Below are 57,671 nucleotides of genomic sequence, written 5' to 3'. Positions count from 1 at the left end.
GAACACGCGGGACGCTCAGCCCGCACCGTCGAATCTGCCACCGATCATCACAAGCCGTCGGGGAGGCACCCGGACATGAACCAGACGATCACCGGTCAGGGCGACACCAGCCGTCAACCCGTCAGCCGATACGTCCTGCCGCGCGTCATCGAGCGGACCAGCCGGGGCGAGATCGCTCTCGATCCCTACGAGAAGCTCCTGCGCGAGCGCATCATCTTCCTGGGTGTGCAGATCGACGACACGTCCGCCAACGACGTGATGGCGCAGCTGCTGTTCCTGGAGTCCGAGGACCCGGACCGCGACATCTCGATCTATATCAATTCGCCGGGCGGTTCCTTCACCGCGCTGACGGCGATCTACGACACCATGCAGTTCGTCCGGCCCGACATCCAGACGATCTGCATGGGGCAGGCGGCATCGGCCGCCTCGGTGCTGCTCGCCGCCGGCACCCCGGGCAAGCGTTTCGGGCTGGAGAACAGCCRCATCCTGCTGCACCAGCCGTCCGGGCAGGGCGAGGGCCAGTCCAGTGACCTGGAGATCCAGGCTCGGGAGATCCTGCGGATGCGTGCGCTGCTGGAGCGGATATACGCCCAGCACACCGGCCGCAGCGAGGAGGAGATCCGCCGGGACATCGAGCGGGACAAGATACTCAGCGCGGCCGAGGCCAAGGAGTACGGGCTGATCGACGAGGTCATCTCGACGCGCAAGTCCTCCCAACTGGCAGCCGCTCCGTCGGCCACCCGGTAGCGACCCCCGGCGCGGCGAAAACCATGACTGCGTTGCTTTCGCCCCCCGGACGGCCGGGGGAGCTGGGCACCGCGCGGCCGGCGGGCCAGCCCCGCCGGCCCGCCGCGGTGGGCAGCCCCGGGTGTCCGGGGCGCGGAAGGCATGCGATCGTGTTGCCCCCGGCCGTCCGTGGGGGCGTCCGAGGCTGTTTCACCACGATGTCGGGCGTGTATCGGGCGGCAGGTGATCAAATGGACGGCCGGTCGGCGCGGTGGCTGCCGTGCCCACGGCGTGCCCGGGCTCAATCCGTACGGCGCGGGCGTCCGCGGACGCGGCCGCCGGACCGTGGGCTGATCTGCGCGAGCCGCGCGATAGAGCTCTCACCGGGCGTCTGTACGGGGTACGGTCCCCACACGAGGATGTGACGGCCATCAGCCCGATGTCGCCGGCATGTGCAACAGTCGGTAACGCGGGCAGGATAGTAACAGACAGGCGACGACTGGGCGGCCAGACCGCCCCTGACCTGCAGGCGACACCATCGTCTGGACGAAGGGACTGAGTCCTCGGTGGCACGCATAGGTGACGGCGGCGACCTGCTCAAGTGCTCGTTCTGCGGCAAGTCCCAGAAACAGGTGAAGAAGCTCATCGCCGGGCCCGGTGTCTACATCTGCGACGAGTGCATCGATCTCTGCAACGAGATCATTGAGGAGGAGCTGTCGGAATCCTCCGATCTCAAGTGGGACGAGCTGCCGAAGCCCCGCGAGATCTACGAGTTTCTGGACAGCTACGTCGTCGGCCAGGAGCAGGCCAAGAAGACCCTGTCGGTTGCCGTCTACAACCATTACAAGCGGGTCCAGGCCGGTGGGGCCGGCGGCGACGCCAAGGGTGACGTGGAGCTCGCCAAGAGCAACATCCTGCTGCTGGGGCCCACCGGCTGCGGCAAGACACTGCTCGCGCAGACTCTCGCCCGGATGCTCAACGTCCCGTTCGCGATCGCGGACGCGACGGCGCTCACCGAGGCCGGTTACGTGGGCGAGGATGTCGAGAACATCCTGCTCAAACTCATCCAGGCCGCCGACTACGATGTCAAGAAGGCCGAGACCGGCATCATCTACATCGACGAGGTCGACAAGATCGCGCGTAAGTCGGAGAACCCGAGTATCACCCGGGACGTCTCCGGCGAGGGGGTTCAGCAGGCGCTGCTGAAAATACTGGAGGGGACGACCGCGAGCGTGCCGCCCCAGGGTGGTCGCAAGCACCCCCACCAGGAATTCATCCAGATAGACACCACAAATGTCCTGTTCATCGTGGGTGGAGCTTTTGCCGGGCTTGACCGTATCATCGACGCGCGCATCGGCAAGAAATCCCTGGGATTCCGGGCGGTTCTGCACGGGAAGGACGATCCGGACGCCGCGAAGGTCTTCTCCGACGTCATDCCGGAGGACCTGCTCAAGTACGGGATGATTCCCGAGTTCATCGGCCGCCTGCCCATGATCACCAGCGTCTCGAACCTCGACCGGGAAGCGTTGATCCGCATTCTCACCGAGCCGAAGAACGCGCTGGTCCGGCAGTACAAGAAACTGTTCGAGCTGGACGGGGTCGACCTCGACTTCACCGCGGACGCCCTCGACGCGATCGCGGACCAGGCGATCCTGCGCGGGACCGGCGCCCGCGGGCTACGCGCGATCATGGAAGAGGTCCTGTTGTCGGTCATGTACGACATCCCCAGCCGCAAGGACGTCGCCCGGGCCGTGGTGACGCGCGAGGTCGTCCTGGAACACGTCAACCCGACGCTGGTGCCGCGCGACCGTGACGTCGCCTCGTCCAAGCGGACCCCTCGCCAGGAGAAGTCGGCCTGACGTGGGGGCGGACGACGCCGGCCCGGGCGGCGCGGGCCCGAGCGACGAGGGTCTGCTGAGCGACGACGGCGGTCTCGCCCGGGTCGAGAAGGCCCTGGCCGGACGTTTCCCGCACCGCATGCTCCCGGACCTCGACCGCATGCGTGACCTTGTCGACCTGCTGGGCCAGCCGCAGCGGGCCTACCCGTCGATCCACCTGACCGGGACCAACGGCAAGACCTCCACCGCCCGGATGGCGGACTCGCTGCTGCGCGCGTTCGGGATCAGACCCGGCCGRTACACCTCCCCGCATCTGGAGAGCGTCACCGAACGCATCAGCCTGGACGGCCGGCCCGCCGTGYCGGAGGTCTTCACCCGGGCCTACGACGACGTCATCGCGTACGCGGAGCTCGTCGACGGCCGGCATCCGGAGCGGGTCACCTTCTTCGAGCTGCTGACCGCGATGGCCTTCTCCGCGTTCGCGGACGCGCCGGTCGACGTCGCCGTCGTCGAGGTCGGGATGGGCGGGACCTGGGACGCGACCAACGTCATCGACGCCGGAGTGGCGGTCGTGACCCCGATCTCCATCGACCATCCGGAGCTCGGGGACACCCCGGAGGCGGTGGCGGCGGAGAAGGCCGGGATCATTCATCCGGGCGCGCTCGTCGTGCTCGCCCAGCAGCCGCTGCCGGCCGCCGAGGTGCTGCTGCGCCGGTGCGCCGAGGTGGGGGCGACAGTGGCGCGGGAGGGGCTGGAGTTCGGGGTACTCGGCCGCACCATCGCCGTCGGCGGTCAGGCGATTACTATCCGTGGTCTCGGCGGTGTCTACGAGGACCTGTTCCTGCCGTTGCACGGGCAGCATCAGGCGCACAACGCCGCATGCGCGCTGGTGGCCGTCGAGAGCTTCCTCGGCGGCGGCCGGGAGCCGCTCGACATCGACGCGGTGCGCGCCGGCTTCGCCCAGGCCGACTCCCCGGGACGCCTGGAGGTGGTCCGCCGCTCGCCCACGGTGCTGCTGGACGGCGCGCACAACCTCGCGGGCGCGCGGGCGCTCGTCCAGGCGCTGGACGAGGAGTTCGGCTTCGACCGCCTTGTCGGCGTCGTGGGGATGCTCGCCGACAAGGACGCTGCCGGCATCCTCGCCGCCCTCGAACCGGTGCTGCACGACGTTGTCGTCACCCAGAGCGGATCACCACGGGCGATGCCCGTCGACGACCTCGCGGCGGTCGCGGTGGACGTCTTCGGCCCCGACCGGGTGGAGGTCGCCGTCCGCCTGGACGACGCCCTCGATGCCGGCGTCCGGCTGGCCGAGCGGGACGGTGACCTCGGCGGCGCCGGGGTCGTGGTGACCGGATCGTTGGTGACGGTGGGGGAGGCTCGGCACCTGCTGCGTCGCTGACGGGTAGGTTGACCGGCACCCGCTGGTCGACGTCTGCTGGCCGGTAGATGTCGACCGGCAGAAGTTGACCGGTAGATGTCAGCTGGTAGATGTTGCCAGTGAGCCGAACGTGGCGTGGCGGTGGATAACGTGGCGTGGCGGTGGATAAGGTCCACAGCAGCCGTCGGAGGACCGCGGCTGTCCACGCGAGCAGCTAGGAGAAGGAGTTCCGTGTCCGTCGAACGCAMCCTCGTTCTGGTCAAGCCCGATGGCGTCAGCCGTGGCCTCGTCGGCGAGGTCGTCGGCCGGCTGGAACGCAAGGGGCTGACCCTGGTCGCCCTCGAACTGCGCACCCTTCAGCGCTCGGTCGCCGAGACCCACTACGGCGAGCATGCAGCCAAGCCGTTCTTCGGCGAGCTGGTCGACTTCATCGTCTCCGGCCCGCTGGTCGCGCTGGTGGCCGAGGGCCCACGGGCGGTCGAGGCGGCGCGTGGCCTGATCGGCGCCACCGACCCGGTCAAGGCCACCCCGGGATCCCTGCGCGGCGACTACGCCCTGGAGATCGGGCAGAACCTCGTCCACGGCTCCGACTCGCCCGAGTCCGCCAAGCGCGAGATCGACCTGTTCTTCCCGGGGCTGAGCTGACGGTTGGTTCCGCTCGGCCCGCGGACCCGCTCCGGCCCTGAGAACGGAGGCCGGGTGTGGCGCATCGGCGGCGTGCTGCCCACCGGAGCGCCACACCCGACGGGTGGGTGTCCAAGTTCGTACGGGTCTGGTTCATGCAGGTTACATTCGTGAGGGTTACRCAATGTTGTTACTCCGGGCGCCTTCATCGGGTTGTCTCAGGTAGCATCTTTGCTACTCCGAGTGTTAGAACTGATCGTACGGGTCGGGGCTGACAGGCCTGGTGACCCGGCGTGGCAGGTGAACCGTCGCACGCCACGTATCCGCACACCTACGGCAGGCTCGAGGGGCCCGGTTTACGCTCTTTGGTGTCTGCAACAGCAGGTATCTGCAACAGCGTCTCTACTGGATTGCCGGACTACTGGACTATTGGATGGGGCTCGTCGAACAAGCAGTGGACACGACATCGTTACGGACACCGCCTGCCTTGCACACCCCGCACAGCCTGCGTGCGCACCCAGACCCCACACCCGGGAAGGCCGGCATCCGACGATGTCCAGTTCGCTGTCGTTCCTAGGCCGTGACATGGCCGTGGATCTTGGCACCGCCAACACCCTCGTCTACGTCCGTGGCCGCGGAATCGTCCTGAACGAACCCAGCGTGGTCGCGATAAACACCACCACGACAGGCATCCTCGCCGTCGGGACCGAGGCGAAGCGGATGATCGGCCGCACGCCCGGCAACGTCGTCGCGATCCGTCCGCTCAAGGACGGCGTCATCGCGGATTTCGACACCACCGAGCGCATGCTGCGCTACTTCATCCAGAAGGTCCATCGGCGCCGGCACTTCGCCAAGCCGCGGCTGGTCGTCTGCGTCCCCTCCGGTATCACCGGGGTCGAGCAGCGGGCGGTGAAGGACGCCGGCTACCAGGCCGGCGCGCGCAAGGTCTACATCATCGAGGAGCCGATGGCCGCGGCCATCGGAGCCGGTCTGCCCGTGCACGAACCCACCGGCAACATGGTGGTCGATATCGGCGGCGGCACCACCGAGGTGGCGGTGATCTCCCTCGGCGGGATCGTGACCAGCCAGTCCATCCGGACCGCCGGGGACGAACTGGACACGGCCATCATCTCCTACGTCAAGAAGGAGTATTCGCTCATGCTCGGTGAGCGGACGGCGGAGGAGATCAAGATGGCCATCGGTTCCGCGCACAAGATGTCGGACGAGCCGAGCGCCGAGATCCGCGGCCGGGACCTGGTCTCGGGTCTGCCCAAGACCATCGTCGTCACCGCGGAGGAGATCCGTAAGGCGATCGAGGAGCCGGTGAACGCGGTCATCGACGCGGTCAAGGTCACGCTCGACAAGTGCCCCCCGGAGCTCTCCGGCGACATCATGGACCGCGGGATCGTGCTGACCGGTGGCGGAGCGCTCCTGCGCGGACTGGACGAACGCCTGCGCCACGAGACCGGCATGCCGATCCACATAGCCGACAACCCGCTGCACTCGGTCGCCATGGGCTCCGGCAAGTGTGTGGAGGAGTTCGAGGCGTTGCAGCAGGTACTCATCTCCGAGCCCCGTCGCTGACCGTCCGCAGGCACGGGGGATCTCTTCAGGTACGGAGGCCGGTGGTGGGACGTGACACCCGGCGTTCCCGCATGATCATAATCGTGTTGCTCGTCGTGGCCTTTACTCTGATCACCATCGACTACCGTTCGAGCGAGCGTTCGTCCGGCGTGCGCGGTGCCCTGCGCGAGGCGTTCGGCGGGGTCGAGGGGGCGGTCAGCACGGTCACCCGTCCGATCGGGCGCACCCTGTCCGCGCTGGCCCATCCCAACCGGTACCAGAAACGCGCGGATGCCCTCGCCGCGGAAAACGCCGAGCTGCGCCGGCGCCTCGCCGAGGACGAGGAGGTGCGGCGGCAGGCCGCGGCGCTGTCCAGCCTGCGGCTGCTCGCCGACAGGGGAGAGTACACGATCATTCCGGCCAGGGTCGTGGCGATCGGTGACATCACGGGGACGGACTGGACGGTCACGATCAACGCCGGCAGCGCCGACGGCATCGCCCCGGACAGGCTGGTGATCAACAATGACGGGCTGGTCGGCACCGTCCTGACCGCCACCGCCCACACCGCCGTGGTCCGGCTGGTCTCCAGCCCGGCCAGCCACGTCGGCGCCCGGCTGGAGAACACCAGGCTGCTCGGCGCGGTGACCGGCCGGGGCACCTCCGGCAGCCTGACCTTCACCCTCTACGACGCCACCCTCCAGGTGAAGACGGGCGATCGTCTGGTGACGTTCGGCAGCGTCGACTATGCCGGCGGGGTGCCGATCGGCGTCGTCACCAAGGTCCTGGACTCCGGCGGGGGGCTCTCGCACTCGGCCGAGGTCACCACCTTCGCCGCCCTGGGCTCACTGGACCTCGTCGGCGTCGTCGTCGGCCGACCCGCCACCGATCCGGGCGACCGGCTGCTGCCACCACGTCCGATACCGCCGCCGACCGCCGCGCCGCCGGCTGCCACGCCGTCCCGGCCACCGGCCACCGCGTCGCCGTCGCCAGGCCTGCCCGTGCGGATCTCCCCGACAGCGACGCTCGCCCCCGCGGCGAGGACGTCCACCGGCTGAGGCGGGATCATGTGGGACACGGGTACGCGCGCGGCCGAGCCGCGGGGCAGGATCGTCGTGGTCACCGTCGCCGTGATGGCCGTCCTGATCGTGCTGCAGGTGTCCGTCATCGCCGCGCTGCGCCTGCCGCTGGGCAGCCCCGACATCGTCCTGGTCGTGCTCTGCTTCGTGGCGCTGTGCCAGGGACCCGTCACCGGCGCGGTCGTCGGCTTCAGCGTCGGCGTGCTCGCGGACCTGCTCTCCACACACGTCCTCGGCCAGACCGCGATGGTCTTCTCGCTGGTCGGGTACGGGGTGGGGCTCGTCGGCGAGGAGACCGACCGGTCGGCCTACCTGCCGCTGGCCGTCGCCGCCGCCGCGTCGGCGCTCGGGACGGCCGGTCACGCCGCGATGGCCGRCATCATCGGCCAGCCGAGCCTGACCGGTACCCAGACGCTGCTGCGCGCGCTCGGCGCGGCGCTCTACGCGCTGGTGCTGACCCCGGTCGTCTTCCCGCTGGTCACCGCCGGGCTGCGGCGCCTGCACAGGGAGCAGATGTGATCGGGGGACGAGCGCGACGGCCGGGCCCCCCGGAGGAGTCCCTGGACGACCGCATTCGGGTGCGGCTGGTCGTCCTGCGCGTCCTGGCGGTATCCCTGCTGATCACACTTGGTGCCCGGCTGTGGACCCTGCAGATACTCGACGGTGACCACTACCGCCATCTCGCCGAGACCAACCGGGTCCGTGAGGTCGTCACCCCGGCGATCCGTGGCCTGATCGTGGACGACCAGGGGCGGCCCCTCGTCCGTAACCGGACCTCCCTGGTCATATCGGTGAACCGATCGGTCACCGACCGGCAGAAGGACTCCGGACAGGCCGTGCTGGAGCGGCTGTCAGGTGTGATCGGGACGCCCGTCGCCGACGTCAGGGCGCGCATCCAGTTCTGCTCCGCCACGGTGAAGCCGCCGTGCTGGAACGGCTCGCCCTACCAGCCGGTCCCGGTGGCCAAGGACGTCTCCGCGCAGCAGGCACTGGCGATCATCGAACATCCCGACCGGTTCCCCGGGGTCTCGGCCGACCTGCAGGCCGTGCGCGAGTACCCCCAGGGCTCCCTGGCCGCGCACGAGCTGGGATATCTCAGCCCTGTCACCCAGAAGCAGCTCGACGCCGACGGCGCCAGCAAGGGATACCACCAGAACAGCCTGGTCGGTGTCGCCGGCCTGGAGAACACCTACGACACGGACCTGCGGGGCGCCGACGGCGTGCAGCGGCTCGAGGTCGACCGGTTCGGGCGCGTCGCGGGCACCGCGTCGGCCACCGCGCCGCGCAGCGGTGACAACCTCGTGCTCTCGCTCGACACCGGCGTCCAGCAGGCGGTTGAGCAGACCCTGCAGAAGACCCTGGACTCCCTCGGCGGCGAGCGGGCGCGCACCGCCTCCGGTGTCGTGCTCGACGCGAAGACCGGTCGCGTGATCGCCATGGCGAGCCTGCCCTCCTACGACCCGTCGGTCTTCGTCGGGGGCGTCTCCGAAGCCGACTACAGGGCACTGTCCGACCAGGCCAACGGGATTCCGCTGCTGTCGCGGGCGTACCAGGGCTCGAGCGCGCCAGGGTCGACGTTCAAGCCGGTGTCGACCCTGACCGCGCTGACCAACCTCAGCGCGTCGACCACCAAGAAGTACGACTGCGCGCCCAGCCTGCAGATCGGCACCCAGACCTTCCACAACTTCGAGGGGTCGTCCGCCGGGCCGGTCACCCTCCACCAGGCCCTGGTCATCTCCTGCGACGTCATCTTCGACCAGTTCGCCTACGAGGCATGGCTGGCCGACGGCGGGCTGCGCAACGGGCGCGGACCATACCGGGATCCCGACGAGTACTTCGTCAGGATGGCCCGCGCCCTGGGGTTCGGTAGCCGCACCGGCATCGACCTGCCGGGCGAGACAGCGGGGTCGGTCGTCGACCGGGCCGGCGCGAAGGCGATCTGGGAGGAGCTGAAGGACTCCTACTGCCGCCGGGCCCGCAACGGCTACCCGGAGGTCACCGACCCGGCCAAGGCCGAGCGGTTCCGCCGCTACGCAGCCGAGGCGTGCGTCGACGGCTACCTGTACAACGGAGGCGCGGCGGTCCAGTTCGCGATCGGGCAGGGCCAGTACCTGTCGGTCAGCCCGTTGCAGCTCGCGGCCGCCTACGCCGCCATCGCCAACGGCGGGACGCTGTACCAGCCCAGCCTGGCCAAGGCGGTGATGGCCCCGGACGGCCGCGTCGTACGGGCCATCGAGCCCAGGGTCGCAGGCAGGCTTCCGGTCGCGCCCGACTCGCTGGCCTACATTCGCAACGCCCTGCACGGGGTGACCAGCGAGGGCGGCGGGACCGCGACCGGGGTGTTCGCGGACTGGCCGAACGACACCATCCCGATCGCGGGCAAGACCGGTACCGCCGAGGTGGAGGGGGCCGGGGACACCTCCTGGTTCGCCTCGTTCGCGCCCGCGAACGACCCGCAGTTCGTCGTCGTCGTGACCGTCCMGGACTCCGGGACCGGCGCCGAGTACGCGGCTCCGGCCGTCAAGGCCATCTACCAGAGCATCTACGGCATCGGACGCCCCGCGGCGCTCGCCGACGGCAGGCCGCCGTCGCAACTGCCCCGCCTCGAGCGGGACGGGACGTTCGCCGCCGATGCGGCCGCCCCCGGTGCGGCCGCCGCCGGTGCGACTGCCAGCGGTACCGCGTCGGCGCCGGCCGCCATCCCGGGTACCACCATCCTGGGCGCCAGCATCCCGGATAGCACGGTCCAGGACGTGTCGGTTCAGAGGATCGCTGCCGTGGCCGCCGGCCCGGCCCCCGTGGGTGGGACCGCCGTCCATGCGGCCGTGGCGCCCGCGGCCGTGGCGCCCGCGGCCGTCACAGGCGCGGTGACCGCCTCCGTCCGCGGGCCACCCGACGTCCCCCCGAGCCCCGGGGCTCCCGCCAGCGCTGGTTCCGGCTGACGTCGAGGGCCCCCGGGTCACCCGCTCTTCTATCGGCGATCATGGATGGAGGGTTCATGACGAGCCCGACGGCCCTGCGTTCGTCCCCGGTTCCACCGCGCGGCAGGATCGGCCAGCTGCGAGACCGGGCGTCGGGCCGGCACTCCCCGCTGCGCCGGCTGGACTGGCCGCTGCAGATCTCCGTGATCATGCTGGCGGTGCTCGGGGCGCTGCTGGTATGGTCCGCCACCCGGCAGCGCGAGACCGAGAGCGGTGGCGACCCACAGATATTCCTCAAGCGCCACCTGCTCAACCTGGCCATCGGGCTGGTACTCGCGGGCGTGGCGACCCTCGTCGACTATCGCATTCTGCGGGCATATGCGCCGTTCGTGTACCTGGGATCACTGCTCGGTCTGGTCGCCGTTCTGCTGGTGGGCTCGACGATAAACGGGGCACACTCCTGGATCGTCCTGCCGGCCGGTTTCCAGCTGCAGCCCTCGGAATTCGCCAAGGTGGCACTCATCCTCGGGATGGMGATGATTCTCGGGGAGAAACACGACGACCGCGACACCGGTATCCGGCTCAACCCCGGCCACCAGGACGTCATTCTGGTGCTCGCGCTGGCGGCCGTGCCGATGGCACTCATCATGATGCAGCCGGACTTCGGCACCGTCATGGTGTTCGTGTTCGTCATTCTCGGCATGCTCGCGGTCAGCGGCGCCCCGAGCCGATGGGTGATCGGGCTCATCCTGTGCGGGGTCCTCTTCGGCGCGGCCATCCTGCAGTTCCATCTGCTCAAGCCGTACCAGGAGGCGCGCCTGACCGAGTTCGTCCGGGACAACCAGAACACCTCGTCGACCGGCTACAACGTCGACCAGGCCATGACGGCGATCGCCAACGGCGGCCTGACCGGCCGCGGCCTGTTCAGCGGGACGCAGACCCAGGGCCAGTTCGTGCCCGAGCAGCAGACCGACTTCGTCTTCACGGTCGCCGGGGAGGAGTTGGGTTTTCTCGGCGCCGGCGGGGCCCTGGTGCTGCTCGGCGTGGTGCTGTGGCGGGCGTTGTCGATCGCGTTCGACTCCGGCGACACCTTCGGGACGATGATCGCTACTGGGGTGGTGTGCTGGTTCGCGTTCCAGATGTTCGTCAACATCGGGATGACCCTGGGGGTCATGCCGGTGACGGGGCTGCCCCTGCCGTTCCTGTCCTACGGAGGGTCGTCGATGTTCGCGAACCTGCTGGCGGTCGGCCTGTTGCAGAACGTCCGGCTCCGATCCCGTTCAGACCCCTACGCCCTGTAGCGCCCCTATGCCTTGTAGWCGCCCGATAGGGCCGGTGCAGTCGCCTGGTAGGGCGGGTCCGACGGGCTCGCGGCCAGTCGGGCTCACCGGCCGTCGGTCGTGCCCGTCGGTCGTCCGTCGGTTGTCCATTGATTGTCCGTCGATCGGTCGGCGGCCGGTGACCATGTGCTGGCCGGCGTGTGTGCCGTAGGCTCGCGGACATGTCCGGACAGTCGCTGTTCCCTCGCCTGGAACCGTTGTTGCCGCGGGTCCGYAAACCCGTGCGCTACCTCGGCGGCGAAGGAAATTCCCAGGTCAAGCCCTGGGATGACGCGCTGGTTCGCTGGTGCCTGATGTATCCCGACGCCTACGAGGTCGGCCTTCCCAACCAGGGCGTCCAGATCCTCTACGAGATCCTCAACGAGCAGCCGGACGTCCTGGCCGAACGCACCTACTCGGTCTGGTCGGACCTGGAGGAGCTGCTGCGCGAGCACGGCATCCCCCAGTTCACCGTGGACGCCCACCGCGCGGTCGGTGACTTCGACCTGCTGGGGGTGAGCTTCGCCACAGAGCTCGGTTACACCAACCTGCTGACCGCCCTGGACCTCGCGGGCATCCCGCTGTACGCCACCGACCGGGACGAGCGGCATCCGATCGTCATCGCGGGTGGGCACGCGGCGTTCAACCCCGAGCCGATCACGGCCTTCGTCGACGCGGTCGTCCTCGGCGACGGTGAGCAGGCGGTCCTGGAGATCACCGACGTCGTCCGTGCCTTCAAGACCGCCGCGCGTCCCGGCGGGCGGACGGAGCTGCTCATGCGGCTGGCCCGGCGCGGGCTGGTCTACGTGCCGTCCTTCTACGACGTGGACTACCGGCCGGACGGCCGGATCCGCGCGGTCACCCCGAACCGTCCCGGGGTGCCGGCCCGGCCGGCCAAGCACACCGTGAGCAACCTGGATGCCTGGCCGTACCCGAAGGCGCCGCTGGTTCCGCTGGCGGAGACCGTCCACGAGCGGATGAGCGTGGAGATATTCCGCGGCTGCACGCGTGGCTGCCGCTTCTGTCAGGCCGGGATGATCACCCGTCCGGTCCGGGAGCGCAGTATCGACACCATCGGCGAGATGGTCGCCCAGGGCCTGGCGGCCTCCGGATTCACCGAGGTCGGGCTGCTGTCGCTGTCCAGCGCCGACCACACCGAGATCGGTGAGATCGCCAAGGGCCTGGCCGACCGGTACGAGGGCACCCACACCTCGCTCAGCCTGCCCTCGACCCGGGTGGACGCGTTCAACGTCACGCTGGCCAACGAGTTCTCCCGCAACGGCCGTCGCAGCGGGCTGACTTTCGCTCCGGAAGGCGGGTCCGAACGGCTGCGCAGGGTCATCAACAAGATGGTCAGCGAGGAGGACCTGATCCGCACGGTCAGCACCGCCTACGCCCAGGGCTGGCGGCAGGTGAAGCTGTACTTCATGTGCGGCCTGCCCACCGAGACCGACGAGGACGTGCTGGCGATCGCGGGCCTCGCCCGCGAGGTGATCAGGGCCGGGCGGCGGGCCAGCGGGCACCGCGACATCCGCTGCACGGTGTCGATCGGCGGCTTCGTGCCCAAGGCGCACACGCCGTTCCAGTGGGCGGCCCAGGCCTCCCACGAGGTCACCGACGCCCGGCTGCGGCTGCTGCGCGACGCCATTCGCGGCGACCGGGAGGTGGGGCGGGCGATCGGTTTCCGCTACCACGACGGCCGTCCGGGCATGATCGAGGGCCTGCTCGCCCGCGGTGACCGCCGGGTTGGCGCGGTGATCGAACGGGTATGGCGCGACGGTGGCCGGTTCGACGGATGGAGTGAGCACTTCTCCTTCGAGCGTTGGGAGAAGGYCTGCGTCGAGGTGCTGGAGCCGTTGGGGGTCTCCCTCGACTGGTTCACCACCCGTGAGCGCGACGAGCGCGAGGTACTGCCCTGGGACCACCTGGACTCCGGCCTCGACCGTGACTGGCTGTGGTCGGACTGGCAGGAGGCGCTGCGCGGGGCCGAACTGGACGACTGCCGCTGGACTCCCTGCTACGACTGCGGGGTCTGCCCGACCATGGGCACGCAGACCCAGATCGGCCCGACCGGCCGGATCCTCCTGCCGCTCGTGTCGACCGGGCCGAGCCGGCCCGGCGGTTCCAGCGGCCCCAGCGGTTCGGGTAGCCCCGGCAGGTCGGCCGATGCCGCGGCGTCCTGAGGGCCCGCCCCCGCCACCGGTCGTCGCGCGGGTGCGGGTGCGGTTCGCCAAGCGGGGGCGGCTGCGTTTTCTGTCCCACCGGGACGTCGCACGGACCTTCGAGCGTGCCCTGCGGCGCGCGGACGTCCCGATGGCGTACTCCGCGGGCTTCAGCCCACATCCGCGCATCTCCTGGTTGGGCGCCGCCCCCACGGGCGCCGCCAGCGAGGCCGAGTACGTCGAGCTCGCCCTGGCCGACCATCGCCAGCCCCGGGCGCTGGGGGAGGTGCTGGACGCGGCCCTGCCGGCCGGGCTGGACGTGGTGGCCTGCGCGCCGGCGACCGCGACACCGCTGGCGGAGCTGGTGGACGCGTCGCACTGGTGGATCCGGTTGCCAGGTGTCGCGCCCACCGCGCTGGCCGCCGCCGTCGAGGCGCTGCTCGCCCGTGACCTGGTCGAGGTGGAGCGGGTCACCAAGGACGGACATCGGCGCTTCGATGCCCGTCAGGCAGTGGTCTTGATGGTTTGCCGTGCGGAGAACGACACGTGTGCGATACTGGATACGGTTGTGCGGCACACGACGCCCGCCGTACGACCCGACGACATGCTGACCGCCCTCTGTGTGGTCGCCGGCCTCCGGCCGTCAGTACCACCCGAACCGCTACGGCTCGGGCAAGGTCGGCTGCTGGCGGATGGCACCGTGGCGGATCCGCTCATGYCGGACCGCGACGACGCGGAACGGCTGGTCGGCCGAATCGATGCGTGATGCAGGGTGTCRCAGGATTCGCCGGTGGTACGCCGCCGGACCGAGACAGTGGTTCCTGAGCGGTCGCGACTGTGACAGCAGCGCGCCCGGGGACCCCGAGAGGCTTCATAACCCGTGCCCGAAGACATTTTCACAGGCTCCGATGAGACACCTACCACGCGTCCAGCACCGAGACGGCGGCGCGCTGCCGGACGATCAGCCGGACCCCCGCCCGAGATCCTGACCRGAGACGGGGCCGAAACCGCCGTCGACATCAGCGCGGAGGTCCCGACCGAGTCACCTGCCACGACCGAGTCGTCCGGTACGTCGTCGTCGCCGGACGAGCCGGTAGCCGTCAGCGACGTGGCCAGCGAGCCGGCCACCGCGAGAACCGATCCGCCGGAACCGGCAGCCGTGCCGTCGACGACGGCGCCGTCAACACCACCGGCGGAGTCATCGCCGGCAGAGTTGTCGCCGTTGCCGGCAACAGAGCCGTCGGCAACAGAGCCGCCGGCAACGCGGGTGACGGCTGTCCAGCCCACCGGTTCCGACCGGTCGTGGCCGGCCGCGTCCGAATCTGATCTTTCCCGGTCTGATCTTAGCGGTTCCGTGGCCGCGCGGACCGGCGGACCGCGGACGCCGGTGACCGGCGACATCGCCCCGGCCGCGCAGCCACGGCCACGCCGTGGCCGAGCGGTCACGGCGGTGACCTTCCAGGCGCCCGAGCCCGCCGCGATCGAGCTGGTGCAGCGCCGCCGCCGCGAGTCCTCGCCGACCAGCGCCGACACCTTCTCGTTCGGCTCCGCGTTCGGTGCCGACAGGGTGAACGGGGACGCCGCGAACGGCTCCGGTGGGGCGTCCACCGCCGCGGCCGGCCCGTCCACCGGTACCGGTGGAGACCGGCGGTACGCGCAGCCCGAACCGCGGCCGGCCGTCGGTACCGGTTCGGGCGTCGACGACGATCCCGAGCACGAACCTGAGCTGGAGCTCGCCGGATACACCGATGCCGACGCGCCGACGGCGACGGATCCGGCGGCCGACGACAGCGGCGACAGCGCTTCGACGCGCCGGCGCCGCCGCGGCCGGCGCGGCCGCGGCCGGGCTCGCGCCGACGAGGAGACCGACAACATCGACGAGCTGGACACCGCAGCCTTCAGCGGGGCGCGCGGCCGTTCTGACGAAAGCGGCCTGGACAGCACGGCCGATTCCGGCCGCTCCGGGGCTGACGACCCACGATCGGCGGCGGACCGGGAACCGGCGGAGTCCGACGAGTCCGAGCAGTCCCGGTCCGGGCAGACCGGTCCGGCCGGCGCAGCCCTCGAGGAGGAGGAAGGGCTGCCGGGCAGCTCGCGCCGTCGGCGCCGTCGGCGCCGACGGGACGGTGCCGCGCTCGTCGACGACGGCGCGCCTGACGACCCGCCGGTGACGGTCGTACACGTGCGCGAGGGACGGACCCGCGACGACGAGGTCCGTGGCGCGAACGAGGTCCGCGGGGTCAGCGGCTCGACCCGGCTGGAGGCCAAGCGGCAGCGCCGGCGGGAGGGCCGGGACAGCGGTCGGCGCCGTCCGCCGATCGTCACCGAGGCCGAGTTCCTCGCCCGCCGGGAAGCGGTCGAACGGCGCATGATCGTCCGTAACGCCGGCGACCGCACTCAGATCGCGGTACTTGAGGACGGGGTGCTTGTCGAGCACTTCGTCACCCGGGCCAGTTCCTGGTCGTACGCGGGCAACGTCTACCTCGGCCGGGTCCAGAACGTGCTCGCCAGCATGGAGGCAGCGTTCGTCGACATCGGCAAGGGGCGCAACGCCGTCCTGTACGCCGGTGAGGTCAACTACGACGCCAGCGGGCTCGACGGACGGCCCCGCAAGATCGAACAGGTGCTGAAGTCCGGCCAGTCGATCGTCGTCCAGGTCAGCAAGGACCCGATCGGTCACAAGGGGGCGCGGCTGACCAGCCAGGTCAGTCTCCCCGGCCGCTACCTGGTCTACGTGCCGGACGGACAGAACGCCGGGATCAGCCGTAAGCTTCCGGACACCGAGCGTGCCCGCCTGAAGGCGATCCTGAAGAAGATCACTCCAGAGAAYGGGGGGGTGATCGTCCGGACCGCGGCCGAGGGCGCCAGCGAGCAGGAGCTTGCCCGGGACGTCGCTCGCCTGTCGGCCCAGTGGGAGGACATCTGCCGCAAGGCGACGAAGGCCACCGCCCCGGCGCTGCTCTACGGTGAGCCCGACCTTGTGATCAGGGTGATTCGGGACATCTTCAACGAGGACTTCGCCGAGTTGGTCGTGCAGGGAGCGGGAGAAGCCACGATGATCGAGGACTACGTCGACATGGTGGCGCCGGACCTGCGTGACCGGGTCCGCCGGCAGGCCGGCCCGGTCGACGTCTTCGACGAGTACCGGGTCGACGAACAGCTTGCCAAGGCACTGGAGCGCAAGGTCTGGCTGCCCTCGGGCGGCTCCCTGGTGATCGACCGTACCGAGGCCATGACGGTCATCGACGTCAACACCGGCAAGTTCACCGGCAAGGGCGGCAACCTCGAGGAGACGGTCACCAAGAACAACCTCGAGGCCGCCGAGGAGATCGTCCGTCAGCTCCGGCTGAGGGACATCGGCGGGATCATCRTCATCGACTTCATCGACATGGTGCTGGAGAGCAACCGCGAACTCGTCCTGCGGCGCCTGACGGAGTGCCTCGGCCGGGACCGCACCCGTCACCAGGTCGCGGAGGTGACCAGCCTCGGGCTGGTGCAGATGACCCGCAAACGGGTCGGTCAGGGACTGCTGGAGGCATACAGCGAGCCGTGTACGCACTGCGGCGGGCGTGGGGTGATCCTGCACCTGGACGGCGCGTCCGCGCCCGCGCGGAGCGTACCGGCCGACCCGCCGGTGCCGGCGCCGCCGTCGACCGGCAGCACGACATCGGATGCCGTGGCGGCAGGCGCGGCAACAGGCACCGCGGCGGCAGATCCGGTGGTGGCAGATCCAGTGGCGGCAGACGCGGTGGCAACGGCCGGCGCGGCATCGGGCGCCGCCACTCCGGATGCCCAGGCGCCCGGGGCCGCCCCGGCCGACGCCCCGGCCGACGCCGTGCCGGCCGCTCCCGACACCGCGGCTCCTGGCGGCGCAGCTCCCGGCACCAGGGCCGCTCGTGGCAGGGCCGCTCGTGACAGGGCCGTGCGTGACGATGCCGTGCGTGACGATGCCGTGCGTGACGATGCCGCTCGTGACGATGCCGTGCGTGACACGGCCGGCCACGACGGCGTGGCCAATGGCTCGGGCCCGTCATCGAACGGATCCCGTTCATCGGGAGCGCGCGCCGGCCGCCGGCGTGCCTCACGGGCTGTCGCGCCACCCCAGGAGAGCACGTCGGGTGATCTGGAGACGGTCGGGGGCGCGGCACGCGAGAGCTGACCGGCCGCCCATCGCGGGATCCTGGCTGCTTGCTGGCCAGGATCCCGCGATGGGCGGCCCGCCGTCGGCGGGGAGCCCGCTGCCGGCTGCTTCCAGCGCCGGTCTCGGCGTCGGTTCTGGTGCCGGTTTCAGTGCCGGGCGGCGGACACGTCCGCCACCGTCCGGTACGACCGCACCGGCTCCCGCCGGACGAAGTCACCCCGTTGGCGTTCGCGTAGCAGCGCGTCCAAGGCTGCCCGGGACCGCTGGAGCGCGCCGTCGACGGCGTCGCTGGCACGGTGGTTGTCCCCCATCTGCAGGGCGTAGGCGGCGACCACCAGTGCCTGGACGACGTCGTCCTGGGCGCAGAGGGCGTCCCCGTCGGGGTCACCGTCGGTCTTTTCGGCCTTCCCAGCCTTCCCAGTCCCGGTCCTTGCGGCGAAGCCGCCGGTCGTGGCCAGCCCGCGGGCCTGTACCGCAAACCAGCACGCGGCGCCCGCCGTACCCAGCGCCCACAGGGCGCGGAACGCGGCGGGAAGACCGACCAGGTCGTTGACGGCCATCCCGGCCACGGTCGTGATGACGACAGTGGACGCCGCGATCGTCGCCGACCGTCGCGGCGGGTCCGTGGCGTGGGCCGCGGTCAGCAGCGGCCAGCCGGCGGTCAGGACGGCAGTGACCGTCACGGCACCAGCGCCCCAGATCACGACCTGCCACCCCACCCACCCCACCGTGACCCACCCCACCGTGCACCCCCGTCTGGCTGGAGCTGTCGTGTCGGCTGCCGGTCGGCCCGGGCAGCCCTCTCCAGCGTCGATGGTTGCGTGCCGGTGAGCGGGACGCCATGGCTCATCCGTGCCATGGCCGGATGCGCCTGCTGGGTGGGTGTGGGCGCCTTGCGCCACGGGCCTGTCGTGCGGGCCGGTATGTGCCGCTGCGGGGGCTGGCCGGCATGGTGGTAACGTCGTGGCGGTTCACGTCGGCCGTCGGCGTCGGTGTGGTTGGTCAGATGGTTGATCAATGGCTGGCCGGCGGTGTTCTGGCCAGCGGCGTGTCCTGGCCAGCGGCGGTGTGGTTGGCCAGCGGTGTTAAGGTAGTGCAATCAGGGCCGGGCGCGGGGTGTTCTGCCGCGCCAGTCAGAGCCCCTGAGGGTGGCGGTGTCCGATCAGCGGTCGGGCCGCCCCGTCCTCGGGTGCTCCAATGCCCGTCCGACTTCAGCAAGGAGAACCGGTGTACGCGGTCGTGGCCAGCGGCGGCAAGCAGCACAAGGTCGCCGTCGGCGATGTCGTCGACGTCGAGCTCGTTCCGGGCGAGCCGGGTGCGGCCGTCAGTCTGCCCGCGCTTCTGCTTGTCGACGGCGACGTGGTGACCCACGACAGGGACGCGCTCGCGTCCRTCGAGGTGACCGCCGAGGTCGTCGAGATCGTCAAGGGTCCCAAGATCAGGATCCACAAATTCAAGAACAAGACCGGCTACCACAAGCGGCAGGGTCACCGCCAGAAGCTGACCCGGCTGCGGGTGACCGGTATCGAGCCCGGGAAGGCCTGAAGCGACATGGCGCACAAGAAGGGCGCGAGCTCGTCGCGCAACGGCCGCGACTCGAACGCCCAGCGTCTCGGTGTGAAGCGTTTCGGCGGCCAGTATGTCAACGCCGGCGAGATCATCGTCCGGCAGCGTGGCACACACTTCCACCCCGGTGGGCAGGTCGGCCGCGGTGGCGACGACACGCTGTTCGCGCTGGCCGCCGGGCATGTCCAGTTCGGTACCCGGCGGGGACGTCGGGTCGTCAACGTCATACCCGCCGAGGAGCTTCTGTCCGCCTGATCCAGGCGGGTGTTGCCGGTCGGCCGCGGTTGAGGAAGGCAGCGGTGCGGTGCCCACCTTCGTTGACCGCGTCATCCTTCACGTCACCGCGGGTGATGGCGGGCATGGCTGCGCGTCGGTCCACCGGGAGAAGTTCAAGCCGCTCGGCGGGCCGGACGGCGGCAACGGCGGCCGGGGCGGTGATGTCATCGTCCGGGTCGACCCGGACGTGACCACCCTGCTGGACTTCCACTTCCACCCGCACCAGCGGGCCTCTGGTGGACGGCCCGGCCAGGGCTCCAACCGGCACGGCGCCGACGGCGCCGACCTTGTCCTGCCCGTACCGGACGGCACCGTCGTCCTGCGGCCGGACGGCGAGCAGATCGCCGATCTTGTCGGCGCTGGTAGTTCGGTGGTCGTCGCCCGCGGCGGGCGCGGTGGGCGTGGCAACGCAGCGCTTGCCTCCACCCGGCGCAAAGCCCCCGGGTTCGYGGAACTCGGGGAGCCGGGGGAGCAGCTGGACGCCGTCCTCGAGCTCAAGACCGTCGCGGACGTGGCGCTGGTCGGTTTCCCCAGCGCTGGCAAGTCCTCGCTGGTGTCGGTGCTCAGCGCCGCCCGGCCGAAGATCGCTGACTACCCGTTCACGACGCTGGTACCCAATCTCGGCGTGGTACAGGCCGGCGACAACGCCCCGTACACGGTGGCCGACGTCCCGGGCCTCATACCCGGCGCGAGCACCGGGCGTGGGCTCGGCCTGGAGTTCCTGCGCCATATCGAACGCTGCTCGCTCATCGTCCACGTGCTGGACTGCGCCACCCTCGAACCCGGTCGCGACCCCCTGACCGATCTCGACGTGATCGAGGCCGAGCTCGTGGCCTACTCGACGGACCTGTCCGACCGGCCACGGGCCGTCGTCCTCAACAAGATCGATGTCCCGGATGCCCGTGAGCTGGCGGAGCTGGTCACCTCCGAGCTCACCGCCCGTGGGCTGGACGTCTTCGCCGTGAGCAGCGCGACCCGGGAAGGCGTGCGGGCGCTCTCGCTCGCGCTGGCCGAACGGGTCGCCGAGCATCGGGCCGCGCGGCCGCCGCAGGCGTTCCAGCGGGTGATCATCCGGCCCCGCGCGGTCGACGAACCCGACTTCGCCGTGCGTGCGCAGGACGACGGGTTCGTCGTGACCGGTGCCAAGCCGCTGCGCTGGGTCCGGCAGACCGACTTCAGCAACGACGAGGCGATCGGTTTCCTCGCCGACCGCCTCGCCCGGCTGGGGGTGGAGGCCGAACTTGCCCGGCTGGGCGCGGAGTCCGGCGTGGCAGTCACCATCGGTGATGTCACTTTCGACTGGGAACCGCAGCTGAGCCGCCACGGCGGCCGGATCGTCGATGATCATGAAGGTGGGGCGGCCGGGGCGGAGTCGACCCTCGGCCCGCGGGGCAGCGACGACCGACTGGTCACCTCCACCCGGCTGACCCGTGCGCAGCGGCTCGCCCGCCGGGCCCGCGACCGCGAGGCCTTCGCAGCCCGGAACGCCGACCCGCACGGCCCGGACACCCCTGATGGCATCGACAGCCATGACAGCTCCGGCCTCCTCGGCGGCCCCGACGGACCCGGAGGCCTGGCGGACGAGGTCAGAGCGTGACCGTCCGTGATTTCGTGCTGCGGGCCGACCGGGTCGTGGTGAAGGTCGGCTCGTCGTCGCTGACCACCGCGGCCGGCGGTATCGACGGCGACCGCGTCGACGTCCTGGTCCGGGCGCTCCTGCCGCGGGCCGGCCGGCTGGTACTGGTTTCCTCGGGAGCCATCGCCGCCGGGCTCGCGCCGCTGGGCCTGACCCGCCGCCCCCGGGACCTGGCAACCTTGCAGGCCGCGGCCAGCGTCGGGCAGAGCATGCTGGTGCACCGGTACGCGACCGCGTTCGGACGCGCCGGCCACCAGGTCGGCCAGGTGCTGCTCACCGCCACCGACGTGGTGCGCCGCACCCACTACCACAACGCCCGGACCACCCTCGACCGGTTGCTGGAACTCGGCGTGGTCCCCATCGTCAACGAGAACGACGCGGTGGCCACCCAGGAGATCCGGGTCGGGGACAACGACCGCCTCGCCGCGATCGTCGCGCATCTGGTGTCCGCGGACCTGCTGGTCCTGCTCTCGGACGTGGACGGCGTCTACGACGCCAACCCCCGGCGCGGCTCGGCCACCATGATCCGCGAGGTCCGGAGCGACGCCGACCTCGAGGGGGTCGGCACCCGGGGCACCGGCAGCGCCGGCGTGGGCGTCGGCGGCATGGCAACCAAGATCGACGCTGCTCGGATGGCGGCCTCGGGCGGGGTCACGACGCTGATCACCTCGGCGGCGAACGCCGCCGCCGCCATCGCCGGGGCGGAGGTGGGGACGGTGTTCCACCCGAGCGGCCCGCGGCGGGCGTCCCGGCTGCTGTGGCTGGAGCACGCGACCACCCCGCAGGGCAGGCTGTTCCTCGACGACGGGGCGGTGAACGCGATCGTGGACCGGCGGGTGTCGCTGCTGCCGGCCGGGGTCACCAAGGTCGACGGCGACTTCGCCGCCGGTGACCCGGTGGACCTGGTCGACCCGTCCGGCCAGCCGGTCGCCCGCGGGCTGGTTGCCTACGACGCCGCGGAGCTGCCCGGGATGCTGGGCCGCTCGACGTTCGACCTGGCCGCGGAACTCGGCTCCTCCTACGAACGGGAGATCGTCCACCGCGACGACATCGTGCTCCTCCAACGGAAGCCGTAGGCAGAAACCGTCGTCACTATGACGTTTTCCACCTACGGCTGCCGCCGCCGTAGGTGGAAAAGGTCGTGACAACAGCGGTTTTCACCTACGGCTTCCGTACCAACAGTCAGTCAGCTCAGACGGTGGTGCGTACGTGGCTGCCGTTGGCCTGTTTGATGACGGTGATCTGGGTAGGGATGCGTTGGCGCAGGTCCGCGACATGGCTGACGATGCCGACCAGCCGGCCACCGGAGCGCAGGCTGTCCAGGACGTTCATGACCTCCTCCAGGCTGTCCGGGTCGAGGCTGCCGAACCCCTCGTCGATGAACAGCGCGTCCATCGCCTGGCCGCCGGACTCGGCGGTGACCACGTCGGCGAGGCCCAGCGCCAGGGACAGGGCGGCCTGGAAGGTCTCCCCGCCGGACAGGGTGGCGGTGTCGCGCCGCCGACCTGTCCAGGCGTCCTCGACCAGCAGGCCGAGGCCGGCCCGCCGGCGTCGGTCCCGCCGCTCACCGCTGTCGTGGACGAGGGTGAACCGGCCGCCGCTCATCGCCGACAGGCGTCCGCTCGCCGCGGTCGCGACCTCCTCGAGACGGGCGGCGAGGACGAAGCTCGACAGCGGCATGCCGTGGCGGTTGCCGCCACGGCCCGTGGCCAGTTCGGCGAGGCCGCGCAGTTCCTCCGCGGCCTCGCGCAGCGGCGGTACCGCGGCGAACGCGGCGGCGAACGCGGGCACCAGGTCGGACAGCCGCCGGGCCCGGTCGTCGGCGCGCGCCGCTTCGGTGAGCGCCGCTTCGTGCCGCTGCCGGGCCGCGAGCGCGTCCGCCTCCCGCTCGGCCACCGGCGCCGGCCTGTCCGGGTCAACGGCCAGTTGGGGGCTGGCCAGATGGGACCGCACACCGACAAGGTCGTCGCGGTGGGCTGTCAGGCGCGCCTCGGTGTCGACGATCCAGCCTTCCTCCCGGCAGGCTGCCTGGGCCGCGGCCACGTCCGGGAAGCCGGCGGCGTGGGCGTCGTGGCTCGCGCCGGCCGCGGCGCGGCGGTACTCCTCCTCGGCCAGGGCCGTGGTTGAGGCGGCCGCGTGGCAGTCGGAGTAGGCGTCGGCGAACTGGGCGACCTCGCGCTGGCGGGCGGCCAGCCGCCCGACGTCCCGTAGCTCCGGTGGCAGGCCGGCCCGCTGCCGCTCGGCCCGGGCCCGGCACTCCTGCGCCCGGGTGCGGGCGAGCTGTTCACCGGCGGCGTGGCCGGCCAGGTCGGCCGCGGCCCGGGTCTCCTCCTGACGCACCCGCTCAAGCGCTCGCTCGGCGGCCGGGAGGTCGTCGGCCTGCGCGGCGAGCGTCTCGGCCCGGTCCGCCAGGCCGACCGCGGCCTGCTCGAACGCGTCGACGGGGAGCACGGTGGGCAGTTCGGGGCCCGCGGGCAGCCCTTCCAGCCGCGTGACACCRTCCGCGGCACCGTGGCCGGCGACCTTGTGATCGGCATGATGATCAGCCTGGTGATCGGTGTGCTCGACCTGGCCGCCGCTCCCGCGATCGGCGGGACCGTACTGGGTGGGACCGTACTGGGTGGGACCGTACTGGAGGGCACCGTGCTGGGCGGCGCTGTGGCCGGTGGCTCTGGGGTCAGCGGTCCTGCGGTCGGCGTGCCCGGCGGCCGCGCGGCCGGTGTTCTCGCGACCGGTGGTTTCGTGATCGACGGCGTTGCCGCGATCATTTCTGTGAGCGGAATTCCCGTCGTTCCCGCCGGGGACGGGGTCGGGCACGCCCAGGACGGTCACCGTCGCGAACGCCCTGACCGGGCGGGGAGGCCCGCTACCGACATCCTCGGAGGGCAACGGGCCGCGCGGTGTGACGGACTCGACGCGCGTACCGCCGGCCGGACCCACCGCCGTGACGTCCACCACCGGCGTGTCCGCTGGTGCGGTGTTCGGCGTCGCGGTGTTCGGCACGGCGCCTGCCAGCGGGGTGTCCGCTGTTGTCGCGCCGGCCATTGTCGTGTTCGCGGACATCGTGTTGTTCGCCGGGTTCGCCGGGTTCGCTGGCGCCGGAGCTGTTGGCGGGGTGTTCGCCGTGGTCGATACGCCCACCGTGCCCGCTGTGCCGATCGCGCCAGTCCTGTCGCCGGCCGGGCCAAGGTCGGCCGCGGGTGCGGTCTGCCCCGGGGCGGCCGGGCCGGCGGGCCCGGGGACGGCGGTGGCGGGATCCACCTGGTTGGCCAGCGCGCGCGTCAGCGTGCGGATCCGTTCGTCGAGCCGGTCGGCGTCGCGGCGGGCGTCGGTGGCCTGCGTCGCGAGCCGGTTGGCGATGGCTTCGGCCGCGAGCTCGTCGTCCTTGCTGACGTGGTCCGCGCGGGCCTCGGCCGGGTCGGGATGCGTGAGGGATCCGCAGACCGGGCAGGGCGAACCGTCGACCAGGGCGGCGCTGAGCTCCGCGGTGATCGCGTCGAAGCGCTGCTGACGGATGTCACCGGCCTGCTCGCGGGCCAGCCGTGCGGACTGCTCCGCGTCGTGCGCATGGGTGAGGGCCTGCCCCCGTCGGCGTACGGCGGCGGCCAGCTCGGCGGCCGTCCGTGCCTGCTCGCGTGCGCCTGGCAGGGCGGTTGCGGCGGCCCTGGCGCGGCTGTGCCTGGCCTCGAGGGTACGGCGCTGTTCGGGCAGTTCGGCGCGCAGGTATTCGGTGAGGGTGGCGACGGCGGCCGCGTGCGTGTCGGCGTCGATGTCGGCCGCCGTGGCGGCGGCGTCGTCCGCGTCGGCGGCGGTCAGGATGTTCGCGAACTGCTCGAGGCGTCCCATGTCGGTGTGGGCGACCCGGGCCAGCCGGGCCAGCTCGTCGACGTCGACGTCGTGCCGGGCGCCGAGCAGTTCCAGGCGGTGGCGGCCGGTGTCCTCGGCCAGCCGTGCCCGGGTCAGGTCGTCCGCCCGCTCCCGTACCTGGTCCAGGGCACGGCGGACGGTGGCGGCACGGCGGGCGGCGGCCAGCTCGGCGGCCATGACCTCGATTGCTGGGAGCTGCGCTTCGAGTGTCGCCAGCCTGGCGTCGAGCTCACGCCGCTGCTGTTGGCGTTCGGCGAGTCCGCGGGTGAGGTCGAGCGACTCCTCGGCCTGCCGGCGGGTCTCGGCGGCTGCTCCGGCATGCTGCGTGGCCGTGCGGGCGGCGGCGTCCGCGGCCGCGGCAAGGCCGGCGACCCAGTCGGCGTCGGTCTCGAGATCGTCCGGTTCGGTGACCGCGGCGGCCTCGGTGGCCCGGGTCGCCACCCGGACGAGGTCGCCGCGGGCGGCGGCCAGCCGCTCGCCCGCGATCTTGGCCTGGTCGGCGAGCCACTGTTCGGCGTGCTCGAACCGGCTGACGGCGAACAGCCGCTTGAGCAGCCGTTCCCGCGCGTCGTGGTCGGCCTGCAGGAAGTCGGCGAAACGCCCCTGCGGTAGCATGATCACCTGGAAGAACTGCTCGGCGGTCATCCCGAGCAGCCGGCCGATCTCGAGCCCGACATCCTCGTTGCGCTGGGCGACGGCCTCCCAGCCGGTGTCGGTCCGGCGCCTGAGCAGGGCGGTCGGGTTCACTCGGGAGCTGCCCCCGCCGCCGCGCCTGGGCCTGTCCCAGGATGCCGTCCGGGCGATCTGGTAACGCTGCCCGGACACGCTGAACTCCAGTTGCACACGCGGCTGAGCGTCCGCGCCGGCATGGTGGGAGCGCAGGTCCTTCGCGCGGGCCCGCAGCCCCGGAACGACTCCGTAGAGGGCGAAGCCGAGCGCGTCGAGCAGTGTGGTCTTCCCGCCGCCGGTCTCGCCGCACAGCAGGACCAGGCCACCGGCTCCGAGCCGGTCGAAATCCAGCTCGACCTTGTCCGGGAAGGCTCCGAAGGCTGCGAGTTCCAGCCGGTGCGGGCGCATCAGGCCGCGTCCTCGGCCCGGCGGGCGTCGTCCAACGCAGCCTGTAACAGGGCACGTTCGCGCTCGCTCGGCTCGGACCGCACATGTGTGACGAACGCCTCGGCCACCGCGAGATCGGAACGCCCGTGGACGCGCCGGCCGTAGGTGAGCTCGTCGCCGGTGGCGTCGAGGGCGGGCTCGTGGCTGAGGGTGAGYGCGAAGGGGAAGCGGCGCTGCAGGGTTGCCATCGCGTCCAGCGGGCGGACCGGGTCGGTGAGCACCACCGAGACGAAGTCGGCGGTGTGCCGTTCGTGGTCGATGGCCGTCATCAGCTCCGCCAGCCGGCCGCGCAGCCGGGCGAGGCCGCGGTACACGGGGACCGGGATCTCCTCCAGCCCGCACAGGCCGTCCGCGTCGATTTCCACCAGCAGTGACGACTTGACGTCGCCCGCCTCGGAGAACGAGTAGGGCAGGGGCGAGCCGCTGTAGCGCAGGCCCTCGTCCAGCGCCTGTGGCCGGTGCAGGTGCCCGAGCGCGGTGTAGGTGACTCCGTCGAAGAGCTTCGCCGGGACGGCCGCGAGCCCGCCGACGCTGATGTCGCGTTCGCTTTCGCTGGCCTGGCCGCCGCTGACCCAGGCGTGGGCGCAGACGATGCTGCGGCCACCGCGCCGGGCCCGGTCGGCGTGCACGGCACGCATGGCCCGGCCCAGCGTCGCGGCGTGCGACAGCGCTCTACCAGCACCGATCGGGGCCTTTTCATTGCTGTTCGTGTTCACGGTATCGCTGATCGTCGTCGATTTGTTGCTATTCGTATCTTCTCTGCTGCTATCTGTCGTCGTAGCCGTGTCGCCAGGGTGGGCCGCGTCGTCGGGGTCCGGGGTGGGAACCGCCGGCAGGGCGTCGGCCACCGCCGCCGGTTCCAGGTAGGGGAGCGCGTAGACGTGGATGGGTCCGTGCGCGTCCTCGACGGTGACGGGGGTGGCGATGGCGGACACGTCCGTCCTGATGCGCACCCGGGGGTCGAGCAGCCCGGCCTTGTCGCCGAGGCGGGCGCCGGCGTCGTGGTTGCCGCTGATCACCACCACGTGCGCGCCGGCGTCCCGCACCCGGGACAGCGCCTCGTCGAACAGCCGCATCGCCGCGACCGGCGGGATAGCCCGGTCGTGGACGTCCCCGCTGACCACGACGAGGTCGACGCGTTCGGCCCGGACGACCTCGACAAGATGGTCGACGAAGGCGGCCTGCGCCGCCAACAGGTCGAATCGGTGCAGAGTACGCCCGAAGTGCCAGTCGGATGTATGCAGCACGAGCATGTCTGCACGGTAGGACGCRCCGCCGATGCTTCCGCACGCGGGTACGGTTTGTGTGCGTGCCCGTGCCGCCACGGAACCCGTGCCGCCACGGAAATCGTGACCGGGCCGCCGGCGGACCGTGGGGAATCCTCGTGGCTGCCCTGACACGCCGGTAACCTCGTAGTGCCACGGAAATGTGGGCCGTCCGGACGCCCCGGGCCGGCTTCCGGGCTCCCGGGCCGGCGTCGCCGAACCGGTGGGAGCCCCGGATCCGGTGGGGACCCCGGGCGCGGGAACATCGTCGTGCCGCCCCGGCCCTGCGCGGCCTGAGGAACGCGGGCCCCGGCGGCACGATCATGATCGTGCCGCCGTCGGTCCGCCGCCCTGCACACGCGGTCCTCCGGTGGTCCGGGAACATGATCGTGTCGTTTCCGGCCCGCTGGGCGTGGCGTGTCGGACGAGCGTCAGGTCGGGAGGAACTGGTCATGAACAGCCTTGCGGAGGATGTCCGCGAGACCGCGGTCCGGGCGCGTGACGCCGCGGCCGTGCTCGCACCGCTGTCCCGCGCGGACAAGGACCGCGCGCTGCACGCGATGGCGGACGCGCTGCTCGCCGGCGCCGGGCCGATCCTGGCGGCCAACGGCGCGGACGTGGCCGCCGCGCGGGCCGCGGGCACCGGCGAGGCCATGATCGACCGACTCACCCTCACACCTGACCGGCTCGCCGCGATCGCGGACGGCCTGCGCCAGGTCGCGCTGCTCGAGGATCCGGTGGGCACGGTGGTGCGTGGCCGGGTGCTCCCCAACGGGATCGAGCTGCGCCAGGTCCGGGTGCCGCTCGGCGTGGTCGGGATCATCTACGAGGCCCGCCCGAACGTGACGGTCGACGCCGCGGGCCTGTGCCTCAAGAGCGGCAACGCCGTGCTGCTGCGCGGCAGCGCCTCGGCCCTGCGCACCAACGCGGCGCTGGTCGCGGCGCTGCGGGAGGCCGCGGCCGGGGCCGGGCTGCCCGCGGACGCGATCGCGCTCGTGCCCGGCGCCGACCACGAGTCGGTCAAGCAGCTCATGCGCCTGCGCGGTCTCGTCGACGTGCTGATCCCGCGCGGCGGCGCCGGGCTGATCCGGACCGTGGTGGAGGAGTCCACCGTGCCGGTGATCGAGACCGGGGTCGGTAACTGCCACGTCTACGTCGACGTCGACGCGGACCTCGACCAGGCGCTGGCGATCGTCCTCAACGCGAAGACCCAGCGGGTGTCGGTGTGCAACACGGCGGAGACGCTGCTGGTGCACGCCGGTGTCGCGGACGTCTTCCTGCCGCGGGTGCTCGCGGCGCTGCGGCAGGCGGGGGTGACGATCCATGGCGACGACGCGGTCCGTTCCCAGGACCCGTCGGCGCTGTCCGCGACGGAGGAGGACTGGGCCGCCGAGTACCTGTCGCTGGACCTGGCGGTGCGGGTGGTGGACTCCCTCGACGACGCCGTCGCGCACATCCGCCGGTGGGGCAGCGGGCACACGGAGGCGATCGTGACCCGTTCGCTGGCTGCCTCCCGCCGGTTCATCGCGACCTGCGACAGCGCGGCGGTCATGGTCAACGCTTCGACCCGCTTCACCGACGGTGAAAGGTTCGGTTTCGGCGCCGAGATCGGAATCTCCACCCAGAAGCTGCACGCCCGTGGGCCGATGGGCCTGACCGAGCTGACATCCACCACCTGGGTGGGCGTCGGCGACGGCCATCTGGTGGTTTAGAGCGGGGCGCCAGCGGCGCGATCATGCTTTTGCGGAGCCGGTGGTCCGTGTCCTTGGACGCCGGGCGGCCGGGGCTGCCCGCGGGTGGGCATCTGGTCGGTGACCTGGCCGAACAGGGGGACGCCGACGGCCGGGCCGTGCTGCCAGGTACGCTTCTGACTCGGTAGGGGGATAGCTCTGGACATTCCGTTACTTGTCTCCTGGTCCGAACCAGGATCAGACGAGAGACGGTCTGCTCGTTCGAGCGTTTCGGGGGGCGTCGGATGTCGAAATTCCATGGTGTGACTGTGCGAACGACGGAGGGAACGCCGTGTCGGATGAGGACGTGCCGACGGGTGCCAGGTCGCGCACGGCGGACATGATTGTTTATGCGTGCGGTGTGGCGGGGCTGATTGCCGTGCTGGGGACGTTCCTGCCGTGGGCGGGTGCGACCCTCGCCGACCGGGGTGCCGATCTGCTGCACAGCAACAGATCGGGACTGGAGCTGTCCTGGCACGGCAAGGTGGTGCTCGGACTGGGCATTCTCGGCGTCGTCATCAGCGTGCTGCTGTCCGAGATCCCCCGTGCCCGCCCGTTCGGGCTGGCGCTGCCCGTCGTGGGTGGCGCTATCGCCGTCCTCAGCGCTGTCAAGATCAATGCAGGGGACGCGATAGMCGCCAAGCTTCTGCGGCTGCGGATCGGCACGTTCCAGACGGACAATCCCGTGGTCACCGCCGAGGTGGGCCTGGGCCTGTGGCTCAGTCTCGTAGCCGGTGTCGCGCTTGTCCTCGGTGGGCTTTTTCTCGGCCGGTCCGCGTGGCGGGCGACCGGCGCTTCCAGGCGGCCCTCCGGCGGCATATCCGGTGACGTGTCCGGTGGTATAGCCCGGTGACGCCCGGCGCCTGTTACGCCCGTCGTGCGTTGGTCCGGCGCGCCCGCCGGCCCGACTCCGGGAGCGGTGTTCCGCGGCCTCCATAGCACCTTGACGGCATGACGTCCTTGGTAGATCGCAACCAGCACGGATCGATCCGGGCATGGCGCCAGCGGCACGCGGTTGACGCCCGGCCCCGCCCGGGTCTGCGGACCGCTGGCCGTGAACGTGCCGACGACGGATGAATACCTGGCACCCATCCCTGTCCCGACGTGGACCGGTTCACCGATCTGCATGCGACGTGTGATCTGCATGCGACGTATGTCGTGGCGCTGACCGCAACCCGCGGGTGGCACGAGTCCTTGGAAGAGAATTGGCCTACGACTACACCTCCTTCTCGAAGCTCGCGGGTCCGCTTACCCTTCCGCCTGCTGACACAGAGTATCGCGTTGCCTACCGTAAGGTGATGGTAGGGCGGGAGCTCTGGATGGTGCTGCCGCTGTTGATAGCCACCGTCGGGTTGTCGTCGCTGTTCTTCGTCTGGCTGGTGCAGCCGGGCCACTTCCCCAAGAGCAGGTACCTGCCGACGCCGGTGCGCATCGGCAACCTGGTCATGTTCTGGACGATCGTCGTCTCCGAGGGCATCCGGTTACTTAATTCGATCACTCTTTGCTGGGCCGCCTACATCATGCGCAACCCGGTGCCGGTCCGGCCGCCGGCAGGCCTGCGGATCGCGTTCACGACCACCATCGTCCCGTCGAAGGAGCCGCTGGACGTCGTACGCGACACCCTGATCGCGGCCCGGCAGATCCGTTACGGCACACCCATCGACATCTGGCTGCTCGACGAGGGGAACGACCCGACGGTCCGCCAGATGTGCAAGGACCTCGGGGTCAACCATTTCAGCCGCAAAGGGATCGAAAGGTGGAACCAGCCGAAAGGGAGGTTCCGGGCCAAGACGAAGCACGGCAACCACAACTCCTGGCTGGACGCCCACGGCGCCTCCTATGACGTCGTGCTGTCGGTCGACCCCGACCACATTCCGCTGCCGAACTTCGCCTCGCGCATGCTCGGTTACTTTCGCGACCCCGATGTCGCCTTTGTCGTGGGGCCACAGGTCTACGGGAACTTCCACAGCTTCCTGACCCGGGGCGCGGAAGCGCAGAACTACATGTTCCACTCGGTCATCCAGCGGGCCGCGAACCGGTTCGACTGCGGGATGTTCGTCGGCACGAACCACGCCTACCGGGTGTCGGCATGGCGACAGATCGGTGGGTTCCAGGATTCGATCACCGAGGATTTGGCCACCTCTTTTGCTGTACACGGAGAGCATCAGCCTACCTCCGGACGGCACTGGAAGTYGGTGTACACGCCGGACGTCGTAGCGGTTGGCGAGGGGCCGGCTACCTGGACCGACTTCTTCAGTCAGCAGTTGCGGTGGGCTCGTGGCTCCAACGAGGTCATGGTCACCGAGTCGGTACGCCGGCTGCGGAAGCTGCCGTGGGGACACCGCCTGCACTACTCCACCCTGATGTTGCACTATCCGACCGTCGCCCTCACCTGGCTGATGGGAATGATGCTCACGGTCAGCTACATGGCCCTGGGGTCAACCGGGGTGACCGTGCAGATATCGTCCTGGATGGCGCTCTACATCGACGTGGCCGTGACCAGGCTGCTGCTCTACATCTGGCTGCGACGGTTCAACATCAGCCCGCATGAGGAGAAGGGCACTGCCGGCATCTCCGGAATCTTCGTCTCCATGCTGTGCACGCCGTTCTACTCGACCGCCTTCGTCGGCGCGCTGTTACGGCGTCCGCTTGGTTTCGTGGTCACGCCCAAGGGGCAGAGCGCAAGCCCCGACCGGCTCCTGACCTTCCGTAAGCACATCTTCTGGGCGACGATATCCGGGCTCTCCGTCGCCGCCGCGGTCGGCTTCGGCCATGTGTATCCGGCGAACATGGTCTGGGCGGCGTTATCGTTGATCATCTGTCTGCTCCCCATCTTCATGTGGTGGGGGTCCCTGATCGCCGGCCGGCTGCGTTCCGCCGGCGAGCCCGGCCTGCTACCGGCAGTGGCGTCCGAGCAGTCGGGCGTACCCCACCAGGCGACGGCATCCGAAGCCCCGGTGAGCGCCTCCGCGGCAACCAGAACAGCGGTGCCCGAGACCACGGTGGTCATCGCCACGGCGGCATCGTCGTCCGCCACGGCGGAAAAAGCACCGTCCACGACGCCAGAAAAGTCAGCGCCGGAAAAAGCGGCGCCGGGAAGACCGAAAAAAGCGACTCCAGGGAGATCCGCGCCCGCGATCGCGCCAGCCGCCGCCTCCTCGGGGTATGTCGAGGAGGCCACGAAGGTGCTCACGCGGCCGGCCGCGCTGTCGGCGCCCGCGTCCGGCGGGTGGCACGAGGAGGTCACCCAGACGACAGCCGTGCCGGCGCTGTCGGCGCCCACGTCTGGTGGGCGGCGCGAGGAGGTCACCCAGACGACGGTTGTGCCGGCGCTGTCGGCCTCCGCGCCCGGCGGATACCGCGAAGAGGCCACCCAGACGATCATCCTGCCTGCGGTGCTGCCCTCGCTCAGGCCGAGCGGCTACTCCGAGGAGACCACGCAGAAACTGATCCGGCCCACGCACGGATCCGGATCGGGGAAGCCGGGGAAACCGGGGAAACCGGCCCGCCGCGCCCAGGACGGTGCCGCGCGCGGGGGGCGGCCCGCGGCCGCGCTGGTGGTCTCGGCCGAGCAGTCGGCGGCGGGAGGCTCCGCCCGTGGGCGCCCGGGACCGGGYACCTACACAGAGGAGGCCACGATGAAACTCATGCCACGCCGTCGCCGTGTTTCCGGTGACGGACTGCTCGAGGAACTGACATGATGGTTTCCTCCCAGAAACGCCGGGTGCGCCGACGGCGGCTGGTTCAGCTCAGTGTGCTGCTTGCTCTGATCATTGCCGGGAATGGCCCGTTCGCCGCGTCGTGGGCCAGTGAGCAGTACGCCGAATGGCAGTCCAACCAGCCGGACTACATGCGTACCCGCGGGCACTGGGACATCGTCGCCGACAACGGCACCCGGTCCATTCACGCGGCTCTGCTGCGTACCGGCAAGGTCCTGCTCATGGCCGGTTCCGGCAACGACCAGGCCAATTTCGACGCGGGGAATTTCACCACCGCGCTGTGGGATCCGGTCGCGAACACCTTCACCGACGTCTACACGCCATGGGACGTCTTCTGCGCGGGGCACGCCTTCCTCCCCAACGGCAACCTGCTGATCGCCGGGGGGACGAAGAAGTACGAGATCCTGGCGGCGGACTCGCCCGACKGCAAGAAGCACGAGTACCAGGGGTTGAAGGACTCCTACATCTTCAACCCGGACACCGAGCGGTACGAGAAGACCGCTGACCTGGTCCACGCGCGCTGGTATCCGACCCTGGTGACCCTCGCCGACGGCACGGTGGTGTCRGTCTCCGGTCTCGACGAGAACGGCGACATCGACCAGGGCAACACCGAACTGTTCAGCCCGGCCACCAGGACGTGGCAGGACAGCCACTACCTGAAGAAGATCTTCCCCACCTACCCGTCCCTGCTGCTCGCCGCGGACGGCCGGCTGTTCTTCTCCGGCGCCAACGCCGGTTACGGCCCGGCGGAGGTCGCCGACCGCCAGCCCGGCCTGTGGAACCTGGCGGACAACTCCTTCCAGCCGGTCAACGGTCTGCCCGAACCGGAGATCAACGAGACGGCCGGGACGATCCTGCTCGCGCCGGCACAGGACCAGAAGGTGATGTTCATTGCCGGCGGCGGCGTCGGTGACACCCAGGCCGCGAGTGCCCGGACCGCCATCGTCGACCTGTCCGCGCCCGAGCCCGCCTATGTCAGCGGCCCGAACCTGACGCTGGCCAAACGGTATCCCGGAGCTGTCGTCCTGCCCGACGACACGGTGCTGGTCTCCGGGGGTTCCAGCGGCTATCGGGCCAAGGACTCCCTGACCGCTGAGATCTACCATCCGGACACCAACAGCTTCACCCCGGCGGCCGATCCACACGTCGGCCGTGACTACCACTCCGAGTACCTGCTGCTGCCGGACGGGCGGGTGGCGGTCTTCGGCTCCAACCCGTTGAGCGACGACAACTTCTTCGAGACCCGGGTCGAGGTGTACTCCCCGCCCTACCTCTACAAGGGCGAGCGCCCGGTGGTCTCCGAGGCGCCGACCGAGATCACCCGGGGCGCCGCCATCACCGTGAAGTCGTCCCAGCCAGCGTCGAAGGTGCGTCTGATCCGACCGGGTGCCTACACCCATGTCACCGACACCGAGCAACGCTCCGTGGCACTGCCGATCACCCAACAGACAGGAGGCAGCGTCACACTGGAGGTCCCCGAGAACCCCAACCTGCTTCCGTCAGACTGGTACATGCTTTTTGTGACCAACGACGAGGGTGTTCCCTCCGTTGCCACCTGGGTTCATGTTGGATGAGGAGGGCTTGTATTGATCTCCAGGTTGGTCCGCTGTGTCACGAGGGAGCGGGGGCCGGGAGCTGACCGGTCGCGGCGCGCTGCCCGGGTCAGGGTCACCGCGGTCGCCGGCGCCATCTCGGTGCTGTCCGCGTGCGGTGGCTCGGACGGGCCGGACTCGCCCCCGGCCACGACCTCCGCGCTGACCGCGGTCGGCCCGCAGTGCCCCGCCGGGGACCCCGCCGGCCACGGCGCGGTGGAGGGGCCAGGCCCGCGAGGCCCGGTGCCCCGGGCACCGTTCCTCGTCGACCCCAACAGCCAGCCGGCTCAGGTGGCGCGCCAGAACCCGGCGGCTGGGACGGCCGCCGCGACGATCGCGACCAGACCGTTGGCCTACCCGGTCGGGGACTGGCTGGGCGAYAGCGTCCAGGCCCAGGTGGCGGCACGCGCGGCCGAGGCGGAACGCACCGGCAGCACCGCTGTCTTCATGGTCTACGCGATCCCGCACCGTGACGTCAGCGCGGGCTTCTCCGCCGGAGGTCTGCCCGACGCGGGCTCCTACCGGGCCTTCACCAGGAAGGTCGCGGCGGGCATCGGCCACCGCAACGCCGTCATCGTCCTGGAGCCCGACTCGTTGGCGCAGCTGGACCACCTGGGGCACRCCGAGCAGGAGGAGCGCTACCAGCTGCTCAACGACGCCGTCGACGTCTACGGTGGGCTTTCCGGCACCAGCGTGTACCTGGACGGGGCCAACTGCGGGTGGACGGACGCACCGGTCATCGCCGACCGCCTGGAGCGGGCGGGCGTACAGCGGGCCCGCGGGTTTGCCGTCAACGTGTCGAACTACTACCACACCCAGGACGAGGTGGCCCGCGCCGACGTGATCTCGGGGCTGACCGGCGGCAGCCATTTCGTGGTCGACACCTCACGCAACGGCCGCGGCCCGGCCAGTGGCGACCTGAAGGACGCCTGGTGCAACCCGCCGGGGCGGGGGCTGGGCATCACGCCGACGACCGACACCGGCAACCCGCGCGCGGACGCCTTTCTCTGGATCAAGGTGCCAGGAGCCAGCGACGGGGAGTGCGGCCGGAACAACCCTTCAGCCGGTACCTGGTGGCCGGCCCAGGCCGACGAACTCGTCCGTAACGCCACGTCCTGAGCGGGACCTTTGCTGCCCTGGGGGCAGCGGTCCGCCGTACCCCGGCTGTTCCCGGACCCGTCCGCGGCGGTACTCCCGGCGCCGGCGCGGCCGGTCCGGGATGAGCCAGCTCATGGACGGAATCGGTGTGACCGTGCGCCGCGTGCCGTTTCGTGAGGCGCCGGGGAATCGGCCTGCCGCTGGCCGGGCGCATTGGTTCCGGCGTGCCGGCCGCCCGTTCTGGCGTGATTCAGTGGATTGTGTTCCCGGCCGGGAGCGCTCCCGGCGCCCGGCCGTCGCGAAACAGAACAACGCCTTCATGCCGGGCCTTCATGCCGGGCCTTCATACCGGGCCCGCATACCGGGCCCGCATACCGGTTCGCCCCGCTCGGGCGGGTGGTGACCGGGCCGCGCCTCGGGCATACGCTCGCCGCCGGCGGGATTCTCCCGTCCGCCACGTCTGCGGAATCACAACGAAAAGACAACGTCGATTGTTTTTCCGGCAACCGGAGGTAGTCGTCGACGGTCGTTGTCGTCATCCTGCCGGCATCCTGCCGGCATGGTTCCGGCGTAAGCGTGACGGCGGGCGCCGGCCTGTGTCGGCTTTCCGCGTCGTCGGCGCGGCCGCTGCTAAACTGCCGGTACGGACAGGGGGGTGAGCAAGAAAGCCAGCGCATCCAACCGCCCGTTCGGAGGTCGTGTGTCGACAGAGGTGCATGGAAGGCCCGGACGCCGGGCCGCCCGCCATGCGCATCGTCCGAAATCCCGCCGGCCGCGATGGATGTGGTTGGTGCCGGTCGTCGTCGCCGCCGTATTCGCGGGTTTCGGTTGTGTACGGGTGGTGTTCCCCGAGGCCTCTCCGGCCTCGTCCTCGGTGGACGTGGTGATTCCGCGTCCGGTYGGTACGGTGGCCGCCGGGCCGCTGACCGCTGTTGCCTCGCTTCTCGGCTCGTTGGCCCCGGCGCCGGCACAGACCCCTGCCGCGCCAGTCGCGCAACCCACGCATCCCGCCGGGCACACCGAGGCCCCCGCCGCGCGGCCGCTGCCGGCACAGTCGCCAGCGGCACCGGCAACGGCCAGCGGCAATCCGTTCGCCGGGAGCAGGTTCTACGTCGATCCCGACAGCGAGGCCGTGGCCGCGGTCGCCCGGCTGCGTAACAGCGCGCCCGCGGACGCCGCCGCGCTGAGCCGGATAGCGAACACCTCGCACGCCGACTGGTTCGGCGGTGACACCGCGAACCCGGACGCCGTGCGGACCAGGGTCGCCGGGCGCGTGAACGAGATCCGGGCGGCCGGCGCGCTGCCGGTACTGGTCGCCTACGCGATCCCCAACCGTGACTGCGGCAGCTACTCCGCTGGCGGAGCCGGTAGCCCGGATTCCTACCGGGCGTGGATCGCCGCTTTCGCCGCCGGTATCGRCCGGGGCCCGGCCGCGGTCATCCTCGAGCCCGACGCGATCGCCCAGACCGACTGCCTGTCCGCGGCCGACCGCCAGACCCGGTACTCGCTGCTGAGCAACGCGGTGGACGTGCTGGCCCGCGCTGGCGTGGCCGTCTATCTCGATGCCGGGAACGCCACCTGGCACAGCGCCGCCGACACCGCCGCGAGGCTGCGCGCCGCCGGCGTCGACCGGGCCCGCGGCTTCGCCCTGAACGTCTCGAACTTCGACGAGACGGCGGACGAGCGTGCCTATGCCGCCGCGGTGTCCGCGGCGCTGGGTGGCACCGCCCACGCCGTCATCGACACCAGCCGCAACGGGCTCGGCCCGGCCCCCGGCAACGTCTGGTGCAATCCGCCGGGCCGGGCGCTGGGCGCCGCGCCGACCAGTAACGTAGGTGATCCGATCGTCGACGCGTATTTGTGGATCAAGGTTCCCGGGGAGTCGGACGGGACGTGCAACGGCGGGCCCGGTGCCGGCCAGTGGTGGCTCGACTACGCGCTGGGCCTGGCCGCCCGCGCCGCCGGCTGACCAGCCACCCGCCGGCGCCGTGGCCCACTGTGCCGCCGGCGCCATACCGGCCGGCATCACCGCGGCCGGCGCTGTGGCTGGGAGGGTGGCTGACAGCACCTGGCTGGCACCGTGCCACCGGCCGGCGTGGTGAGCCGTGCTGTCGTGGGGGCGACGCTCGCGTCGCAGGTGGGTGCATTGTTGACGGGTGAACTCCCACCGGTTCCGATCCCGGACACTGCGGCCCCGGACGCTCGCGGCCGCGTTCCTCGCCGGCATCCTGCTCGCCGTGCTGGTCACCAGCTGCGGTTCCTCGGGAACGGCCGGCCAGCGGGGCAACGGGCTGGTGCACCTTGACGATCTCCCGGGTGCCGCGGGTGTGCGCGGGGTGGCCTTACAGCAGCCACTGAGCAAGCCGGACATCCGGCTGACCGGCACGGACGGGCGTCCCTACGACTTCCGGGCGGCCACCGCCGGCCGGCTCACCCTGCTGTTCTTCGGGTACACCCACTGCCCGGACATCTGCCCGACCACCATGGCGGACATCGCCGCCGCGCTGAGCACGTTGCCGCCAGCGGACCGCGCCCAGGTGTCCGTGGTGTTCGTCACGTCCGACCCGCAACGGGACACCCCGGCGGCCCTGGGCAGCTGGCTGGCCCAGTTCGACCCGTCGTTCGTCGGGCTGACCGGCCCGTTCGAGACGATCGCCGGTTACGCCGAGCAGCTTGGCGTCACGCTTGAGCGGCCACAGCGGCAGCCCGACGGGTCAGTGACCGTTTCGCACGGCACGCAGGTGACGGCCTTCAGTCCGAACGGGACCGCCCGTGTCGCGTACCTCGCCGGCACCAAGGTCGCCGACTATGCCCACGACATCCCGCTGCTGATCGCCGGCCGTACCTGACCTCCCGACACCGGCCGGCGGCCGTCCACGCGCTGGTCAGGCCATGGCCCTGGCCGACACGTGGCCCTGGTCAGGCCGCGCTGGCGGCCAGGCCGGGGTGGAGGTCAGGTCGCGGTGTAGTAGGCGGCGAGGCTGGCGAAGTCCTCCTTGCCGTGCCCCGCGTCGGAGGCCTCCGTGGCCAGCGCCAGGGTGGTCGTGGCCATCGGCAGCGGTCGGCGGRCCGAGCCGGTGGCGATCCGCAGATCCTTGATCAGACCGTCGAGGGTGAACGTGGCGGGCTGGAAGTCGTTGTCGGCGAGCATCGACTGCTTGTAGTTCAGGATGAACCCCAGCGCGCCGCCGGCGAGTTCGGAGCGCAGCAGGTCACGGTCGACACCCAGGTCCGATCCGAGCCGCAGCGCCTCGCCGAGCGCTCCGGTGGCCAGCGCCAGGCCCAGGTTCACGACGGCCTTCAACGCCGTGGCGGCGCCGACACCGCCGACGTGCCGGGTGGTGCCGAACCGGGACAGCAGTTCCTCGGCGGCGGCCGCGTCCTGTCCGCTCGCGCCGACCAGCACGCGCAGGGTGGCGTCCCGGGCCGGTTCGATCGTCCCGACCACGGGTGCCTCCACGTAGCGCAGCCCGGCCGTGGCGGCCACCCGCCCGAGATCCCGCCCGGTCGCGGGCGCGATCGTCGTCGTGTTGATCACGAGGGTGCGCGCGGGCGCGCCGGCGACCACGTCGCTGAACACCTGGCGGGCGGAGGCGTCGTCGAAGAGCATCAGCACGACCGCGTCGGCGCCGGCCACCGCGTCCCGTACGGAGGCGGCCTCGCGCGCGCCCGCGGCCACCAGCTCCCGGGCCCGGCCCGGTGTCCGGTTCCAGATCGTCAGTTGGTGGCCGGCCTCGATGACGTGGCGGGCCATCTCCCGTCCCATCCGTCCCATGCCGAGAAAAGCGACGTTCATGGTTCTGCCTCCCCCTACGTGTTGCCCCGTGGGCCTGTGGGCCGAAGCCGGTGCGACGACGTTTCTTCCGCGTCGAGGTTCCCGCTGGAGCCCCCCGGATCCACCGGTGCCGGGAAGCCGCTGTCACCGGATCGCCGGGTTTGCCGGCTTTCAGGTCCTCTCCGCTCATGAGAGTGTGGACCTGAACGCACGCGGTGGCACGCAGGGGCCGTGCGGTCGCGTCGGGCAGCCCATCGCTGGCACTATGGACGAGGGGCTGAATCACACAAGAGGTGTATATGCCGCTACAGCAGCACGCTTTCGCCGATGTGGCGGATGTTCACGACCGGCTGCGAGCGGCCGGCTACCTGGCGGATCATGCCATAGCGACGACGGTTTTCCTCGCGGACCGGCTCCGCAAGCCGCTGCTTGTCGAAGGGCCGGCCGGCGTGGGCAAGACCGAGCTCGCCAAGGCCCTCGCGTCCGCGACCGGCGCCGAACTGATCCGTCTGCAGTGCTACGAAGGGCTGGACGAGGCCCGGGCGCTGTACGAGTGGAACTACAAAAAGCAGCTTCTGCGTATCCAGGCCGGTCGCGACGAGGCATGGGACGAAACCCATGACGACATCTTCAGCGACGAGTTCCTGCTGTCCCGGCCGTTGCTGACCGCGATCCGGCGCACCGATCCGACCGTGCTGCTCATCGACGAGACCGACAAGGCCGACGTCGAGGTCGAGGGCCTGCTGCTGGAGGTGCTCTCCGACTTTCAGGTGACCATCCCCGAGCTGGGTACGATCGTCGCCCGCCAGCGTCCGTTCGTGGTGCTGACCAGCAACGCGACCCGGGAGCTGTCCGAGGCGCTCAAGCGTCGCTGCCTGTACCTGCACCTGGGCTACCCGTCCCCGGCGCGGGAGAAGGAGATCGTCCTCGCCTGCGTGCCGGAGCTGCCMGAGCAACTGGCCGAGGCGATCGTCGGCACCATCCGGGCGCTGCGCGCGATGGAGCTGAAGAAGGTCCCGTCGATCGCCGAGACGATCGACTGGGCGCGGACGGTCCTGGCGCTGGGGATCGACACCTTCGACGAGGAGGCTGTGGCGTCCACCCTGGGTGTCGTTCTCAAACACGTAAGTGATCAGGCGCGAGCCATCGGCCAGCTCAAACTCAGCTCGAACTGATCATGTCTGATCTGGGTTGGCATAACATAGAGTGTTATTTCGTAGCACGGCGTGACTCGATGGGATGTCCGGGATGAGTCTGCTGGACCGTACGGTGGTGTTCACCGCCGCGCTGCGACAGGCGGGGATGGCGGTGAGCAGTGCCGAGACCGTGGATGCCGTCCGCGCGCTCACGGCCGTCGGGCCGCTCGACAGGGAGGCGCTGCGCGCCGGGTTCGCGGCGACGATGTGCAAACGTCCGACCAACCGGGTGACCTTCGACACGCTGTTCGATCTCTACTTCCCGCCGGTGATCGGTGACGGGCTGTCCGTAGATGATTTCCTGGCTGGCGAGGACGGCACACCGGGAACGGCAACGGATCCGGGCCAACCGGGCAGTGCTGCCGACAACGATCATGCTCTTGAGCTGTTGCGCCAGGCCCTGCGCGGGGAACTGCTGGACGTCCTGCTGCGCGGGGACGACGAGGAGCTGCGTCGCCTCGCCCGCGAGGCCGTGACCAGGTTCGGGTCGGCGCCGGGCGCGCCCGGTCGGCACTCCTGGTTCGCCTACCGGGCCCTGCGGGCGCTGTCCCCGGACACCCTCGTCGCCGACCTGCTGAGCGCGATGCTCGGCGACCAGGATGCCGGCGGCCTCGCCGAACGGGTCGCCCGGCAGACAATCATGGAGCGTATCCGCACTTTCGAGGAGATGGTCGCCAGCGAGGTGCGCCGCCGGCTCGCCGAGGAACGCGGGGCCGACGCGGTCGCACGGACCGCGGTCAAGCCCCTGGCCGAGCAGGTCGACTTTTTGCGCGCCTCCCAGCGGGACCTGGCGGAGCTGCGCCGCCTGGTCCACCCGCTCGCCCGCAGGCTCGCGACCAGGCTGACCGCGCGTCGCCGCCTCGGACGCTCCGGCCGGCTCGACTTCCGCCGCACGGTGCGCTCCTCGCTGGCCACCGGCGGGGTGCCGATGGAGACCCATCACCGGCCGCACAAGCCGCACAAGCCCGAGCTCGTCGTGCTGTGCGACGTCTCCGGGTCAGTGGCGTCCTTCGCGTACTTCACGCTGTTGCTGACGCATGCGCTGCGGGAGCAGTTCGCCCGGGTCCGGGCGTTCGCGTTCATCGACACCACCGACGAGATCACCCGTTTCCTGCGGGGCGCCGACCTCGGCGACATGATGGCGCGGATAGCCAACGGAGCCGATCTGGTGTGGTTCGACGGGCACAGCGACTACGGGCACGCCTTCGAGGTGTTCGCCGACCGGTATCCGGACGCGGTCGGCCCGAAGACCTCCCTGCTCGTGCTCGGGGACGCCCGCAACAACTACCGCGCGACCGCCGCGCCGGTGTTCGGGAAGCTGTGCGCGCAGGCCCGGCACGCCTACTGGCTCAACCCCGAACCGCGTACCTACTGGGGTTCGGGGGACTCGGCCACCCGCGCCTACGCCGACCTGGTCGACGAGATGGTCGAGTGCCGCAACGTCGAGCAGCTCCAGTCCTTCATCGAACGCCTCCTGCCCTCCTGAGCCGATCGTCTCCACCCTGGCGGACGTTTCACGACGTGACCGGAAAACCGGGGTGAACCGAAACGGCCGAGCGGGCGTCCAACCTTCCAGGAGTTGGCAGCGCGAGAGCTGACACCCGACGGAAGGGTGGCCACCGGGATGGTCAGAACAGGTTCGAACGTCCGGGATCCCGACAGCGCCCCGGCGGCGCCCGCGACGGCGGCGCCACCGCCAGGAGGGACATCGACGGCGGTGGCGGAGCCACCGGTCTCGGCGTCGGCGGCTGCTGCGGACCGGCGTGATGGTGCCGCGACGGCCACGGGAGGCACGGCAGCCAGAGAAACCACGGCGGCTGGCGGAGACGCTGGCGGAGGCGCGGCGGTCACGGGAGCGCTGGCAGGCGTGAGGGCCGCGGTCACACGCGGCACCTTCAGGTGGCGTCTGATCGGCGTGGCGGTTGTTGTCGGGGTTGTTGCCGTTGCCGGCGGTGTTGTCGCGATCGGCAGCTGGTCGGATACGTCCGGGTCGTCGTCGAGTGTCCCGCTGCCGGCCATTGACATGCCGGCGTCACAGCCGGGGTCGTCCGCCGTGGGCGGCGACGGGCAGGCTCCGAGCGATTCACGGATGGTGGCTCCGGGAGAGCCGGCGGCGCCGTCCGCTCCCCTGGCCGGCGACGCACGCGCGGCCGAGTCCGGCGCCGGGTCCGGCGTCGCAGCCGGCTCCGTGCCGACGGCGCGGGCGGCCGATCCGGCCCGGCCGGCCGGAGCCGAGCCACGGATCGTCCGGACCGGCTCGATGTCACTACAGGTGCGGCCAGGCGGCGTCGACGCGGCGGTCGCCGCCGTCTCGACGGCGGCACAGGGGCTGGGCGGCTATCTCGCCTCGCTGGACAGCAGCGGCACCTCGGCCACCTCTGATGACGACCAGCAGCGCGCGACCGTCTCCCTGCGGGTGCCGACCAGGTCGTTCGACGACCTGCGCGGCCAGGTGGGGAAGACCGGCGAGGTCCGGGCGTCAACCGTCTCCTCACAGGATGTCACCGGCGAGTATGTGGATCTTGAGGCTCGGCTGAAGGCGCTGAGCAGCTCGCGCGACACCTACCTGGCCCTGCTGGGCAAGGCCGACTCGATCGGGGAGATCCTCTCCGTCCAGCAGCGGATCGACGACGTGCAGGCGCGGATCGAACAGCTCGAAGGGCAGCGCCAGGTGCTGGCCGACGCCAGCGACCTGGCAACCCTCACGGTACGGATCAGCGAGCAGGGAACGCCCACGACCAGGCCGGACCCGGATGACGACGAGGGCCTGGTCGGGGCGCTGCGACTGTCCTGGGACCGTTTCACCGGCGGGGTAGCCGTGCTCGTCGGTCTGATCGGGCCGATCGTCCTGATCGCGCTGCTGGCCGGGGCCGGTTTCGGCGGCTACCGCCTCCTGCGGCGGATCCGCAACCGCACCCGGACGCCCACCGCCCCGGGCGCACCGACGCCGTAGGCCACGACACCGTAAGCCAACTGTCGCAGGACAACCGACGTCACACCGAGGACGTCACACCAGGAGACAGAAAGAAGCCGGAACCTGTGGCTCCGCAGCGTCGCCAGGCGGCGCCAACAAACAGGGGCCGGGAATACAGGGGCAATCGGCGGCGTGGCGCCGCCGCGTGGCACGGCGCGACAACACGGGGGAGGCCAGGGGGCGGGTCCCGGGGCGGGAGAGACGCCCCGGAGCCCCCGGCGTGGCGACACGGGGGGCGCCACGCCGGGGGCTCCGGCGACGCCGCGATGCCGCGAGGGAGAACCTCAGCGACGCAGCGCGGCGTCCACGACCGCCTGGGCCTCGGCGAGGACCGTCTGAAGATGCTTGGGGCCGCGGAAACTCTCCGCGTAGATCTTGTAGACGTCCTCGGTGCCGGACGGCCGGGCTGCGAACCAGGCGTTCTCGGTGACGACCTTCACCCCGCCGATCGCGGCCCCGTTGCCCGGGGCGTGCGAGAGCGCGGCGCGCACCGGCTCGCCGGCGAGCGTGCCGGCGTCGAGGTCCGCCGGGGTGAGGGAGGTCAGGATCTTCTTCTGCGCGGGGGAGGCCGCCGCGTCGACCCGGCGGTAGGCGGGCGCGCCGAACCGGCCGGTCAGCTCCTCGTACAGCCGCCCCGGGTCCCGCCCGGTGACGGCGGTGATCTCCGCGGCGAGCAGGCAGGGGATCAGGCCGTCCTTGTCGGTGGTCCAGACCCGGCCGTCGCGGCGCAGGAACGACGCCCCGGCGCTCTCCTCCCCACCGAAGCCGAGCGAGCCGTCGACCAGCCCGTCCACGAACCACTTGAAGCCGACCGGGACCTCGACGAGGCCGCGCCCGAGCCCGGCCGCCACCCGGTCGATCATGCTGGAGCTGACCAGGGTCTTGCCGACCGCTGCCGCGCCCGGCCAGTCGGCGCGGTGCGCAAACAGGTAGGAGATGGCCGCCGACAGGTAGTGGTTGGGGTTGAGCAGGCCGGCCGCCGGGGTCACGACGCCGTGCCGGTCGGCGTCGGCGTCGTTGGCCAGCGCCACGTCGAAGGAGTCCTTCAGGCGCAGTAGGGAGGCCATCGCGTACGGTGACGACGGATCCATCCGGATCTTGCCGTCCCAGTCGACGGTCATGAAGCCGAACCGCGGGTCGATGGTGGCGTTGACCACGTTCAGGTCGAGTTTGTAACGCTCGGCGATGGCCTGCCAGTAGACCAGGCTCGCCCCGCCCAGCGGGTCGACGCCGATGCGCACCCCCGCGCCGCGGATGGCGTCGAGGTCGATCACGGACGGCAGGTCGTCGACGTAGGCCGACACGTAGTCGTGCACGGTGGCCGCGGCCCGGGCCCGCTCGAGGGAGACCTGTTGGACGCCGCGCAGCCCGTCGGCGAGCAGGGCGTTCGCGCGGTCCTGGATCCAGGAGGTGATGGTCGTGTCGGCCGGCCCGCCGTTCGGCGGGTTGTACTTGAACCCGCCGTCCGCCGGGGGATTGTGCGACGGCGTGACGACGATCCCGTCCGCGATCCCGCCCGGGCGGGCGGTGGTCTGGCCGACGGCGCCGCGGCCGGTGTTGTGCGTGAGGATCGCGTGGGAGATCACCGGGGTGGGGGTGGCCTCGTCGCCGGGGGCGACGCGCACGTCCACCCCGTGCGCTGCCAGCACCGTCAGCGCGCTGTCGCGGGCCGGCGCGGACAGGGCGTGCGTGTCGATGCCGAGGAACAGCGGCCCGTCCACCCCGTGCGCGGCTCGGTGCTCGCAGATCGCCTGCGTGACCGCGACGATGTGGTCGGCGTTGAAGGAGCGTCGCAGTGACGATCCGCGATGCCCGGACGTCCCGAACGCGACCCGCTGGGAGGCCTCGGCGGGGTCGGGATGCTCGTCGTGGTAGGCGGCCAGCAGCGCGTCCACGTCGATGAGGGTGTCGGGTGGCGCGGGCCGGCCCGCGAGCGGACTGGGCGGCATCAGGCGGGCCCCCTCGGGCAGCAGAAGTGGCAGGCACGGGCGCCGGTCACGGCCAGCCCGGAATGGTTGCGACACTTCCAGCCTAGCGGGCCGACGGCGGCATGGTTACGGCCGCTTCCCCGGCGGTTGCCGAACTTCCCGCGGTCCCGCTTTTCCCGCCGATCCCCGGTTTTCCCACGCGCTTCCCACGCGTGTCGTCCCCGTGCGTGCTTTCCTCGCTTTCCTCGCTTGTCAGGCCCGGTGTGTGACAGCGGACGTGCCGGGCGCCGCCAGATGTGATACATCCGGTGAGATGTCGAAACCGCGCCGTGCTCCGGTTACTGTCCGTTCGTGAGGCTCGGCGTGATGGGCGGGACCTTCGACCCGGTGCACAACGGCCACCTGGTGGCCGCCAGCGAGGTCGCCGCCCTGTTCGATCTGGACGAGGTGGTCTTCGTCCCCAGCGGGCAGCCGTGGCAGAAGGCCGACCGGGAGGTGTCACCGGCCGAGGCCAGATACCTCATGACCTTTCTCGCGACGGCGGGTAATCCTCGCTTCACGGTGAGTCGGATCGACGTCGACCGCAGCGGCCCGACCTACACCATCGACACGCTGCGGGACCTGCGCCGCCAGCGCAGCGACGCCACGCTGTTCTTCATCACCGGCGCGGACGCGCTGGCGCAGATCCTCAGCTGGCGGGACGTCCAGGAACTGTTCGGGCTGGCCCACTTCGTGGGCGTCACCCGGCCCGGCTACCAGCTCGAGCTCGACGCGAGCCTGCCGGTGGACGCCGTCAGCCTGCTGGAGGTGCCAGCGCTGGCGATCTCGTCGTCCGACATCCGGGCCCGGGTCAGCCGCGGGGCGCCGATCTGGTATCTCACCCCGGACGGGGTGGTGCGTTTCATCGCCAAGAGCGGCCTGTACCAACCCCGTGGCCAGGCCGCCCCGACCGGCCTGGTTGTTCCGACCGGCCCGGCCGGCTCGCCGGGTCTGGTGCGTCCGGCGGGTCCGGCGGGCCCGCGAGCCGGTGCCGCCGGTACCGGAAGTGGCGGTGACACCGGCGGCAGCGGTGCCGGCGGCGCGGCGCCCGCGGGAACCGGGCCGATCAGGCCGGCGGGCCCGCTGAGCCGACGCAGGGCAGATCCAGGCTCGTGAAAGTGTTGCGTGTGTCAGGCTGGACAGGCAGTACACAAGCTGGTCCGGCACACGCCCACAGTCGGTCGACGAAGGACGTGCCAGCCGTACCAGCGCGGGTGACGGTCGTGACCGATGATCCACCAGGGTCTGACGATCCACCGGAGCCCGACGACCCACCGAACCCGGAGAGGTGTATTCGTGACCGCATCCCCGCGAGCCGTCGAGCTCGCCCTCGAAGCGGCGCAGGCCGCGGCGGACAAGCTCGCCCGTGACATCGTCGTGCTCGACGTCAGCGAACGGCTGGCCATCACGGACTGCTTCGTCGTCGCGTCCGCGGACAACGAACGGCAGGTCAAGGCCGTCGTTGACGGGATCGAGGAGCGTCTGCGCGGCTTTGGCGCCAAGCCGGTCCGCCGGGAGGGCGAACGCGAGGGACGCTGGGTGCTGCTCGACTTCGCTGACATCGTGGTACACGTGCAGCACGGCGAGGAGCGGACGTACTACGACCTGGAGCGGCTGTGGAAGGACTGCCCACGGATCACCTTCACCGACCGTGACATCGCCCGTCGGGTGGAAGTGGAAGCGGTGGCCCCCGGCGCGGGCCGCCGGTGAGGATCCTGCTGTGGCGCCACKGCCGCACCGCATGGAACGAACTGGGCAGGTTCCAGGGGCATGCTGACCCGCCGCTGGACGCCACCGGTCGGGCTCAGGCCCGGCTGGTGGCACCGGCGATCCGCGCGCTCGCGCCGGACGTCGTGGTCTCCTCGGATCTGCTGCGCTGCCGGACGACCGCAGCCGAACTGGGCCTGACCGTCCAGGTGGACCCCCGACTGCGCGAGATCTCGCTGGGAGAGTGGTCGGGCCTGACCGCGCGGCAGGCCGCGGAGCGCTTCCCCGCGGAGGCGGCGGCCTGGCACCGCGGCGAGGACGTCCGCCGCGGCGGCGGTGAAACCTACGAGGAGGTCGGCGCCCGGGCGATCGGCGTCGTGGAGGATCTCRTCGCCAGTGGGCTGCCCGGCGACGACGGGCTGGCCGTGCTGGTGCTCCACGGCGGCACCGCCCGGGCCCTCATCGGCCGGGTGCTCGACGTACCGCCGTCGACGTGGTGGCACTTCGGCCCGTTGGGGAACTGCCGCTGGTCGCTGCTGCGCCGCTCCAACGGGCGGTTCCGGCTGCTCGAGCACAACAGCGGCCCGCTCGCCGCCACCCGCGCCGTTCCTCGGACGGACGCCCCGCGGGCGGCGTCGGCAGGGCCACTCGCGCAGGCCGCCCCGCCCGCGCTCGACGCCTCGGCCGCCCCCGACACCGAACCGGTACACTCGCCGAGTACCTCCTGAACGGGCACTCGGCAGAGCCTGTAAGGTGTGCGAAGCAGGCAAGCGGTACGGGGGAACGACAGGGAGACAGGCAGCAGGGCAGGGCGGCAGTAACACATCTGGGGCTGTGGCGCAGTCTGGTAGCGCATCACACTGGCAGTGTGAGGGTCAGGGGTTCGAATCCCCTCAGCTCCACCACTTGCTGTAGCGAACCGTCTGACCTGGGAAAACGATGCAAAAGTACGGGTTCGCGCGCTTTATAGATGGTTGACCGGCGGCTTGATCCGGACACATAGGTGCAGATCAGGCTGGGGGTGAGGGGGTCGAGTCCCCTCACCCCATCTTCGATCTTCGTTGCACAGGGTCACGGTGATTCCGTCCTCGATAACCTGTCCGGCCGGGGTGGGATCGGCTCGTCACCAGCAACCGGTCCGGTGGACAGCGTCGCACAGAGGCCGCCAGCGTCCATGCATGCTTTTTCACCATCTCCGCGAGACAGGACTTGCCAACACCAACTCCTCGCGAGGGCGGTAGGACATGCGGCCGACGCTCCGGTTCGACTGGCTGGTGCTGCCCTGAACCATCGGTCGGTCAGGAGGGTGCCGGCGACGAGGCACAGGGCAGCGGGTATGTCGCCCCAGGGCAGGGTGCTTCCAGGTGGAGGCCAAGAGCCAGCGAGCCGCTCGACGTCGGTGATGAGAACGGTGGTGCCCCACACCTTGGCGAGTTCACGCGCCCGCAGAGCGGCATCGCGCAGCATGGCGAGGATGGTGGCCGGCTTTCCCTGACGGATGAGGATGTCCCGAGTCTCGATCGCCAGCTTGATCGCTTGTGTGACGGTGCCATTGCAGCCTTCGGCCGCCTCGCTCGCCGCGGCGTTGTACCAGTCGACGATGAGTTGGTTCGACACTTCATCATCCGCGGTAGTCAGTCGATAACCTGGGTTGTCTGCCGGCAGAGTGCGCGTCGGGGTTGGCGCTGGTGCAGTAACTGGCACGTCGCCTCCACCGCATCTCGCGATCGTGACAGCCGCCAACGCCAGGTCTGCCCACCTTGTCCGCATCTGTCCCCTCCGTGTATCGGAGGCGCRGGATAATGAGTTGCCGAGCAGGCCGGGGAAGGTTGCTGTGATCAGTCGAAACCAAGATCTTCGCTGACCCGCGGAGCCTGGCGTGACGCCTTCTCTTGTGCGTCTGATTTCTCAACAGTGGTCTGATGTAGTGATGTCAGTGGGCATCCTATCGGCCAAGGTCTTGGGGATATGGTCCCGGTATGTGCGCTGCGACGGTTGCGGCCATGCGCAAGGGGGGAAACGTCACCCTCAGTGCCCTGGCTGACGAAATCGGTTCTGTATYGGTCATTCTTGAGTGGGCTGCCGAGAAGGGGCATCCGCTTGACGCGGATGTGAGCGTTCTCCTGCTCGGGGACGACGGCAAGGTCCGGTCAAACGACGATTTCGTCTTCTACAACCAGCCGTCCGGGGCGGGTGGGGCGGTCCGGCTCCGTGGAAAGACCTCCAGCGTGGAGGAGAGGTACACGGCCTTCACCGACGTCGTTGAGGTCGACATGGACGATGTCCCGGACAGCGTTGAACGGGTACTGCTCGCCGCCAGTCTGGACGGCGGGGCCGGGGACGGCTTCGGGCGGCTGGAGTACCTGCGGCTGCGGCTGCTGCGTGGGTCCGACGCGACGGAGCTGCTTCGTTTCGACGTCACGGACGCTTCAACCGAGACAGCGTTCGTACTCGGAGAGGTCTACCGCCGTACCGGGCAATGGAAGTTCCGCGCGATCGGTCAGGGATACGACACCGGCCTGGCAGCACTCGTCACCGAATACGGCATCGAGGTCGATGCTGACGAGGAAGAAAGTCCGACACCCGGCCGCGCCGAGCCAGCGGCGCCCGCTGGCGCCGATTCCACGGTCAGTGGTGGCTCCAGCGCCGTGCAAGATGCTCCCAACGATGTGAGTCCGGCAAGTGTGTCCCGCCCGCCGGCCCCGGCCAGGGAGCGGCGAACCCAGACGGTGACCACGAAGAAACGCAGGCCTGCGAGGCGGCTGTCGGCTTCGAAGGCGAGGCGGTTGGATGCCGGGGAGGCGGAGGAGCCTTGGCAGTCGGCGAGGCTGTTCCCGGTGGCAGGTATCGGTGGAGCCGGGGAGCAGGAGCGGCGTGCGACCTCGGCTCTGCTCGCCGTCGTGGGATCCGTGCGCGAATTCGGCCGCGCTTTGACGACCCGGTTCGGGGCGCCCGCCGGCCAGGTCGAGACGTTCATCGAGGTTCCATTCAGCCGGGGTGACAAGCCTTACCGGCCGGACGGGTTGATCCGGGTGACGCGGGGGCAGCGTACGTGGACGGCGCTGGTCGAGGTGAAGACCGGGACGGGGGAGCTCCGCCCGGAGCAGGTCGAGGCATATCTGGACATCGCTCGGGAACAGCGATTCGATACTGTCATCACCGTATCCAATCTGATCACAGCGGCGGACGAACGGCACCCCATCGCGATCGACGGGCGAAAAACGAAGAAAGTCGGCGTCCATCACCTTTCATGGGCAGAGATCAGATTCCGCTGCCAGCTTCTGCTCGAAAACAGMTCGGTGGCGGACGCCACTCAAGAATACATTCTCACCGAGTTCCTCAGGTACCTCGACCACCCACGTTCGGGTGCCGACAAATTCGACGACATGGGGCCTCACTGGGTGGCTGTGAGGGACAGCGTCTCGGCGGGTACGCTGCGACCGGCGGACAAAGGACTGCCTTCCGTCGCCGAACGTTTCGACCAGCTTACCCATTATTTGTGCCTGCACCTGGGTGGGCTGCTGGGTATCGAGGTCCTCCCTCACCTGAACCGGCGGGTGGACGCGGTGCAGCGACGGCATGCATTGGCCGAGGAACTGTGCCGGAACGGCACCCTGTCCGCGATGCTGCGGATCCCCGGAACGGTTGGCCCGGTGACTGTGACAGCGGACCTGCGTGTGGGCCGGGTTGGATGCTCGGTCAGCATCGACGCTCCTCGCCAAGGACGGCCGCTCACCCGAGTGAAGTGGATTATGAGGCAGCTCGCGGATGCAAACGGGAATCTGCGGGTTGAATCTTTCGACCAAGGCTCGCGGGAGGCTGCCCGAGCCGATCTTCTTGCCTTGGTGCGCCAGAAGCCGGAGATTTTGATCGCTGGCTCGGCTTGTGAGATTCGGGCCTTTCGTATTTCCCTGAGTGCTCCTCTCGGTGCGAAACGCGGCGCAGGGAAGGGTACATTTGTCACATCGCTGGTGGACACGCTGGAGAAATTCTACGAAGAGGTGGTACAGAACCTGCGCGAATGGCATGACTCCACCGATGCCGCCCCAGCGTCGGGCAATGGTGCTAGCGCCTCAACCGAGAAAAAATAGCTTACATCGCGCGGGTGGATGCGCTACATTCCTCCCTCCCAGGAGACGGTCAGTGGCCGGAGTTCCGGCCACTGACCGTCCTCGTTCGCCTTGTCCGTCAGGGCATGTATCCTTCAGAGAGGAATCAGGATCGTGAATGTTGCGCCGCCCGCGTGGGGACGCTTCAGATCCTCTGTGGGGTGCGTTGGCGTAGGTAGTGGGCTAGATCGGGGTTCAAGTTCTACCCTTCAACTCCACCGCAATCTGTAATCATGCCGTTATTCTGGCAGGACGGGGAAACTTTATGGTTTCCGACATTTGATCAGGTGGAAGATGTCCATGTCCTGGCGCTGATCAATTGGTTCGAGTCCTCAAGCACACCGATAGATCTCGACTCCAGAACGTAGTGAGAGTGAGATCGGTTCGCCTCGCCGGGGGATGCATCCCGGCCGTCCTGCACCACACCATCAGCGTGTCGTTCGAGCCGGAGGACGCGGCCAGGGTGYCACCGTCTCGCGCGAGCGGCTGGACAATGGAGCCGACCCCAGGCCACTTCGTGTTCGTGGTCTCCCTCATGGGTCCTCTACTCGACGGCGGCGACCATGTCTGAGGCTCCCTGTACCCGCTTCTTCGGCAACCTCGACGGGCTGGCGGCCACCTCGCGGCTGGTGGACCGTCCGGCCGGCAGCAGATACCCACGGGTGCCGCAGGCCGTGTATCCCGTCGACTACAGCTACCCGGAGAGCACCGTGGCCGCGGACGGCGACGGTGTGGACGTATTCCGCGGCAGCGCCGCCGGCGCCGGGGTAGTGGGGGTCTTCGTGACGGCGGATCCGGGTAAGCGTGACGTGGAGGTCAAGATACTGATCGACTGTATCGCCGACGAGATCGAGCGGGTGCGGATCCTGCTCGACGACATCCTGGAGATCGGAGGCCGGCTCGTGCCGCGGAGCGCGGAGACCGCCACCGATTGACGATCGAGGGCTCAGCCCACCCGGGAGTCGAGGCGCTCAACCTGTGGCTCTCCGGCCTTGCCGGGACGGTCGTCCGTGTGGCCGATGGTGTGCGGTGTGTCGTGGTCTGCCGGGTGGCCGCGTCGGTCTTGACACATGAGATCACCGTCGCGCGAATATAGCGTCAACGCTATGATCTGGGGTATCGTCGAGCTGGAACCGGAGGTCCGGGACTGGCTGGAGCGGCTGCCGACCGCGCAGTTCGCGACGGCCGCCTTCTACGTGGACCTGCTCGCCGAGCAGGGTCCGTTGCTGGGTGAGCCGTACACGCGGCAGCTCGATGGCAAGCTGCGGGAGCTGCGGTTCCATCTGGAGGGCCGGGCGATCCGGGTGACCTACTGGATCGCGCCGGGCCGGCGGGTGGTTCTGCTGACCGTGTTCGCGAAGACACGGATGCGGGAGGCTGCCGAGGTGTTCCGGGCGAGGCGCGCGCTGGCACGCTGCCTGACCGAGTCGCGCACGGTGGGCGAGGATGAAGGGGGCGACGGCGATGGCTGAGCGGGCGGACTGGGCGGGGCTGCGGGAACGGCGGATGGGCGAGCCGGGTGCGCGGGAGGCCTACCAGGCGGCCAGGCTGGCGTTCGAGCTGGGCCGGGCGGTGCGGGAACTGCGCCAGCGGCGCGCCTGGAGCCAGGCCGAGCTGGCCCGCGCGGCGGGCATGACGCAGTCGGCGGTGGCGCGGTTCGAGGCCGGTGGCACCATACCGACACTGCCTGTGCTGGAACGGCTCGCCGAGGCGCTCGACGCCGACCTCGACGTCCGCGTCGTCCCTCGTCCCGCGGCGTAGGAGACGTTCTGGCACGCCTGTCCGGACATGAGCCGGTGAACACAGTCCCGTGTGGCTTACCGACCGCCGCCGTGAGCCCGTTGACACCCGCCATGGCGGCGTCACGAGGTTTGCCATGAGTGTGGCCCCGCCAGGACCGTCGAGGTAGCGGAACTGGCCACCCCGGCCCTGTGGCCGACCGGCAGCTTCAGGCACGGCTTCCGCTTCCTGTGTTCGGTAAGTCCTCGATCGCCGATTGCGCGGAGGTGTCGGTGCACTTACAGTGCACTGGCGGTCGCTGAGGAGGTAGTCGTCGTGACCAAGGCCCGTCATAACGAAGGGCTGGACCCCGAGAGCCAGTTCATGGAGATCTACCGAAACCTGGCTGTCTACGAGTTCCCCTGGGACCTCAACCAGTCGCTGAGCTTCGCGTTGTTCYGGACCTACGCGGTGCCGAGCATCGGCGGCCTGCTGGATCGGACCRGCGAGTTCGGCCGCGACACCCAGAAGCGCTACGACGACACCGCGATCCTGCTGGAGGTGCCRCTGCTGGAGGGCTTCGACACTCCGCGGGGCAGGGCGGCGGTGCGGCGCATCAATCAGATGCACCGGATGTACGACATCTCCAACGCCGACATGCGCTACGTCCTGTCGACGTTCGTGGTGGTGCCGAAGAGGTGGATCGACGAGTACGGCTGGCGCCGGCTCACCGACGGGGAGGTGCTGGCCTCGGTCCGGTACTACCAGACCCTTGGTCACCACCTGGGTATCACGGACGTTCCCGCGACATACGACGAGTTCGCCCGCCTGATGGACGACTACGAGCGCGAGCACTTCGCGTTCGACCCGGGCGGGCGTCGGGTGGCGGACGCGACCCTGCGTCTGCTGACGACGTTCTACCCCCGGCCCGTGCGGCCGCTGGTCGAGGTCTTCAGCCGGGCCCTGATGGACCCGCCGCTGCTGGCGGCATTCGGCTACAGGGAGCCCGGCCGCGTCGCGCGACGTCTCTCCGAGGGCGCGCTGCGCGTGCGGGCCGGGATCGTCGCGCTTTTCCCGGCCCGCCGCTCACCCCGGTACGTCCACGACATGTCCCGTATCCGCAGCTACCCCGACGGCTTCCAGATCGAGCGGATGGGGACCTTCGTCCCCGGCTGCCCCGTGCACCACGGCGATTCCGGTGCGGCGACCCACCACGCCGCCACCTGAGCCGGCTCCAATGTCGGGCCGGCCCGCCGAGCTCCACCAGCGGGCCGGCCCGCCAGTTCGCCATGGCTGTCGAGTGTCGCCGCCCGGTGGCCGTGGCCGACCCGGCTGTCCGGGTCGTTTTCCGCATCCCGCGCTCTCGGCCCTGCCCGGCCGGTGTACGGGCCATCCTCGCCGCCACACCCGAAAGGCGACCCATGTCGTCATCACCCACGTCAACCAGCACCCAACCCGGCAGCCGGATCAGCCAGCCCCACATCTCCCGCCGGCCGCACTGGAACAACCACCTCGAGCGGCACGCCGACGCCATCCCCGAGAAGGCCGCACTGCGGTTCGACGGGACGACGACCACCTGGGCGCAGTTACGCGAGCGCGTCCACGCACTCGCCGACGCGTTCGCACGCCGCGGCATCGGCTTTGGCGACCGGGTCGCCATCGTCATGGGCAACCGCCCCGAGTTCCTTGAGACCGTGCTGGTCACCAACCGGCTCGGCCCATCGCGGTGCCGCTCAACTTCCGCACCCGGGGGCTGGTTTCGCGACGGTGGTGGACGGTCACGGACGTTCGAGCCATGGCACGCGCTCACACGTCCGTCACATGAATGGTGTGGTGTATTGCGGCAGCGCTGAAACGTCCCTGTCGCCGCCCCGGAAAGACACCGATGCCTTCTTCCTCGCACAGCCGGACCCACGGTCGGGAGCCCGTCGCCCCCAAGGTCCCGGAGATCACGGCGCTGTTCTGGGTCGTCAAAATTCTGACAACGGGCATGGGCGAGGCGACATCGGACTATCTCGCGCACCTCAGCCTGGTGCTTGCGGGCGCGGTCGGCATCCTCGGCCTCGCACTCGCGCTCTGGTTGCAGTTCCGGGCCCGGAGTTACTCCGCTCCCGTCTACTGGTTTGCGGTGATGATGGTCGCGGTGTTCGGCACCATGGCCGCCGACGGACCACCCATCGGCCACATCGGTTCGACGGTCTTTTACATCGTGGTCCTCGCGACCGTCTTTTACGCATGGCATCGGCGTGAAGGAACGCTGTCGATCCACAGTATCGTGACCTGCCGCCGGGAGACCTACTACTGGCTGACCGTGCTCGCGACGTTCGCGCTGGGCACCGCGATGGGCGATCTCACCGCGGACTCGTTGCACTTCGGCTACCTGCCCTCGGCCATCCTGTTCACAGCGGTCATCCTGGTGCCAGCGGTCGCCTGGTGGCGGTTCGGCCTGGGCGAGGTCGTCGCCTTCTGGTCCGCCTATGTCGTGACCCGGCCACTGGGCGCCTCGTTCGCCGACTGGCTCGGCAAGCCGGCCGGAAGGTCCGGCGTCGGTCTCGGTGACGGCTTGGTCGCCCTCGCCGCCCTCGCCGCCCTCATCGTGATCGTCGTACTGGTCGGCTATCTGATGGTGACGCGCGGCGGCATCCAACGCGGCGCTGTCGAGACTGTCGAGAGCGCTGTCGTCGGCGGTGGAGGCACCAGCAACGATGATGTGAACGCTCCGGGCCTTCCCCAGCAGGCTCGGTCGTGGTTCAGCCAGGTGAAGGTCGATTAGGGCGTGCCTGACGGATGTTCGATCGCGCGGGCGACGCCCACACCGACCAGTATCCATCAGACACACCCCAGCGGCCGAGCCGTCGGAGGTGCGGACAAATCCTGTTCACCTTGATTCGCCCGTTGTGCCGCGGCGTCGGGGCCCAGAACTTGTCCTGATTGCTTCACCGGATCGTTTGCTGATCGACGTCATGGTGACGGTTTTTATCATAAGCTTTTCTGCCGATATCCTGAGCGCGGCCCGGCCCCACACTCGAACCTCCCCCAGCGTCCGGATCGGATCCGCATGCCTGAGAGCGCCGATGGGCGATCATCGCGTCGCCAGTTCTTGTCCGCCGCTGGCACGGTGGTCACGGCCGCCGGGCTGGCGGCCTGCGCCACCGGTGGGTCGAACCCACCCGCGTCGGCGTCGGCGGGGCTGTCTGCCGCCGCGGCCCGCCCCGGCAGTTCAGAGGCGGCAACCACCGCGGCCTCTCCCGGACCTGGGCTGATGCCGGGAGGGGCCGCGGCAGCGGTCGCCCACGGACCGCGGGACCGTCCGCAGGTGGCGCTCACCTTCCACCTCGGCCCGCACGAGGCGGACCAGGATCTCTCCCTGGCGCATCGGCTGCTCACCGAGGCGGCCGAACTCTTGGTTTCGATTACCGTGTTCGCGGTCGGACAGTGGCTGGACGAACATCGTGATCTTGTCCCCGTCATCCTGGCCGCTGGCAACGAACTGGCGAACCACACGTACTCCCACCCGGTACTGACGGCGTTGCCAGCCGACCTGGTGGCGGCGGAAATCATCGGATGCCGCGACGTCCTGGCCCGGCTGGCTCCGGCCCAGGGCCGCTATTTCCGGCCCTCAGGCACCTCCACCGCCACCCCATTGATCCTCGCCGAGGCCGGTGCCGCGGGTTACCGGACGGTCGTGGACTTCGACGTCGACCCGCTTGACTACACATCCCCTGGAGCCGACGCCGTCGTCGCGCGGGTGCGCGCCGGCGTCCGGCCCGGCTCGATTGTGAGCATGCACTTCGGCTACCCGGGAACCGTCACCGCGTTTGCCCGCATCGTCACGAACCTGCGTACGGCAGGCCTGGTCCCGGTGTCAGTACGCGATCTTCTTGTCTGATCCCGTGCACCAGCCGCGCCGCCTGCCAGGGAAAAGAGCCCACGCGGAATGGCTGACGCTCCCGCGAACCCCCAGCGGCGACGGGAGACCTGTTGATCATCGCTGGTGGGCGCCGCTCGAGCATCCAGCGCCGGACAGGGCCATTAGGGCCTGTGTCGAAAGTGGATCCTGGGCGTGAGATGATCTTGATTCGTGGCGCGTGGAGATCTGACGGACGAGCAATGGGCCGTGCTGGAGCTGCTGTTGCCGACGGGCAAGAAGCCCGGCCGGCCACCGATATGGACCCGGCGGCAGCTGATCGACGGCATACGGTTCCGGGTTCGTACCGGCATCCCGTGGCGGGACATGCCCGCCGAGTACGGGCCGTGGGGCCGGGCGTACGACCTGTTCCGCCGCTGGCAGCGCAACGGCACCTGGCAGCGCATCTTCACCGAACTTCAGGYCCGGGYCGATGCCAAGGACCTGATCACCTGGGACCTCAACGTCGACTCCACCGTCTGCCGGGCCCACCAGCACGCCGCCGGAGCGAGGAAAAGGGGGACCTGCAGAAGGAGCCGCCCGGCGGTGTCGCAGTCGAGCCCGACGACCACGGCCTCGGACGCTCGCGCGGCGGCCTGACCACCAAGCTGCACCTCGCCGTCGAGCAGGGGCAAAAGCCCATGTCCATCGTGATCACCGCCGGGCAGCGCGGGGACTCCCCGCAGTTCGAGGTTGTCCTGGGC

The 57,671-nt window shown here is 70.3% G+C and carries 42 protein-coding genes, 1 tRNA gene and 3 pseudogenes; 40 read left to right on the top strand and 6 right to left on the bottom strand.

The annotated features are described in order from the left end of the window. Positions 1 to 75 precede the first annotated feature (75 nt). From BL254_RS10315 to BL254_RS10260, 12 genes are all read left to right on the top strand, one after another. Positions 76 to 747 carry an ATP-dependent Clp protease proteolytic subunit gene (locus BL254_RS10315; protein ID WP_076843191.1) on the top strand — a complete coding sequence of 224 codons (672 nt, stop codon included), beginning with the start codon at positions 76 to 78 and terminating at the stop codon, positions 745 to 747. A gap of 545 nt (positions 748 to 1,292) precedes the next feature. Beyond that, positions 1,293 to 2,585: an ATP-dependent Clp protease ATP-binding subunit ClpX gene (gene clpX, locus BL254_RS10310; protein WP_076843190.1), complete on the top strand. Its 1,293-nt coding sequence runs from the start codon at positions 1,293 to 1,295 to the stop codon at positions 2,583 to 2,585. A 1-nt stretch (position 2,586) separates the two neighbouring features. Next, the gene (locus BL254_RS10305) at positions 2,587 to 3,963 is read left to right on the top strand and encodes a folylpolyglutamate synthase/dihydrofolate synthase family protein (RefSeq protein ID WP_076843189.1); all 1,377 of its coding nucleotides are present in this window, start codon (positions 2,587 to 2,589) and stop codon (positions 3,961 to 3,963) included. 210 nt (positions 3,964 to 4,173) lie between these two features. Then, on the top strand, positions 4,174 to 4,587 hold the full coding sequence (gene ndk, locus BL254_RS10300; protein ID WP_076843188.1) for a nucleoside-diphosphate kinase: 414 nt from the start codon (positions 4,174 to 4,176) through the stop codon (positions 4,585 to 4,587). 531 nt (positions 4,588 to 5,118) lie between these two features. Then, the gene (locus tag BL254_RS10295; RefSeq protein ID WP_013872948.1) at positions 5,119 to 6,150 is read left to right on the top strand and encodes a rod shape-determining protein; all 1,032 of its coding nucleotides are present in this window, start codon (positions 5,119 to 5,121) and stop codon (positions 6,148 to 6,150) included. 44 nt (positions 6,151 to 6,194) lie between these two features. Next, complete coding sequence (gene mreC, locus BL254_RS10290) at positions 6,195 to 7,184, top strand: rod shape-determining protein MreC (RefSeq protein WP_047222882.1); 990 nt, start codon at positions 6,195 to 6,197, stop codon at positions 7,182 to 7,184. Positions 7,185 to 7,193: 9 nt separating this feature from the next. Continuing rightward, complete coding sequence (gene mreD, locus BL254_RS10285; RefSeq protein ID WP_076843187.1) at positions 7,194 to 7,724, top strand: rod shape-determining protein MreD; 531 nt, start codon at positions 7,194 to 7,196, stop codon at positions 7,722 to 7,724. Between the two features lie 41 nt (positions 7,725 to 7,765). After that, positions 7,766 to 10,147, top strand: a complete 2,382-nt coding sequence (gene mrdA, locus BL254_RS10280; protein WP_076843236.1) for a penicillin-binding protein 2 — start codon at positions 7,766 to 7,768, stop codon at positions 10,145 to 10,147. A 56-nt stretch (positions 10,148 to 10,203) separates the two neighbouring features. Further along, positions 10,204 to 11,427 carry a rod shape-determining protein RodA gene (gene rodA / locus BL254_RS10275; RefSeq protein ID WP_076843186.1) on the top strand — a complete coding sequence of 408 codons (1,224 nt, stop codon included), beginning with the start codon at positions 10,204 to 10,206 and terminating at the stop codon, positions 11,425 to 11,427. Positions 11,428 to 11,627: 200 nt separating this feature from the next. Beyond that, positions 11,628 to 13,628: a TIGR03960 family B12-binding radical SAM protein gene (locus tag BL254_RS10270; protein ID WP_076843235.1), complete on the top strand. Its 2,001-nt coding sequence runs from the start codon at positions 11,628 to 11,630 to the stop codon at positions 13,626 to 13,628. Continuing rightward, positions 13,612 to 14,373 carry a TIGR03936 family radical SAM-associated protein gene (locus BL254_RS10265; protein WP_076843185.1) on the top strand — a complete coding sequence of 254 codons (762 nt, stop codon included), beginning with the start codon at positions 13,612 to 13,614 and terminating at the stop codon, positions 14,371 to 14,373. The genes BL254_RS10270 and BL254_RS10265 overlap by 17 nt, the downstream gene beginning before the upstream one ends. Before the next feature lie 621 nt (positions 14,374 to 14,994). Continuing rightward, entirely contained in the window at positions 14,995 to 17,766 is a 2,772-nt protein-coding gene (locus BL254_RS10260) for an Rne/Rng family ribonuclease (RefSeq protein ID WP_076843184.1), read from the top strand. A gap of 128 nt (positions 17,767 to 17,894) precedes the next feature. Here BL254_RS10260 and BL254_RS10255 read toward each other — a convergent pair whose 3' ends face one another. Next, a complete protein-coding gene (locus tag BL254_RS10255) occupies positions 17,895 to 18,467 on the bottom strand; it encodes a hypothetical protein (protein WP_047222878.1) in 573 nt (190 codons plus the stop codon). Between the two features lie 508 nt (positions 18,468 to 18,975). On the opposite strand from BL254_RS10255, the gene rplU reads away from it, so the two are divergent. Genes rplU through proB form a run of 4 tightly spaced genes read left to right on the top strand, consistent with a single transcriptional unit; the run spans position 18,976 to position 22,302 of the window. Beyond that, complete coding sequence (gene rplU, locus BL254_RS10250; protein WP_076843182.1) at positions 18,976 to 19,293, top strand: 50S ribosomal protein L21; 318 nt, start codon at positions 18,976 to 18,978, stop codon at positions 19,291 to 19,293. 6 nt (positions 19,294 to 19,299) lie between these two features. After that, positions 19,300 to 19,569, top strand: coding sequence for a 50S ribosomal protein L27 (rpmA, locus tag BL254_RS10245; RefSeq protein ID WP_047222877.1), 270 nt, complete (start codon positions 19,300 to 19,302; stop codon positions 19,567 to 19,569). Between the two features lie 49 nt (positions 19,570 to 19,618). Beyond that, positions 19,619 to 21,187: a GTPase ObgE gene (gene obgE / locus BL254_RS10240; protein ID WP_076843181.1), complete on the top strand. Its 1,569-nt coding sequence runs from the start codon at positions 19,619 to 19,621 to the stop codon at positions 21,185 to 21,187. Further along, entirely contained in the window at positions 21,184 to 22,302 is a 1,119-nt protein-coding gene (gene proB, locus BL254_RS10235) for a glutamate 5-kinase (protein ID WP_047222876.1), read from the top strand. Before obgE ends, proB begins: the two co-directional genes overlap by 4 nt. A gap of 115 nt (positions 22,303 to 22,417) precedes the next feature. Here the strand turns inward: proB and BL254_RS10230 are convergent, their stop codons facing one another. After that, positions 22,418 to 26,170 (bottom strand): AAA family ATPase, encoded by a 3,753-nt coding sequence (locus BL254_RS10230; protein ID WP_076843180.1) that lies wholly within the window; start codon positions 26,168 to 26,170, stop codon positions 22,418 to 22,420. Further along, entirely contained in the window at positions 26,170 to 27,462 is a 1,293-nt protein-coding gene (locus tag BL254_RS10225) for an exonuclease SbcCD subunit D C-terminal domain-containing protein (protein ID WP_076843179.1), read from the bottom strand. The genes BL254_RS10230 and BL254_RS10225 overlap by 1 nt, the downstream gene beginning before the upstream one ends. 464 nt (positions 27,463 to 27,926) lie before the next feature. Here BL254_RS10225 and BL254_RS10220 point away from each other — a divergent pair, with 464 nt between their 5' ends. The 7 genes from BL254_RS10220 (at position 27,927) to BL254_RS10190 (ending at position 38,462) form a co-directional block, all read left to right on the top strand. After that, positions 27,927 to 29,186 (top strand): glutamate-5-semialdehyde dehydrogenase, encoded by a 1,260-nt coding sequence (locus tag BL254_RS10220; RefSeq protein ID WP_047223001.1) that lies wholly within the window; start codon positions 27,927 to 27,929, stop codon positions 29,184 to 29,186. A gap of 310 nt (positions 29,187 to 29,496) precedes the next feature. Continuing rightward, positions 29,497 to 30,057 (top strand): hypothetical protein, encoded by a 561-nt coding sequence (locus BL254_RS10215; protein WP_139342258.1) that lies wholly within the window; start codon positions 29,497 to 29,499, stop codon positions 30,055 to 30,057. A 466-nt stretch (positions 30,058 to 30,523) separates the two neighbouring features. After that, positions 30,524 to 32,905 carry a glycosyltransferase family 2 protein gene (locus BL254_RS10210; protein ID WP_254857994.1) on the top strand — a complete coding sequence of 794 codons (2,382 nt, stop codon included), beginning with the start codon at positions 30,524 to 30,526 and terminating at the stop codon, positions 32,903 to 32,905. Beyond that, a complete protein-coding gene (locus BL254_RS10205) occupies positions 32,902 to 34,497 on the top strand; it encodes a kelch motif-containing protein (RefSeq protein WP_175648339.1) in 1,596 nt (531 codons plus the stop codon). The genes BL254_RS10210 and BL254_RS10205 overlap by 4 nt, the downstream gene beginning before the upstream one ends. A gap of 12 nt (positions 34,498 to 34,509) precedes the next feature. After that, positions 34,510 to 35,634, top strand: coding sequence for a glycoside hydrolase family 6 protein (locus tag BL254_RS10200; RefSeq protein WP_076843176.1), 1,125 nt, complete (start codon positions 34,510 to 34,512; stop codon positions 35,632 to 35,634). A 760-nt stretch (positions 35,635 to 36,394) separates the two neighbouring features. After that, positions 36,395 to 37,582: a glycoside hydrolase family 6 protein gene (locus BL254_RS10195; protein WP_254857991.1), complete on the top strand. Its 1,188-nt coding sequence runs from the start codon at positions 36,395 to 36,397 to the stop codon at positions 37,580 to 37,582. 187 nt (positions 37,583 to 37,769) lie between these two features. Next, a complete protein-coding gene (locus BL254_RS10190; protein WP_047224942.1) occupies positions 37,770 to 38,462 on the top strand; it encodes an SCO family protein in 693 nt (230 codons plus the stop codon). 104 nt (positions 38,463 to 38,566) lie between these two features. Here the strand turns inward: BL254_RS10190 and BL254_RS10185 are convergent, their stop codons facing one another. Beyond that, on the bottom strand, positions 38,567 to 39,409 hold the full coding sequence (locus tag BL254_RS10185; RefSeq protein WP_076843174.1) for an NAD(P)-dependent oxidoreductase: 843 nt from the start codon (positions 39,407 to 39,409) through the stop codon (positions 38,567 to 38,569). Positions 39,410 to 39,687: 278 nt separating this feature from the next. Between BL254_RS10185 and BL254_RS10180 the strand changes: the two genes are divergently transcribed. The 3 genes from BL254_RS10180 to BL254_RS10170 all read left to right on the top strand — a co-directional run bounded on the left by BL254_RS10180 (position 39,688) and on the right by BL254_RS10170 (position 43,537). After that, positions 39,688 to 40,563 (top strand): MoxR family ATPase, encoded by an 876-nt coding sequence (locus BL254_RS10180; RefSeq protein ID WP_047224943.1) that lies wholly within the window; start codon positions 39,688 to 39,690, stop codon positions 40,561 to 40,563. A gap of 73 nt (positions 40,564 to 40,636) precedes the next feature. Continuing rightward, positions 40,637 to 42,070, top strand: a complete 1,434-nt coding sequence (locus tag BL254_RS10175) for a VWA domain-containing protein (RefSeq protein ID WP_047224944.1) — start codon at positions 40,637 to 40,639, stop codon at positions 42,068 to 42,070. Positions 42,071 to 42,673: 603 nt separating this feature from the next. Continuing rightward, positions 42,674 to 43,537: a DUF4349 domain-containing protein gene (locus BL254_RS10170; protein ID WP_217699259.1), complete on the top strand. Its 864-nt coding sequence runs from the start codon at positions 42,674 to 42,676 to the stop codon at positions 43,535 to 43,537. Positions 43,538 to 43,842: 305 nt separating this feature from the next. On the opposite strand, the gene pgm is transcribed toward BL254_RS10170, so the two are convergent. Next, positions 43,843 to 45,507, bottom strand: coding sequence for a phosphoglucomutase (alpha-D-glucose-1,6-bisphosphate-dependent) (gene pgm / locus BL254_RS10165; protein WP_076843172.1), 1,665 nt, complete (start codon positions 45,505 to 45,507; stop codon positions 43,843 to 43,845). Positions 45,508 to 45,852: 345 nt separating this feature from the next. Between pgm and nadD the strand changes: the two are divergent. The 4 genes and pseudogenes from nadD to BL254_RS10145 form a co-directional block, all read left to right on the top strand. Continuing rightward, positions 45,853 to 46,419 (top strand): annotated as a pseudogene (nadD, locus tag BL254_RS10160) (nicotinate-nucleotide adenylyltransferase); the annotation flags it as partial. Between the two features lie 402 nt (positions 46,420 to 46,821). Next, a complete protein-coding gene (rsfS, locus tag BL254_RS10155; RefSeq protein WP_047224958.1) occupies positions 46,822 to 47,235 on the top strand; it encodes a ribosome silencing factor in 414 nt (137 codons plus the stop codon). Beyond that, complete coding sequence (locus BL254_RS10150) at positions 47,232 to 47,960, top strand: histidine phosphatase family protein (protein WP_076843170.1); 729 nt, start codon at positions 47,232 to 47,234, stop codon at positions 47,958 to 47,960. Before rsfS ends, BL254_RS10150 begins: the two co-directional genes overlap by 4 nt. A gap of 100 nt (positions 47,961 to 48,060) precedes the next feature. Then, positions 48,061 to 48,137 (top strand) — tRNA-Ala (locus BL254_RS10145). 166 nt (positions 48,138 to 48,303) lie between these two features. On the opposite strand, the gene BL254_RS25925 is transcribed toward BL254_RS10145, so the two are convergent. Beyond that, positions 48,304 to 48,849 carry a hypothetical protein gene (locus BL254_RS25925; RefSeq protein WP_139342256.1) on the bottom strand — a complete coding sequence of 182 codons (546 nt, stop codon included), beginning with the start codon at positions 48,847 to 48,849 and terminating at the stop codon, positions 48,304 to 48,306. Between the two features lie 386 nt (positions 48,850 to 49,235). Here BL254_RS25925 and BL254_RS10140 point away from each other — a divergent pair, with 386 nt between their 5' ends. The 10 genes and pseudogenes from BL254_RS10140 to BL254_RS10095 form a co-directional block, all read left to right on the top strand. After that, a complete protein-coding gene (locus tag BL254_RS10140; protein ID WP_076843169.1) occupies positions 49,236 to 51,323 on the top strand; it encodes a TerD family protein in 2,088 nt (695 codons plus the stop codon). A 391-nt stretch (positions 51,324 to 51,714) separates the two neighbouring features. Beyond that, positions 51,715 to 51,912, top strand: a complete 198-nt coding sequence (locus BL254_RS10135; RefSeq protein WP_076843168.1) for a hypothetical protein — start codon at positions 51,715 to 51,717, stop codon at positions 51,910 to 51,912. Next, the gene (locus BL254_RS10130; protein WP_047224949.1) at positions 51,905 to 52,276 is read left to right on the top strand and encodes an inorganic pyrophosphatase; all 372 of its coding nucleotides are present in this window, start codon (positions 51,905 to 51,907) and stop codon (positions 52,274 to 52,276) included. Before BL254_RS10135 ends, BL254_RS10130 begins: the two co-directional genes overlap by 8 nt. 171 nt (positions 52,277 to 52,447) lie before the next feature. Further along, positions 52,448 to 52,813, top strand: a complete 366-nt coding sequence (locus BL254_RS10125; protein ID WP_047224950.1) for a type II toxin-antitoxin system RelE/ParE family toxin — start codon at positions 52,448 to 52,450, stop codon at positions 52,811 to 52,813. Continuing rightward, on the top strand, positions 52,806 to 53,102 hold the full coding sequence (locus BL254_RS10120) for a helix-turn-helix transcriptional regulator (RefSeq protein WP_047224951.1): 297 nt from the start codon (positions 52,806 to 52,808) through the stop codon (positions 53,100 to 53,102). The genes BL254_RS10125 and BL254_RS10120 overlap by 8 nt, the downstream gene beginning before the upstream one ends. Positions 53,103 to 53,396: 294 nt before the next feature. Next, positions 53,397 to 54,287, top strand: a complete 891-nt coding sequence (locus BL254_RS10115; protein ID WP_076843167.1) for an oxygenase MpaB family protein — start codon at positions 53,397 to 53,399, stop codon at positions 54,285 to 54,287. Between the two features lie 194 nt (positions 54,288 to 54,481). Then, positions 54,482 to 54,804: pseudogene (locus tag BL254_RS10110) on the top strand (AMP-binding protein); the annotation flags it as partial. Between the two features lie 141 nt (positions 54,805 to 54,945). Further along, a complete protein-coding gene (locus BL254_RS10105; RefSeq protein WP_047224954.1) occupies positions 54,946 to 55,833 on the top strand; it encodes a membrane protein in 888 nt (295 codons plus the stop codon). Positions 55,834 to 56,118: 285 nt separating this feature from the next. Next, entirely contained in the window at positions 56,119 to 56,949 is an 831-nt protein-coding gene (locus BL254_RS10100; RefSeq protein WP_047224955.1) for a polysaccharide deacetylase family protein, read from the top strand. Between the two features lie 192 nt (positions 56,950 to 57,141). Beyond that, a pseudogene (locus tag BL254_RS10095) lies at positions 57,142 to 57,671 on the top strand (IS5 family transposase); the annotation flags it as partial.

The organism is Protofrankia sp. BMG5.30 (genome assembly GCF_001983005.1).
GTDB lineage: Bacteria > Actinomycetota > Actinomycetes > Frankiales > Frankiaceae > Protofrankia > Protofrankia coriariae.
This window is presented reverse-complemented; position numbering and strand designations above follow the sequence as displayed.

Excerpts from the sequence above, each read along its gene's own strand:
- BL254_RS10295 (WP_013872948.1), top strand. The coding sequence starts at position 5,119 with ATGTCCAGTTCGCTGTCGTTCCTAGGCCGTGACATGGCCGTGGATCTT.
- rpmA (WP_047222877.1), top strand. The coding sequence starts at position 19,300 with ATGGCGCACAAGAAGGGCGCGAGCTCGTCGCGCAACGGCCGCGACTCG.
- BL254_RS10220 (WP_047223001.1), top strand. The coding sequence starts at position 27,927 with ATGAACAGCCTTGCGGAGGATGTCCGCGAGACCGCGGTCCGGGCGCGT.
- BL254_RS10175 (WP_047224944.1), top strand. The coding sequence starts at position 40,637 with ATGAGTCTGCTGGACCGTACGGTGGTGTTCACCGCCGCGCTGCGACAG.
- BL254_RS10170 (WP_217699259.1), top strand. The coding sequence starts at position 42,674 with ATGGTGGCTCCGGGAGAGCCGGCGGCGCCGTCCGCTCCCCTGGCCGGC.
- pgm (WP_076843172.1), bottom strand. The coding sequence starts at position 45,507 with ATGCCGCCCAGTCCGCTCGCGGGCCGGCCCGCGCCACCCGACACCCTC.
- BL254_RS10130 (WP_047224949.1), top strand. The coding sequence starts at position 51,905 with ATGTCTGAGGCTCCCTGTACCCGCTTCTTCGGCAACCTCGACGGGCTG.
- BL254_RS10125 (WP_047224950.1), top strand. The coding sequence starts at position 52,448 with ATGATCTGGGGTATCGTCGAGCTGGAACCGGAGGTCCGGGACTGGCTG.
- BL254_RS10120 (WP_047224951.1), top strand. The coding sequence starts at position 52,806 with ATGGCTGAGCGGGCGGACTGGGCGGGGCTGCGGGAACGGCGGATGGGC.
- BL254_RS10105 (WP_047224954.1), top strand. The coding sequence starts at position 54,946 with ATGCCTTCTTCCTCGCACAGCCGGACCCACGGTCGGGAGCCCGTCGCC.
- BL254_RS10100 (WP_047224955.1), top strand. The coding sequence starts at position 56,119 with ATGCCTGAGAGCGCCGATGGGCGATCATCGCGTCGCCAGTTCTTGTCC.